This is a genomic window from Hyphomonas jannaschiana VP2 (assembly GCF_000685215.1).
Taxonomy (GTDB): domain Bacteria; phylum Pseudomonadota; class Alphaproteobacteria; order Caulobacterales; family Hyphomonadaceae; genus Hyphomonas; species Hyphomonas jannaschiana.
Window position 1 is genome coordinate 1 of the sequence record NZ_ARYJ01000001.1, and the last position, 57,671, is coordinate 57,671.

At 62.0% G+C, this 57,671-nt stretch carries 47 protein-coding genes (1 of these 47 running past the window's edge); 24 read left to right on the plus strand and 23 right to left on the minus strand.

Annotation, left to right across the window (positions count from 1 at the left end; translation table 11 throughout):
- Nucleotides 1–66: 66 nt before the first annotated feature.
- The 9 genes from fusA to HJA_RS00045 form a co-directional block, all read right to left on the minus strand.
- Nucleotides 67–2,190 (minus strand): elongation factor G, encoded by a 2,124-nt coding sequence (gene fusA, locus HJA_RS00005; RefSeq protein WP_035576746.1) that lies wholly within the window; start codon nt 2,188–2,190, stop codon nt 67–69.
- A 90-nt stretch (nt 2,191–2,280) separates the two neighbouring features.
- Nucleotides 2,281–2,751 (minus strand): 30S ribosomal protein S7, encoded by a 471-nt coding sequence (gene rpsG / locus HJA_RS00010; protein WP_035576749.1) that lies wholly within the window; start codon nt 2,749–2,751, stop codon nt 2,281–2,283.
- Between the two features lie 11 nt (nt 2,752–2,762).
- Nucleotides 2,763–3,134 (minus strand): 30S ribosomal protein S12, encoded by a 372-nt coding sequence (gene rpsL, locus HJA_RS00015; RefSeq protein ID WP_034765685.1) that lies wholly within the window; start codon nt 3,132–3,134, stop codon nt 2,763–2,765.
- A gap of 230 nt (nt 3,135–3,364) precedes the next feature.
- Entirely contained in the window at nt 3,365–3,571 is a 207-nt protein-coding gene (locus HJA_RS00020; protein ID WP_035576751.1) for a hypothetical protein, read from the minus strand.
- Between the two features lie 91 nt (nt 3,572–3,662).
- Nucleotides 3,663–7,883, minus strand: coding sequence for a DNA-directed RNA polymerase subunit beta' (gene rpoC / locus HJA_RS00025; RefSeq protein WP_035576755.1), 4,221 nt, complete (start codon nt 7,881–7,883; stop codon nt 3,663–3,665).
- Between the two features lie 128 nt (nt 7,884–8,011).
- On the minus strand, nt 8,012–12,160 hold the full coding sequence (gene rpoB / locus HJA_RS00030; RefSeq protein WP_035576757.1) for a DNA-directed RNA polymerase subunit beta: 4,149 nt from the start codon (nt 12,158–12,160) through the stop codon (nt 8,012–8,014).
- Nucleotides 12,161–12,313: 153 nt separating this feature from the next.
- Nucleotides 12,314–12,697: a 50S ribosomal protein L7/L12 gene (rplL, locus tag HJA_RS00035; protein ID WP_035576761.1), complete on the minus strand. Its 384-nt coding sequence runs from the start codon at nt 12,695–12,697 to the stop codon at nt 12,314–12,316.
- 57 nt (nt 12,698–12,754) lie between these two features.
- The gene (gene rplJ / locus HJA_RS00040; RefSeq protein ID WP_035576764.1) at nt 12,755–13,270 is read right to left on the minus strand and encodes a 50S ribosomal protein L10; all 516 of its coding nucleotides are present in this window, start codon (nt 13,268–13,270) and stop codon (nt 12,755–12,757) included.
- Nucleotides 13,271–13,646: 376 nt separating this feature from the next.
- Nucleotides 13,647–15,638, minus strand: coding sequence for a winged helix-turn-helix domain-containing tetratricopeptide repeat protein (locus HJA_RS00045; RefSeq protein WP_035576766.1), 1,992 nt, complete (start codon nt 15,636–15,638; stop codon nt 13,647–13,649).
- A gap of 224 nt (nt 15,639–15,862) precedes the next feature.
- Here HJA_RS00045 and HJA_RS00050 point away from each other — a divergent pair, with 224 nt between their 5' ends.
- Complete coding sequence (locus tag HJA_RS00050) at nt 15,863–16,228, plus strand: hypothetical protein (protein WP_035576769.1); 366 nt, start codon at nt 15,863–15,865, stop codon at nt 16,226–16,228.
- An 86-nt stretch (nt 16,229–16,314) separates the two neighbouring features.
- Here HJA_RS00050 and rplA read toward each other — a convergent pair whose 3' ends face one another.
- From rplA to HJA_RS00075, 5 genes are all read right to left on the minus strand, one after another.
- On the minus strand, nt 16,315–17,010 hold the full coding sequence (rplA, locus tag HJA_RS00055; RefSeq protein ID WP_035576777.1) for a 50S ribosomal protein L1: 696 nt from the start codon (nt 17,008–17,010) through the stop codon (nt 16,315–16,317).
- A 5-nt stretch (nt 17,011–17,015) separates the two neighbouring features.
- Nucleotides 17,016–17,462, minus strand: coding sequence for a 50S ribosomal protein L11 (rplK, locus tag HJA_RS00060; protein ID WP_035576780.1), 447 nt, complete (start codon nt 17,460–17,462; stop codon nt 17,016–17,018).
- A gap of 174 nt (nt 17,463–17,636) precedes the next feature.
- On the minus strand, nt 17,637–18,488 hold the full coding sequence (locus HJA_RS00065) for a M48 family metallopeptidase (RefSeq protein ID WP_051597184.1): 852 nt from the start codon (nt 18,486–18,488) through the stop codon (nt 17,637–17,639).
- A gap of 115 nt (nt 18,489–18,603) precedes the next feature.
- Nucleotides 18,604–20,529, minus strand: a complete 1,926-nt coding sequence (locus HJA_RS18610) for a hypothetical protein (RefSeq protein WP_162177003.1) — start codon at nt 20,527–20,529, stop codon at nt 18,604–18,606.
- On the minus strand, nt 20,529–21,989 hold the full coding sequence (locus tag HJA_RS00075; RefSeq protein WP_035576782.1) for an OmpA family protein: 1,461 nt from the start codon (nt 21,987–21,989) through the stop codon (nt 20,529–20,531). The genes HJA_RS18610 and HJA_RS00075 overlap by 1 nt, the downstream gene beginning before the upstream one ends.
- A gap of 98 nt (nt 21,990–22,087) precedes the next feature.
- Between HJA_RS00075 and HJA_RS00080 the strand changes: the two genes are divergently transcribed.
- Nucleotides 22,088–22,909: a TrmH family RNA methyltransferase gene (locus HJA_RS00080; protein WP_035576784.1), complete on the plus strand. Its 822-nt coding sequence runs from the start codon at nt 22,088–22,090 to the stop codon at nt 22,907–22,909.
- Entirely contained in the window at nt 22,906–23,799 is an 894-nt protein-coding gene (locus HJA_RS00085; RefSeq protein ID WP_035576786.1) for a class I SAM-dependent methyltransferase, read from the plus strand. Before HJA_RS00080 ends, HJA_RS00085 begins: the two co-directional genes overlap by 4 nt.
- Before the next feature lie 201 nt (nt 23,800–24,000).
- Here HJA_RS00085 and HJA_RS00090 read toward each other — a convergent pair whose 3' ends face one another.
- From HJA_RS00090 to HJA_RS00100, 3 genes are all read right to left on the minus strand, one after another.
- A complete protein-coding gene (locus tag HJA_RS00090; RefSeq protein WP_241764264.1) occupies nt 24,001–27,003 on the minus strand; it encodes a TonB-dependent receptor plug domain-containing protein in 3,003 nt (1,000 codons plus the stop codon).
- Between the two features lie 179 nt (nt 27,004–27,182).
- Nucleotides 27,183–28,271, minus strand: coding sequence for a DUF3667 domain-containing protein (locus HJA_RS17660; protein ID WP_081814433.1), 1,089 nt, complete (start codon nt 28,269–28,271; stop codon nt 27,183–27,185).
- A gap of 25 nt (nt 28,272–28,296) precedes the next feature.
- Nucleotides 28,297–29,928: a peptide ABC transporter substrate-binding protein gene (locus tag HJA_RS00100; RefSeq protein ID WP_035576788.1), complete on the minus strand. Its 1,632-nt coding sequence runs from the start codon at nt 29,926–29,928 to the stop codon at nt 28,297–28,299.
- A 197-nt stretch (nt 29,929–30,125) separates the two neighbouring features.
- On the opposite strand from HJA_RS00100, the gene HJA_RS00110 reads away from it, so the two are divergent.
- Together HJA_RS00110 and HJA_RS00115 are read left to right on the plus strand one after the other, a co-directional pair.
- The gene (locus HJA_RS00110; RefSeq protein ID WP_035576791.1) at nt 30,126–30,644 is read left to right on the plus strand and encodes a hypothetical protein; all 519 of its coding nucleotides are present in this window, start codon (nt 30,126–30,128) and stop codon (nt 30,642–30,644) included.
- Between the two features lie 184 nt (nt 30,645–30,828).
- A complete protein-coding gene (locus tag HJA_RS00115; protein ID WP_051597187.1) occupies nt 30,829–31,797 on the plus strand; it encodes a mechanosensitive ion channel family protein in 969 nt (322 codons plus the stop codon).
- Here the strand turns inward: HJA_RS00115 and HJA_RS00120 are convergent.
- Both HJA_RS00120 and HJA_RS00125 read right to left on the minus strand, forming a co-directional pair.
- The gene (locus HJA_RS00120) at nt 31,776–32,054 is read right to left on the minus strand and encodes a hypothetical protein (protein ID WP_155839811.1); all 279 of its coding nucleotides are present in this window, start codon (nt 32,052–32,054) and stop codon (nt 31,776–31,778) included. The two genes, HJA_RS00115 and HJA_RS00120, sit on opposite strands and share 22 nt — an antisense overlap.
- 246 nt (nt 32,055–32,300) lie before the next feature.
- Complete coding sequence (locus HJA_RS00125) at nt 32,301–32,735, minus strand: hypothetical protein (protein WP_051597188.1); 435 nt, start codon at nt 32,733–32,735, stop codon at nt 32,301–32,303.
- A gap of 150 nt (nt 32,736–32,885) precedes the next feature.
- On the opposite strand from HJA_RS00125, the gene HJA_RS00130 reads away from it, so the two are divergent.
- Together HJA_RS00130 and HJA_RS00135 are read left to right on the plus strand one after the other, a co-directional pair.
- The gene (locus tag HJA_RS00130) at nt 32,886–33,881 is read left to right on the plus strand and encodes a Gfo/Idh/MocA family protein (RefSeq protein ID WP_035576796.1); all 996 of its coding nucleotides are present in this window, start codon (nt 32,886–32,888) and stop codon (nt 33,879–33,881) included.
- 154 nt (nt 33,882–34,035) lie between these two features.
- The gene (locus HJA_RS00135; protein WP_035576798.1) at nt 34,036–35,400 is read left to right on the plus strand and encodes a tryptophanase; all 1,365 of its coding nucleotides are present in this window, start codon (nt 34,036–34,038) and stop codon (nt 35,398–35,400) included.
- Here HJA_RS00135 and HJA_RS17665 read toward each other — a convergent pair.
- Nucleotides 35,397–37,391 (minus strand): DUF4332 domain-containing protein, encoded by a 1,995-nt coding sequence (locus tag HJA_RS17665; protein ID WP_051597189.1) that lies wholly within the window; start codon nt 37,389–37,391, stop codon nt 35,397–35,399. The two genes, HJA_RS00135 and HJA_RS17665, sit on opposite strands and share 4 nt — an antisense overlap.
- Nucleotides 37,392–37,494: 103 nt before the next feature.
- The gene (locus HJA_RS00150; RefSeq protein WP_035576801.1) at nt 37,495–38,805 is read right to left on the minus strand and encodes an acyl-CoA dehydrogenase family protein; all 1,311 of its coding nucleotides are present in this window, start codon (nt 38,803–38,805) and stop codon (nt 37,495–37,497) included.
- 225 nt (nt 38,806–39,030) lie between these two features.
- Here HJA_RS00150 and HJA_RS00155 point away from each other — a divergent pair, with 225 nt between their 5' ends.
- The 3 genes from HJA_RS00155 to HJA_RS00165 all read left to right on the plus strand — a co-directional run bounded on the left by HJA_RS00155 (nt 39,031) and on the right by HJA_RS00165 (nt 40,557).
- Nucleotides 39,031–39,381, plus strand: a complete 351-nt coding sequence (locus HJA_RS00155; RefSeq protein WP_035576803.1) for a UrcA family protein — start codon at nt 39,031–39,033, stop codon at nt 39,379–39,381.
- Between the two features lie 127 nt (nt 39,382–39,508).
- Nucleotides 39,509–39,805, plus strand: a complete 297-nt coding sequence (locus tag HJA_RS00160; protein ID WP_051597190.1) for a DUF8200 family protein — start codon at nt 39,509–39,511, stop codon at nt 39,803–39,805.
- Nucleotides 39,806–39,945: 140 nt separating this feature from the next.
- Entirely contained in the window at nt 39,946–40,557 is a 612-nt protein-coding gene (locus HJA_RS00165) for an exopolysaccharide biosynthesis protein (RefSeq protein ID WP_035576804.1), read from the plus strand.
- Nucleotides 40,558–40,576: 19 nt separating this feature from the next.
- On the opposite strand, the gene HJA_RS00170 is transcribed toward HJA_RS00165, so the two are convergent.
- Nucleotides 40,577–40,975: a VOC family protein gene (locus HJA_RS00170; protein WP_035576806.1), complete on the minus strand. Its 399-nt coding sequence runs from the start codon at nt 40,973–40,975 to the stop codon at nt 40,577–40,579.
- Nucleotides 40,976–41,098: 123 nt separating this feature from the next.
- Here HJA_RS00170 and HJA_RS00175 point away from each other — a divergent pair, with 123 nt between their 5' ends.
- The 9 genes from HJA_RS00175 to HJA_RS00215 all read left to right on the plus strand — a co-directional run bounded on the left by HJA_RS00175 (nt 41,099) and on the right by HJA_RS00215 (nt 50,905).
- On the plus strand, nt 41,099–42,001 hold the full coding sequence (locus HJA_RS00175; RefSeq protein ID WP_035576808.1) for a haloalkane dehalogenase: 903 nt from the start codon (nt 41,099–41,101) through the stop codon (nt 41,999–42,001).
- Between the two features lie 3 nt (nt 42,002–42,004).
- Complete coding sequence (locus HJA_RS00180) at nt 42,005–42,661, plus strand: hypothetical protein (RefSeq protein WP_035576811.1); 657 nt, start codon at nt 42,005–42,007, stop codon at nt 42,659–42,661.
- 9 nt (nt 42,662–42,670) lie between these two features.
- Complete coding sequence (locus tag HJA_RS00185; protein ID WP_051597191.1) at nt 42,671–43,114, plus strand: NUDIX domain-containing protein; 444 nt, start codon at nt 42,671–42,673, stop codon at nt 43,112–43,114.
- A 7-nt stretch (nt 43,115–43,121) separates the two neighbouring features.
- The gene (locus HJA_RS00190) at nt 43,122–43,742 is read left to right on the plus strand and encodes a YdcF family protein (RefSeq protein WP_162177004.1); all 621 of its coding nucleotides are present in this window, start codon (nt 43,122–43,124) and stop codon (nt 43,740–43,742) included.
- A 181-nt stretch (nt 43,743–43,923) separates the two neighbouring features.
- Entirely contained in the window at nt 43,924–45,516 is a 1,593-nt protein-coding gene (locus HJA_RS00195) for a phosphoenolpyruvate carboxykinase (RefSeq protein ID WP_035576818.1), read from the plus strand.
- A 211-nt stretch (nt 45,517–45,727) separates the two neighbouring features.
- On the plus strand, nt 45,728–46,936 hold the full coding sequence (locus HJA_RS00200) for an acetyl-CoA C-acyltransferase (RefSeq protein ID WP_035576822.1): 1,209 nt from the start codon (nt 45,728–45,730) through the stop codon (nt 46,934–46,936).
- Between the two features lie 140 nt (nt 46,937–47,076).
- A complete protein-coding gene (locus HJA_RS00205; protein WP_162177005.1) occupies nt 47,077–48,255 on the plus strand; it encodes an OprO/OprP family phosphate-selective porin in 1,179 nt (392 codons plus the stop codon).
- Nucleotides 48,256–48,364: 109 nt separating this feature from the next.
- On the plus strand, nt 48,365–49,060 hold the full coding sequence (locus HJA_RS00210) for a TlpA family protein disulfide reductase (protein WP_051597193.1): 696 nt from the start codon (nt 48,365–48,367) through the stop codon (nt 49,058–49,060).
- A gap of 198 nt (nt 49,061–49,258) precedes the next feature.
- Nucleotides 49,259–50,905 (plus strand): hypothetical protein, encoded by a 1,647-nt coding sequence (locus tag HJA_RS00215; RefSeq protein WP_035576825.1) that lies wholly within the window; start codon nt 49,259–49,261, stop codon nt 50,903–50,905.
- 35 nt (nt 50,906–50,940) lie between these two features.
- Here the strand turns inward: HJA_RS00215 and HJA_RS00220 are convergent, their stop codons facing one another.
- On the minus strand, nt 50,941–52,395 hold the full coding sequence (locus tag HJA_RS00220; RefSeq protein ID WP_035576828.1) for a TrkH family potassium uptake protein: 1,455 nt from the start codon (nt 52,393–52,395) through the stop codon (nt 50,941–50,943).
- Between the two features lie 288 nt (nt 52,396–52,683).
- Between HJA_RS00220 and HJA_RS00225 the strand changes: the two genes are divergently transcribed.
- The 5 genes from HJA_RS00225 to HJA_RS00245 all read left to right on the plus strand — a co-directional run.
- Nucleotides 52,684–53,724, plus strand: a complete 1,041-nt coding sequence (locus HJA_RS00225; RefSeq protein ID WP_035576830.1) for a Glu/Leu/Phe/Val family dehydrogenase — start codon at nt 52,684–52,686, stop codon at nt 53,722–53,724.
- 89 nt (nt 53,725–53,813) lie between these two features.
- Nucleotides 53,814–54,641 (plus strand): universal stress protein, encoded by an 828-nt coding sequence (locus HJA_RS00230; RefSeq protein WP_035576832.1) that lies wholly within the window; start codon nt 53,814–53,816, stop codon nt 54,639–54,641.
- Between the two features lie 41 nt (nt 54,642–54,682).
- The gene (locus tag HJA_RS00235) at nt 54,683–55,051 is read left to right on the plus strand and encodes a hypothetical protein (protein ID WP_035576834.1); all 369 of its coding nucleotides are present in this window, start codon (nt 54,683–54,685) and stop codon (nt 55,049–55,051) included.
- 92 nt (nt 55,052–55,143) lie between these two features.
- Nucleotides 55,144–57,072 carry a DUF3604 domain-containing protein gene (locus HJA_RS00240; protein ID WP_051597194.1) on the plus strand — a complete coding sequence of 643 codons (1,929 nt, stop codon included), beginning with the start codon at nt 55,144–55,146 and terminating at the stop codon, nt 57,070–57,072.
- On the plus strand, nt 57,069–57,671 hold the 5' portion of the coding sequence (locus HJA_RS00245) for a peptidyl-prolyl cis-trans isomerase (protein WP_051597195.1). Its footprint extends 264 nt past the window's final position; only the first 603 of its 867 coding nucleotides appear in the window; it begins with the start codon at nt 57,069–57,071; its stop codon lies beyond the right edge, outside the window. Before HJA_RS00240 ends, HJA_RS00245 begins: the two co-directional genes overlap by 4 nt.

Sequence of the window (57,671 nt, forward strand, 5' to 3'; positions counted from 1 at the left end):
ACTTTGCCTTGCCCATCGGGCCTCTCCTTCATTCAAACTGTTGGCCGGAACTCCGGCCGGATTTCCTTAAGAACCAGAAACTTCCGAGATGATCTTCTGAGCTTCCGCACGCGGAACCTCGTCATAGTGGGCGAAGAGCATCGTGAACTGTGCCCGGCCCTGAGACATGCCGCGCAGGTCGGACACGTAACCGAACATGTTCACCAGCGGCACGAAGGCCTTGATCGCCACAGCGTTACCACGCGGCTCGGAGCCCTGGATCTGGCCACGGCGAGAGTTCAGGTCGCCGATGACGTCGCCCATATAGTCTTCCGGGGTCACGACTTCCACATTCATGATCGGCTCCATCAGGCGCGGATCGCCCTGGCCTTTCAGTTCGCGGAACGCGCCACGGGCTGCGATTTCGAACGCCAGGACGGACGAGTCGACATCGTGGAAGGCGCCGTCGACCAGCGTGGCCTTGAAGTCGGTGACCGGATAGCCGGCCAACAGGCCGTTTTCCTTGGCCATCTCGAAGCCTTTTTCCACGCCCGGGATGTATTCCTTCGGAACAGCACCACCAACGATCGTGCTTTCGAACACGAAGCCGGAACCGGCTTCGAGCGGTTCGAACTGCACTTTGATGCGAGCGAACTGGCCCGTACCACCGGACTGCTTCTTGTGCGTGAAGTCGATCTCTGCCGCGCGGCCGAGCTTCTCACGGTAAGCCACCTGCGGCTGACCAATGTTGGCTTCGACTTTGAATTCGCGCTTCAGGCGGTCGATCAGGATGTCGAGGTGAAGCTCGCCCATGCCTTTCATGATCGTCTGGCCCGACTCGTGATCGGTCTCGACACGGAAGGACGGGTCTTCAGCAGCAAGACGCTGCAGACCAACCGACATCTTCTCCTGGTCAGCCTTCGACTTCGGCTCAACCGCAATCTCGATGACCGGATCCGGGAAGGTCATGGTTTCGAGCACGACCGGCTTGTTCGGATCACACACCGTGTCACCGGTGGTCGTTTCCTTAAGGCCGGCGAGCGCCACGATGTCACCTGCATAGGCTTCCGTGATCTCGTCCTGCTTGTTGGAGTGCATCATCACCATCCGGCCAACGCGCTCACGCTTGCCTTTGGTCGAGTTCATGAAGCTGTCGCCCTTCGACAGCGTACCGGAATAGATACGCGTGAAGGTGAGCGTGCCCATGTACGGGTCGTTCATGATCTTGAATGCAAGACCCGAGAACGGCTGAGCATCGTCGGCTTTACGCTCGATGTTCCGAACCTCTTCTTCGTCGCCCGGCAGGAAGCCCATGTAAGGCGGCACGTCCAGCGGACCCGGAAGGAAGTCGATCACAGCGTTCAGCATCGGCTGCACGCCTTTGTTCTTGAACGCGGAACCACACAGAACCGGAACGAATGAAAGCGACAGCGTGCCCTTGCGGATCAGTTTGCGCAGCGTTTCGATGTCCGGCTCGTTGCCTTCGAGATAGGCTTCCATCGCATCGTCGTCCATTTCGACGGCGGTTTCGATGAGCTTGCCACGCCACTCTTCGGCCTGGTCTTTCAGGCTATCGCGGATTTCGCGGACTTCCCAGCTCGCGCCGAGGTCTTCACCGGCCCAAACCCATTCTTTCATGGTGATCAGGTCGACATGGCCTTCGAGTTCGTTCTCCGCCCCGATCGGCAGCTGGATCGCAGCCGGCGTCGCACCGGTACGGTCCTTGATCATCTCGACGCAGTTGAAGAAGTCAGCGCCGATCTTGTCCATCTTGTTCACGAACACGATGCGCGGAACCTTGTAGCGGTCAGCCTGGCGCCACACGGTTTCGGTTTGCGGTTCAACGCCGGCGTTGGCGTCGAGCACACACACCGCGCCGTCGAGAACGGCCAGCGAACGCTCAACTTCGATCGTGAAGTCAACGTGTCCGGGGGTGTCGATGATGTTGAAGCGGAACTTCGGCGACTGGGCCGTGGAGCCGTCTTCGGTGCGTTCCCAGAAAGTCGTCGTGGCAGCAGAGGTGATCGTGATGCCCCGCTCCTGCTCCTGCTCCATCCAGTCCATCGTCGCGGCGCCGTCATGGACTTCGCCGATCTTGTGCGACTTACCGGTGTAGAAGAGGATGCGCTCTGTGGTCGTGGTCTTGCCGGCATCGATGTGAGCCATGATGCCGAAGTTACGATAGCGATCCAGCGGGTATTCGCGGGCCATTTTGGTCAACCTTCGTGTTTGCTTTCCGGGTAGGAAAAGGGGCGATTTGCGGGCGCGTTACCCGTTATCGCCCCAGAATGCCAGTGGTGATTACCAGCGGTAGTGTGAGAACGCTTTGTTGGCGTCCGCCATGCGGTGCGTGTCTTCACGCTTTTTCACGGCGTTGCCGCGGCCTTGGCTTGCATCCATCAGCTCGCCTGCGAGGCGCTCACGCATGGTGTTCTCGTTGCGGCCAGCAGCAGCGGCAGCGAGCCAGCGGATCGCCAGAGCCTGACGGCGCTCGGTGCGGACTTCAACCGGAACCTGGTAGGTGGCACCACCCACACGGCGCGAACGGACTTCGACAGCCGGAGCAACCGATTCCAGAGCGTTGTGGAAGACTTCAACCGGATCTTTCTTGGCGCGGGCTTCGACGAGATCGAAAGCACCATAGACGATGCGCTCGGCGACGGACTTTTTGCCGTCGCGCATGATCTGGTTCATGAACTTGGTGACGACGATGTCCTTGAATTTCGGATCCGGAAGGACTTCGCGTTTCTCGGCGCGGTGACGACGGGACATGAGCTGACCTCTTACTTCGGCTTCTTGGCGCCGTAATGCGAGCGGCGTTGCTTACGGTTTTTAACGGGCTGCGTGTCGAGCGCGCCGCGGACGATGTGGTAACGCACACCCGGAAGGTCTTTCACACGACCACCACGGATCAGGACCACGGAGTGTTCCTGCAGGTTGTGACCTTCACCCGGGATGTAGCAGAGCGATTCAAACCCCGAAGTGAGGCGCACCTTGGCCACTTTCCGGAGAGCCGAGTTCGGCTTCTTCGGGGTGGTGGTGTAAACACGGGTGCAGACGCCGCGGCGCTGCGGGCAGGCCTTGAGGGCCGGGGTTTTGGTCCGCGAGCGCTTAGGCGAACGCGGCGAACGAATGAGCTGCTGGATCGTGGGCATTCGGGCCTTCTGTCTCTTTTAACTCTGGCCCGATGGGCCGCTAACGTAATGATGCCCCGAATGCCCCCAAAGGGCTTCCGGGACGGGGCGAAAACTTGGGGGTCAGATTGGCCGGATCAAGTCAAATCCGGTACGGCGAAGGGACTTTCATCCCGGGGCCTCTCTGACGATGCGTGGCGTGTAAGCCCAGCAGGCGCCTGCGTCAAGGGTCGGAAGCTGTCGCGGAACAGCTAGTTTTCCGTTGCGGGACGCTGGTTTTGCCGCTTCAGGCACCTGGCCTGTTCCGGGGAGACTTGCCCCGCCTCCCCTGCCGGCGTTGCGCTGAGGATTTCCTCGCACCGGCTGATGGCCCAGCTGTCCAGCGAAAGCCAGGCAATCAGGCCGAGCGCGAGCGCCGCGCAGGCACCGCCAATCAGGTCAGACCGCTGAAGCTGCATAGGGCGAAAGCCTCCTTCAGAAGCAGAAAAGCCTGCCATTGCTGGCAGGCTTTTCCAATTCGTTCAAGGGCTTGCGCCCGGCTCTTCAGGCCTATTCTTCGACCGGTGCCTTGTCCGGTGCCGGCAGGCTGGTCAGGGCTGCGGCCTCTTCCGTTGCCTTCTGGACAGCGGCAGCACGCTTTGCCTTCAGCTTCTGGTCGCGGTCGGCAGCCACGCGGCGGTACGAGCGAATGCCCGAACCGGTACCCGCCGGGATCAGGCGACCAACAATGACGTTCTCCTTGAGGCCTTCCAGCGTATCCACCTTGCCCTGGATGGCGGCTTCGGTGAGGACGCGGGTCGTCTCCTGGAAGGAGGCTGCCGAGATGAAGGACCGGGTCTGCAGCGAGGCCTTGGTGATACCAAGGAGAAGCGGCATGCCCTTGGCTTCCTGCTGGTCTTTCTTGCGCGACTTGCGGACAGCTTCGTTGGCCTCTTCGAACTCGATGAGGTCGACGTGTTCGCCCGTGATCAGGCCGGTATCGCCAGGATCCGTCACTTCGATCTTCTGCAGCATCTGGCGAACGATCACCTCGATGTGCTTGTCGTTGATCGGAACGCCCTGCAGTCGATAGACCTTCTGCACTTCGTCGATGAGGTAGTTGGCGAGTGCCTCGACGCCGAGAGTCGACAGGATGTCCTGCGGCGCCGGGTTACCATCCATCAGGTACTCACCACGCTTGATGAAGTCACCATCCTGAACGGCCAGGTGCTTGCCTTTCGGCACCAGGTAGTCGATCTGCTCGCGGCCTTCCTCGATCGGCACGATCGAAACGCGACGTTTGTTCTTGTAGTCGCGGCCGTAGAGGACCTTGCCGTCCACTTCTGCGATGATCGCGTGATCCTTCGGACGGCGGGCTTCGAAGAGTTCGGCAACACGCGGCAGACCACCGGTGATGTCTTTCGTCTTCGCACCACCGGTCGTGACACGCGCCAGCGTATCACCGGCTTCGATCGTGTCGCCATCGGCGACCGACAGGATTGCGCCCACGGACAGCAGATATACCGCGTCGGAGCCGTTCGGCAGTTTGACCGGGTTGCCATCCTTGCCGACGATCTGGACCGACGGCTTGATATCCGCCGACTTGGTCGCCGAACGCCAGTCGATGATGACACGCGAGGAGATGCCCGTCGCTTCGTCCGTTTCCTCGCGAACCGAAACGCCGTCGATCACGTCGACAAGTTTCACTTCGCCTTTGACTTCCGACACGATCGGCTGGGCAAACGGATCCCAGTCAGCGAGCAGCGTGCCTGGTGTGACCTTCTCGCCGTCCTTGATCATCAGGCGCGTACCATAGGCCGGACGGAAGGACTGGCGGGTGCGGCCTTCGCCGTCGACGATTTCCACCTGCATCCGGCGGCCAACGACAACGATCGTCTTGTCCTTGCGGGTAACGAACTCGCCATCCTTGAACCGGACCGTGCCTTCGAAGCTGGCTTCGACGGAGGACTGGTCGGCCACCTGGGCTGCACCACCGATGTGGAACGTCCGCATGGTGAGCTGGGTACCCGGCTCGCCGATGGACTGGGCAGCGATAACGCCAACCGCTTCACCGCGGTTAACCGGCGTACCGCGGGCCAGGTCGCGGCCGTAGCACTGAGCGCAGATGCCGTTCTTGGTTTCGCAGGTCAGCGGCGAGCGGACCTTCACCACATCGACGCCGGCCTTCTCGATCGCTTCGGCCAGTTCTTCATCGATATAGGTGTTGGACACGGCAACGAGATTGCCATCGACGCTCTTCACATCTTCTGCCGTCACGCGGCCAAGGATGCGCTCGCTGATCGACACCACGACATCGGCGCCTTCCATGACGGCCGAGATGTCGATGCCCTTCTCAGTGCCGCAATCATCTTCGTTGATGATGCAGTCCTGGGCCACGTCGACGAGACGGCGGGTCAGGTAACCCGAGTTCGCGGTTTTCAGAGCCGTATCGGCCAGACCCTTACGGGCACCGTGGGTCGAGTTGAAGTATTCAAGGACGGTCAGACCTTCCTTGAAGTTCGAGATGATCGGCGTCTCGATGATCTCACCCGACGGCTTGGCCATCAGGCCGCGCATACCAGCGAGCTGCTTCATCTGGTTCTTCGAACCACGCGCACCGGAGTCGGCCATCATGAAGATCGAGTTGACCTGAGCTTTCCGGACGCCTTTGGCGGCCTGGTTCTTCGAGGCCGATTCCATCATGGCGTCAGCGACCTTGTCGGTACAGCTGGACCAGGCGTCGACGACCTTGTTGTACTTCTCGCCACGGGTGATGAGACCATCTGCATACTGACGCTCGTATTCGGAGACCTGCTCCTTCGTCGCGTCGACCAGTTTCTGCTTGGCTTCCGGGATGACCATGTCGTCCTTGCCGAAGGAGATACCGGCCTTGCAGGCTTCCTTGAAGCCGAGCTCCATCATCTTGTCGCAGAAGATGACCGTCGCCTTCTGGCCGCACAGGCGATAGACCTCGTCGATGATCTTGCCGATCATCTTCTTGGTCATCGTCGTGTTCACGAGATCCGGCTGGATCCCTTTCATACGCGGCAGGATGTTGGCGATCATGTAACGGCCCGGGGTCGTATCGATGATCCAGCGGCGCGGATTGCCTTCTTCGTCCACGCCCTCATACATCGCCTTGATCTTCGAGTGCAGCGAGATGAAGCCGGAGTCGAGCGCCTGCTCGATTTCGGCGAGTTCGGAGAATACCATCCCCTCACCCGGCTGCTCGTCACGGTCGAGCGACAGGTAGTAGAGACCCAGAACGATGTCCTGGGACGGAACGATGATCGGCTTGCCGTTTGCGGGCGAAAGGATGTTGTTGGTCGACATCATCAGCACGCGGGCTTCCAGCTGGGCTTCAAGGCTCAGCGGAACGTGGACAGCCATCTGGTCGCCGTCGAAGTCGGCGTTGAAGGCAGCACAGACCAGCGGGTGAAGCTGGATGGCCTTGCCTTCGATCAGCTTCGGCTCGAATGCCTGAATACCGAGACGGTGCAGCGTCGGCGCGCGGTTCAGGAGAACCGGGTGCTCACGGATCACTTCGTCCAGGATGTCCCAGACCTCCGGCTTTTCTTTCTCGACCAGTTTCTTGGCCGCCTTGACCGTGCCGGCAAGGCCTTTGGCGTCGAGGCGGGCATAGATGAACGGCTTGAACAGTTCGAGCGCCATCTTCTTCGGCAGACCGCACTCGTGCAGCTTGAGGCTCGGGCCAACCACGATGACCGAACGGCCGGAATAGTCGACGCGCTTGCCGAGCAGGTTCTGGCGGAAGCGGCCCTGCTTGCCTTTCAGCATGTCGGAGATGGACTTCAGCGGGCGCTTGTTGGTGCCCGTGATCGTGCGGCCGCGGCGGCCATTGTCGAACAGGGCGTCGACCGATTCCTGCAGCATCCGCTTTTCGTTACGGATGATGATGTCCGGCGCGCGAAGTTCCATGAGGCGCTTCAGGCGGTTGTTCCGGTTAATGACGCGGCGATAGAGGTCGTTGAGGTCGGACGTGGCGAAACGGCCGCCATCCAGCGGGACCAGCGGGCGCAGATCCGGCGGGATCACGGGGATCACGCTGAGGATCATCCATTCCGGCTTGGCGCGGGACTGGAGGAAGGACTCAACCACTTTGAGGCGCTTGGAGATCTTCTTCGTCTTCAGTTCCGACGTCGATTCCTTCAGTTCCTCGCGCAGTGTCTCTGCCAGAACCGGCAAGTCGAGCGACATCAGGATTTCACGGATGGCTTCCGCACCGATCATGGCGGTGAAAGCGTCTTCGCCCAGATTGTCCTGAGCGTCCATGTACTCCTCTTCCGTCAGGAGCTGCTTCGGCTCCAGTTCGGTGAGGCCCGGCTCGATGACGATATAGCTCTCGAAGTAGAGCACGCGCTCAACGTCTTTCAGCGCCATGTCCAGCAGCGCCGCGATCCGGGACGGGAGCGACTTGAGGAACCAGATGTGTGCGACCGGTGCAGCCAGATCGATGTGGCCCATGCGCTCACGGCGCACGCGGGCCAGCGTCACTTCAACGCCGCACTTCTCGCAGGTGATGCCGCGATACTTGATGCGCTTATACTTGCCGCAGAGACATTCGTAGTCCTTCTGCGGGCCGAAGATGCGCGAGCAGAACAGACCGTCGCGTTCCGGCTTGAACGTACGGTAGTTGATGGTTTCGGGCTTCTTGATTTCGCCCGAGGACCACGACCGGATCTTTTCCGGGCTCGCAATCGAGATGCGAATGGCCTCGAAAGTCGGGGCCGGGGTGTTGGGGTTGAAGATGCTGGCGACGTCCTGGCGCATTTAGGTCTGCTCCTTGGGTGGGCTTTTTCCGGGGACTGAAGGGCCCCTGCCCTGGGTAAAATCTCGTTCGGCTTGGAAGGTCCCGCCAGGCCGGCAGCCCGGCGGGGTCTTCCAGTCAGGTCTTCACACTACTCGGCGGGCACCGACTCGCTGTCGGCGGCGGGTTCGTCCTCGCCATTGCTGCCGTCTTCTTCGATCAGCTCGACATTGAGGCCCAGCGAACGCATCTCTTTGACGAGCACGTTGAACGATTCCGGGATACCGGCCTCGAACGTGTCGTCGCCGCGGACGATGGCCTCGTAGACCTTCGCACGGCCGGCGGTGTCGTCGGACTTCACCGTCAGCATTTCCTGCAGCGTGTATGCGGCGCCATAGGCTTCCAGGGCCCAGACCTCCATCTCACCGAAGCGCTGGCCACCGAACTGGGCCTTGCCGCCCAGCGGTTGCTGCGTGACGAGCGAGTACGGCCCGGTCGAGCGGGCGTGGATCTTCTCGTCCACCAGGTGGTGGAGTTTGAGGAGATACTTGTAGCCCACCGTGACCGGACGGGTGAACGCCTCGCCGGTCCGACCGTCGAACAGACGGACCTGACCGGAGGAGTCCAGACCGGCACGCTCCAGCAGCTCGTTGATGTCGCCTTCGCGGGCACCATCGAAGACCGGCGTTGCGATCGGCACACCGTTGCGAAGGTTGGACGCCAGCTCGATGATCTCGCCATCGGTTTCCGGCAGCTCCTGGCCTTTGCCATACGCCGTTTCCAGCGCCGACTTCAGTGCCTTCACGTCGTTCTTCTGGTGGAACTCGTCGACGGCATTGTCGATGATCCGGCCAAGACCGCGGCAGGCCCAGCCTGTGTGGGTCTCGAGGATCTGACCGACGTTCATACGCGACGGAACGCCCAGCGGGTTCAGCACGATGTCGACCGGCGTGCCATCTTCCAGGAACGGCATGTCTTCGAGCGGGTTGATCTTGGAGATAACCCCCTTGTTGCCGTGACGGCCGGCCATCTTGTCACCCGGCTGCAGCTTGCGCTTCACGGCCAGGAAGACCTTGACGACTTTCATCACGCCCGGAGGCAGATCATCGCCGCGCTGGACTTTCTCGACCTTGTCGTTGAAGCGGGCATCAAGCTCACGCATCGAAGAGTCGAACTGCTCCTGCATCGCGTCGAGTTCAGATTGTGCCTTCTCGGACTTCAGGGCGACGTCCCACCACTGCTTGTGAGTCAGTTCGCCAAGCGCTTCGGCGGTGATACGGCCCGGCTTGAAGCCTTTCGGGCCTGCAGCCGCTTCCTTGCCGACGAGGAAATCCTCGAGGCGGGTATAGATGTTCCGCTCCAGGATGGCCTGTTCGTCTTCCTTGTCCTCCTGCAGCTTCTCGATCTGCTCACGCTCGATCTGAAGAGCACGCTGGTCCTTGTCGATACCGTGGCGGTTGAAGATGCGGACATCGACGACCGTACCGGCATCGCCCGGAGGCACGCGCAGCGAGGTGTCGCGAACATCGGACGCTTTCTCACCGAAGATGGCGCGGAGGAGTTTCTCTTCCGGCGTCATCGGGCTTTCGCCCTTCGGCGTGACCTTGCCGACGAGGATGTCGCCGGCTTTCACTTCAGCACCCACAGCCACGATGCCGGCTTCGTCGAGGTTGCGCAGCGCTTCCTCACCGACGTTCGGGATGTCGCGGGTGATCTCTTCCGGACCAAGCTTCGTGTCGCGGGCGGCGACTTCGAATTCCTCGATGTGGATCGAGGTGAAGACGTCGTCACGCACGATACGCTCGGAGATCAGGATGGAGTCTTCGAAGTTGTAGCCATTCCACGGCATGAACGCGACGAGCACGTTGCGGCCGAGGGCCAGTTCGCCAAGGTCCGTCGACGGACCGTCAGCGATGATGTCGTTCTTTTCGACCACGTCGCCCACTTTCACGATCGGGCGCTGGTTGATGCACGAGTTCTGGTTCGAACGGCGGAATTTGGCGAGACGGTAGATGTCGACACCGGACTTGCCCTGGTCGATCTCGTCCGTCGCGCGGACCACGATGCGCAGCGCGTCGACCTGCTCGACCACCCCTGCCCGGCGGGCAACGATGGCAGCGCGGGAATCGCGAGCCACAACAGCTTCCATCCCGGTACCGACAAACGGCGCTTCCGACTTCACTAGAGGAACAGCCTGACGTTGCATGTTCGAGCCCATGAGAGCGCGGTTGGCGTCATCGTTTTCCAGGTACGGGATCAGCGCCGCTGCGACGGAAACAACCTGCTTCGGCGAGACGTCCATGTACTGGATGTCTTCCTTCGGCACCATGGTCGCTTCGCCAGCCACGCGGGCGTTGACGAATTCATTGGCCAGTTCGCCCTTCTCGTTCACTTCGGCGTTCGCCTGGGCGATCGAATAGATGCTTTCTTCCATGGCCGACAGGTACACGACCTCGTCGGTCAGCTTGCCGTTGACCACTTTACGGTACGGGCTCTCGATGAAGCCGTACTTGTTCACGCGAGCATGGGTTGCCAGCGAGTTGATCAGACCGATGTTCGGGCCTTCCGGCGTCTCAATCGGGCAGATACGGCCATAGTGTGTCGGGTGCACGTCGCGGACTTCGAAGCCCGCACGCTCGCGGGTCAGACCGCCCGGGCCGAGGGCCGAAAGACGGCGCTTGTGGGTGATCTCGGACAGCGGGTTGGTCTGGTCCATGAACTGCGACAGCTGCGAGGAGCCGAAGAATTCACGCACAGCCGCCACAACCGGCTTCGCGTTGATCAGGTCGTGCGGCATGACCGTGTCGATGTCGACCGATCCCATACGTTCCTTGATCGCGCGCTCCATGCGTACGAGGCCGATACGGTAGTTGTTTTCCATCAGCTCGCCGACCGAACGGACGCGGCGGTTGCCGAGGTTGTCGATGTCGTCGACTTCGCCCTTGCCGTCTTTCAGGTCGAGAATGACCTTCATGACGCCAATGATGTCGTCGTTGCGCAGCACACGCATGTCGTCGGCAGCGGCTTCATAGCCCTCCACGCCGACGCCGAGGCGCATGTTCATTTTCACACGGCCAACGGCCGAGAGATCATAACGCTCCGGATCGAAGAAGAGTTGGCCGAACAGGGCCTCCGCGGCTTCCTGGGTCGGCGGCTCGCCCGGACGCATCACACGGTAGATGTCGGACAGGGCTTCGAAACGGGTTTCGTTCTTGTCGGCCTTCAGCGTGTTGCGCAGCCACGGGCCACGGCCCGAGCTGTCGATGTCCAGCACTTCGATGGTCTTGAGACCGTATTCGCGCATTTCCGCGATGATCTCGTCTTCCAGCACGTCGCCGGCTTCACCGAAGATCTCACCGGTTTCCAGGTTGACGACGTCGCGCGCCAGGAATTTGCCGACGAGCGCTTCGGACGGCACGAGGATCTCGTCCGTACCGCCTTCGGCAATACGGCGGGCCTTCAGCGCGGTGATCTTCTTGCCGGCTTCGGCGATCACCTTCTTGGATTTAGCGTCGACCAGGTCGAATTCCGGCTTCACACCCTTCCAGGCGTCGGCACGGAAGCCGGTGATCCAGCCCTTCTTGTCCATGCGGTAGATGGAGTGGGTGTAGAACAGGTCGAGGATCGACTCGGTGTCGTAGCCAAGCGCGTACAGGATCGTCGTCGCCGGCAGCTTGCGCTTGCGGTCGATCCGGATGTTCAGGATGTCTTTCGCGTCGAACTCGAAATCGAGCCACGAACCGCGGTAAGGAATGATGCGCGCCGCGAACAGCAGCTTGCCGGACGCATGGGTCTTGCCCTTATCGTGATCGAAGAACACGCCCGGAGAGCGGTGCATCTGGGAGACGATCACACGCTCGGTGCCGTTAACGACAAAGGTGCCCTTCTCGGTCATCAGCGGGATGTCGCCGAGATAGCATTCCTGCTCTTTCACTTCCTTGACCGAACGTGCACCAGTGTCTTCATCGACATCGAAGACCACGAGCTGCAGACGGACCTTCAGGGGAGCCTGGAAGGTCAGGTCGCGCTGCATGCACTCTTCAACGTCGAACTTCGGCTGCTCGAACTCGTAGGACACATATTCGAGCGTCGCCCGCTCGGAGAAGTCAGTGATCGGGAAAACGGACTTGAAAACACCGCCCAGGCCATCATCCGTACGCTCTTGCGACGGTGTGTGCATCTGAAGAAAGTGCTCGTAAGATTCGCGCTGAACCTCGATCAGGTTTGGCATTTCGATGGCTTCGGGAATGCGCCCGAAGGATTTGCGGATACGTTTCTTTTCCGTGAAGGAGAGTGCCATCCCAGGATCCCAATTTTGTCGCCGCGGCCACCTCGGCCACGACCTTATCGCCAGAACGCGAGTTCGCGGCGGCCCCAAAAAGGAACCGCCGCGCTAGTCTTTAAAAGGGCAACGCCTCGCGCGAACGCCACCCGAATGTGAAGCGGCCGGAGCTTACTTGAGCTCGACTTTGGCGCCAGCTGCTTCGAACTTCTTCTTGATCTCTTCGGCTTCAGCCTTAGCAGCACCTTCCTTGATCGGCTTCGGTGCGCCTTCCACCAGCTCTTTGGCCTCTTTCAGGCCGAGCGACGGAACGACTTCGCGGACGAGTTTGATGACTTCGATTTTCTTGCCACCGGCTTCTGCCAGGATGACATCGAATTCGGTTTTCTCTTCAGCAGCGGCTGCGCCGCCAGCATCGCCACCGGCGACGGCTGCGACTGCGACCGGAGCAGCAGCGGACACGCCCCACTTCTCTTCGAGAAGTTTTGCGAGTTCAGCGGCTTCGAGAACGGTGAGGGCCGAAAGGTCTTCGGCAATTTTTTCAAGGTCTGCCATTTTGGTAATTCCTGTTTGGTTCGGTTGTTTTGGTCTTCAGTTTCCGGAAACGATGGCTCAGGCTGCGTCTTTGTTGGCGTAGGCCGATACCACACGAGCGAGTTGGCCAGCCGGGGCCTGCAGGACGCCCGCAACTTTCGTTGCCGGAGCCTGGATGAGGCCGATGAGCTTGCCACGAAGCTGGTCGAGAGACGGGAGTTTCGCCAGAGCTTCGACACCTTTGGCGTCGAGGACCTGGTCGCCCATCACTGCCCCGATGATCACGAGTTTCGAATTTTCCTTCGAGAACTCGTCGGTCGCTTTCGCGGCCGAAACCGGGTCAGGTGAGAAGGCAATGGCAACCGGGCCCTGGAACATGTCCTTGGCCTCGTCGCCGCCCTTACCCTCAAGCGCGATCTGCGCCAGGGTATTCTTGACCACCTTCAGCTGCGCACCGTCCTTGCGGAGCATGCCACGCAGCTTCGTCATTTCCGCAACAGACAGACCGGTATAGTGGGTCACAACGACCGCACCGGACTCTTCGAAAACCCCTTTCAGGGATTCAAGAGCCGCACTTTTTCCAGCTTTATCCATAGCGGGTCTCCATTGAGGCGCCCGGACCATCCGGCCGCCCTGGTAATCGCCTTCCGGCCGGTTGGCCTTCCAGCGCCTGCCCAGGGATTGGCCGCTTGCCCCGGTAAGCCAAAAACAGGTCAGCCCTGTTTTTCCGAACCGAATCAACGCCTCACCCCGTCTGCATAGGTGGCTGATCAGCCGTTACCGCGTATAAATACGTGACCCATGGTCTAGGACAGGAAAACGGGAGGCCGCCGAATGCATATCGGAGAACTCCCGTCAAGAGCGGGGTGTTAACGCTTTATCCCCAAGCCTGCAACCCCCCTGAGTGAGAAAAAGTCAACCCCGGACTTTACCGGAGTCCCCGCTCCGCACCTGGCCCGGACCCGCCGCCTTAAAAACAATCAAAGCCAGACGCGCCCGCCGGCCGGCACCTGTCCGGCCAGCCGAATTCGCGCCAATATGCCGGCAGACCGATCCCGGTCATCAGATCGGCAAAGCCGGGCAGCCGCCGCATATCGGCATAGACCGGCCCCCAGACGCGCATCAGCCTGAGGCGCGTGCCCTCCAGTTCATGCCGCCAGATCCGCAGAGCCAGCTCCGGGTCTCCCAGCTGCGCGGCGAGGGCGGCGAGAATTTCAAACCGGTTCGGGTGCGCCCCTGCCCCGCTTTCAAACTGTGCCCCAACTGCGCGAAGGGCGGCGCCCGTATCCGGCAACGCCTCGATGACCGGTGCCAGCAGGGGACGCAGCGACGGATCGGCCCCGACCAGGCGCCGGCAAAGCGCCGTCAGGCTCTCAACCGTCTGGGGCGCCTGCATCTCGATCGTCCAGGCATAGGCGTCCCAGTCTCCAGGCGGCAGCTGCAACGTCCAGTAATGCTCCAGCGACGCCTGGGCCGCTTCATGCCGCCCGAGCAGTGCATAAGCCATGGCCAGTGTCGCGGCACGATCCGGATTAAGCGGGTCGGACGACTGGCCGCGCTGGGCAATGCTGAGCGCCTCTTCGACCCGGCCGGTCCGCATCAGGAAAATAGTCTGATCGTGCAGCACCCGCAGATTGGGGGAGCGCTCCAGTGCGATACGATTGTCCCGGCCCGCTTCCAGCCAGTCTCCATCCAGTGCCTGGAAGTTGGCCAGCGCCGTATAGGCCTGCGCCAGATCCGGATTGAGGCGAACCGCTTCTTCCGCCATGGCCCTGCCCTCGGCCAGGAAGGCGCTTGCCTCCGCCGGCGTCGACGCGTTCCAGGCCTGCGCGCCGGTATTCATGGCCAGCGTCACCCGGGCCGCGCCATAGTCAGGGTCCAGCTCAAGCGCCTTGTGCAGCAAGGCGAGCATTTCACTGCGGTCGCCCATGCCGAACACATCGGCCTCCCGCGCGCTGAGATAATAATTGTAGGCTTCGAGGCTGTGCGTATCCGAGCCTAGAATGCGGTTTGGCTCCTGGACGTTCAACGATACGCTCAGTGCCCCGGCCACGTCGGTGGCAATGTCCTTCTGCAGGTCGAACAGGCTCTGCGCACTCAGAAGCCGGTCATAGCCATGCGACCAGACCTGATAGCCGCTTTCGGTATCGATCAGCTCCGCCGAGACCTTGATGCGATCCTGGTCAGACCGGATGCTGCCAGTGAGGACGTGCGAGACACGCAACGTCTTGCCCAGCGCCTGCGCGTCCATGCCTTCAGCTGTACCAACCGAAGGCGGCGCGCGGCCGGCAACCTTCAGCTCGTCCAGCTGCGTCAGCAAGGTGCGAATCTCCTCGGACAGGCCACGTGAGAAATAGTCCTGCTCCGAATTCCCGCTCAGATTCTCGAACGGCAGCACGGCAATCGACTTTTCCGGCACTGCCACGGCCGAGCTGGACGACCGGCCGATCAGAACGCCGGTCCAGAGCATGATGACCGCAAGGACGACCAGCGCCGAAACATAGCGGACGGGGCTGATATTCGTATCGCGGCGCCATGGCTCTCGGACAAAGGGCGCGGCTTCTTCCACCAGGGGCGCCGCCGGTTCCGGGGCTTCGGAGGGTTCCTCAACCTCGCCGATTTCGGCCACCAGCCGGTAGCCGCGCTTCGGAATGGTCTCGATAACCGAATGCAGGTCCTTGTCGGTGTTCAGCACGCTCCGCAGAAGAGACACCGCCCGCGTCAGGCTCTCATCCGCACCATGCTCCACGCCCCAGACCTGATCGATCAGTTCCTGCCGTGAGATCACCTCGCCCGGGCGACCGGCCAGCACGCAGAGCACTTTCATGACCTTCGGCTCAAGCCTGTGGCGCTGGGCGCCATTGGAAACACAGTTCTGGTCAGGCTCGACCAACAGGGCGCCAAGGCGGAAGTCTGACCGCTCCTGCCCTGCTTCCGTGTCTGATCCGAACGTGTCTGCCATCTGTAAATCGCTGCCTGACGAAGCCTCCGCGGTGAGTTTATCTCAATCCAACCGGATTGTCTGAAGCCATCAGGTCAAACTTACTCCTTTAAAAACAGGGCCTAATGTAAACATCAGGTTTTCCTCAGCCTCTCCACAGGACCCGAGCGCCAGTTCGAACCATGGTCGGGCACAAAGACGGGATCGATTCCCTTCCCGCCTACTTCCAGATGAGAGGTCCTGACATGAATTTCCACAAAATCCGCTTCGCTCTTACCGCAATTCCTTTCGCTGTCGCCGGATTCGGCATGACGGCCACCGCACAGACCGGTGATGAAGCCGCCATCAGCTTCAAGCGTGGCGCCACCGCAGCTGAAACCTATGCCTCGATCGAGAAATCCGCGCGCGACTACTGCCGCGGCATCTATGACGACTCCAGCGCCATCGCAGGTGTCTGGCCGACAGCCGTTTCCAACTGCGCCGCCGAAGTCGTCGACCGCACCGTCACCCAGGTCCAGAACGCGGATCTGATGGAATACCATGTGGCCGTGACCCGTTCGGTCCAGCCGTCTGACGACGCCATCATCATCGTGACGGCTGACAACAACTAAAGGGCTGTCCCCACAAGCCCCGAACGGAAAAGCCCGGCACCTTGCGGCGCCGGGCTTTTCTTATTCGGTCTGTGATCGGCTCAGGCTTACTGAGAGATCTCGGCCGTGTCGATCGTGACGCCAGCGCCCATGGTGGACGAGAGCGAAATCTTCTTCACGAAGGTGCCTTTCGCGCCGGACGGACGTGCCTTCACGAGGGCGTCGAGGAACGCATTGACGTTCTTCTCGATGTCACCTTCAGCGAAGGAGGCCTTGCCGACGCCGGCGTGAACGATACCGGCCTTCTCGACGCGGAACTCGACCGAGCCGGACTTCGCGTCCTTGACGGCCTGGGCCACGTTCGGGGTCACGGTGCCGACTTTCGGGTTCGGCATCAGGCCGCGCGGGCCGAGCACCTTACCGAGACGGCCGACAACAGCCATCATGTCCGGCGATGCGATGACGCGGTCGAAGTCCATGAAGCCGCCCTGGATTTTTTCCATCAGGTCTTCAGCCCCGACGAAATCGGCGCCGGCTGCGGTGGCTTCTTCGGCTTTCGCGTCTTTCGCGAACACGGCGACCCGGACGTCCTTGCCCGTGCCGGCCGGCAGGTTGACCACACCGCGGACCATCTGGTCAGCGTATTTCGGGTCAACGCCGAGGTTCACGGCGATCTCGACGGTTTCGTCGAATTTGGCTTTTGCGTTCGACTTCACCAGCGCCACAGCGTCAGCGACGGTGTAGGCTTTGTTTGCGTCAACGGATTCTGCAATTGCGCGTGCGCGCTTTCCTGCTTTCGCCATGGTTCTTACTCCACAACTTCGATGCCCATCGCGCGGGCGGAACCGGCGATGATCTTGGCAGCTGCGTCAATGTCGTTGGCGTTGAGGTCGGCCATCTTGATTTCCGCGATTTCGCGGACCTGAGCCATGGTGACCTTGCCGACGGTATCGTAGCCCGGCTTCTTGGCGCCGGAAGCAGGCTTCTTGCCAAGCTTCAGCTTGGCAGCCTTCTTCAGCAGCACAGTCGCCGGCGGCGTCTTGGTGATGAAGGTGAACGACTTGTCCTGATAATAGTCGATGACGACCGGTACCGGCAGGCCGGGTTCCATGGATTGGGTCTTGGCGTTGAACGCCTTGCAGAATTCCATGATGTTGATGCCGCGCTGACCGAGCGCCGGGCCGACAGGCGGCGACGGGTTGGCCTGGCCGGCAGGAATCTGGAGCTTCAGCTGCCCCAGCAGTTTCTTGGCCATATTGTCCTCTCGAACGTTTCAGATGGGGCGGTGGTCTTTCGATCCGCCCGGTTACAATGGAGGCTCCGCGGTCAGGCATGGCGTGCCTCCCGCAGAAGCGGCGCGTATGGCGCATCTGGATAGTGGGGTCAAGCGGGGCGAGTCAGGCCGCCCCTGCCCCGGACGACATCCTGACTACATCAGGGCGTAGCCCCTGGCGTTGATGTATTTCACCAGTTCCTGGGCTCGGCGGGCCGGGTCCGGGTGGGTGGACATGAATTCCGGCGGCCGCTGGCCTTTGGACTGGGCGTCCATCAGTTCCCACAGGCGCACAGACTGGCGCACGTCATAACCGGCATTGTGCATGTAATCGACGCCAAGCTTGTCGGCTTCGAGCTCATGGTTGCGGCTATAGGGCAGGATCACGCCAAACTGCATGGCCGCGCCGCCCAGTGCACCAATTTCGCTCCCGTACTTGGACAGCGTATCGGACTGGGCAATGGCGATCTGGCCGACGGCAAGCCCCGTCTGCGCCAGCGTCGTCACCGACAGGCGCTCGGCCGCATGGCGGCCAACGACGTGGCCCGTCTCATGCCCAAGGACGGAAGACAGCTGGTCGTCATTCTCGGTCAGCTCGGTAATGCCGCGATACACGCCGACCCGGTTACCCGGCATGACAAAGGCGTTGACGTCATCGGTATCGAAGACGGCCACGTCCCAGCTTTGCCCGGCGGCGATGTCGCCCTTCTGCTCAGCGCCGCGCACGGTCTTCTCCCAGACGTGCAGCACGCGGTTCTTGAGCTGCGAGTTCGCGGTCACCGGCGTCTGCGCCTTCATGTCGGTCCAGGCCGAAGCCGCCATCGAGGCAACTTCCTGGTCACCGAACAGCAGCAGCTGGCTGCGGCCCGTCGCCGGATTGGTCTCGCACCCGCTGATGAATGGAAACACCGTACCGGCCGCGATGCCGGAAATGATCGCGCGGCGGGACAGGTTCACACGCGGCGCGCCCTCGAAAATGGCGCTGTCAATATCGATCAGTTTCGTCATGTGCTTTCCCTCACTCCGGCAGCACAAGGTTAGCTGCCCGCCTTCAAATTGCAATCGCGTCTGCGATGAACGCAGGCAAATCTCGCCGGTTCCGGCTGAACCCTTGCTGAATGCGTCAGACGCTCTCGGCGTCGCGGACCAGAACGGCCGCCTGCTCCACCCAGCCTTCGCGCGTGATCCGGCCACCGAAATTGAGGTGTTCATCCATCCAGGCGACGTTTGCCGGCGTCCATTCAGCAATCTGGTCATAGTGCCAGACACCCAGCTCGTTCAGCAGGACCTGGATCTTGGGCCCGATGCCGCCGATCAGGGTCAGATCGTCCGGATGGCCTTCGACCGGGCCGTTCATCGCCATCGGGCGTTCCGGCACGATCGTCTCGTCGGTTTCGTAGGTTACGCCCTCTTCGGACGACTCGTCTTCATCGGCCTCGTCGGACGCATCTTCCTCGTCCACGTCGCCTTCCGCGTCGTCCCAGGCCTCATCAGACGCGTCGTCCTCTTCATGGGTGTCGTCGTCATCGTCATCTTCATCTTCGGCGTCATCGTACGCTTCGTCTTCGTCCGTATCGGCGTCTTCATCGTCTTCGAAGTCGTCTTCATCGAAGTCTTCCTCTTCGAAATCAGCGTCTTCGTCGTCTATGTCGCCGGACTCGTCTTCGTCGTCATAGTCATCCGCCTCATCCGACTCTTCGTCTTCATCTTCATCGTCTTCAGCGTCGTCTTCTTCAGCATCATCCTCGAACGCGTCCGCCTCATCGGCGTCCACTCCGTATTCGTCTTCGCCGTCATCCGCTTCGTCATACTCTTCGTCCGAGAGCACATCCTCATCGGCATGATCGGCCTCGGCGAGGGATTCCTCTTCATCGTCGGAAACGTCTTCGAAGTCTGTCTCTTCCTCAGCCCCGGCCTCCGGGGCCTCGTCTTCAGCGGCTTCAGCCGTGTCCTCAACGAACGCCGCCGGAGCTTCTTCCTCAAATGGCGCAGCGTCTTCCTCGTCCGCTACCTCGACCTCGACGGTTTCGGTCCCGGCCAGCGTTTCAAACGCGGCCTCCTCGGGCGCTTCGTCTTTCACTTCCACGAAATCCGGTTCGGCCTCGTCCGGCAGCTCGGCGACGGTCAGGCCCTCGGCCATGGCCTCGACCGCTTCGGTCATATCAGCTGCCGTGTCGGTGACTTCCAGCTCTTCCAGCATGGCTTCGGCGCCGGTCTTCTCAGCCACCGGCTCAGCCGCCGCGTCATCCGCGCCGCCCTCGAAATAGGCGAGCCGCCCTTCCAGGAACCGGTTGCGCCAGCGCAGGCGAGCCATTTCCTCATTGGCATCCTCATCCGCAACGACAGGAACTTCGGCGGGAGCCTTGGCCAGCTCCGCCTCCAGCGCCTCGACGCGCTGCTTGAGATAGTCGGCCTGCCATTTCAGCTTCGCCAGCCCCTCTTCATCGACAGACAGAGCCGGTTGAGCTGCCGGGGCGTCCTCAGCGACCACAGCCGCAGGTTCTGCCTCAGCAGCCGGACCCGCTTCGATCTCTGCAAGCTGCGCTTCGAGATGTTTCACCCGGGCTTCGAGATGCCGGTTGCGCCAGGTCAGCGTCGGCGGTTCGGCCGCTTCGTTCTCAGCTGCTGGCGTGCCAGCCTCTTCGCTGGCCTCGTCCAAGCCGCCACGGCTCGGCGGCAGCACAATGGTCGGCGCATCGCGTTCCGTGGCCGGTTCGGCCCGCGGTGCCGAGGCCGCTTTCGCCGCTTCGGATCTCAGCGTCGTCAGCTCGGTCTTGGCCTTCTGCAGCTCTGCCGTCAGGTCGGAAATCTTGCGCGCCGATGCATCAGCCACGCCGCCGCCCTCGCCTCTCTGGGCCCGCTGCGCCGCAAACAGGCGCTCGATCTCATCGCGCGCCTGATCCAGTTCCGTCAGCGCCACATCCTTGTCGACAATGGCCTTGCGCATCTTGCCAGTCAGCAGCATGCCCCGCACCGACCAGCCCAGCATCAGTGCGAACACGGTCGCGCCAGCCAGCACCATCCACATATGTGTTACAAGCCAAGCCATTAGTCGCTCCGTGTGAGAACCTTGATGCCGATCCGGCGATTTTTCACCTGACCGCCATCATTGTCATTAGACTGCCCGGACGGGTCCGGGCCATAGCCAACCGCAGACAGACGCTGCCGGTCGCCCCCGGCTGCCGCCAAATAGGACATGACCGCTTCCGCCCGTGCCGCGCCGGATGCGGGGTCCGCCGCCGGATCGGCCTGTCCGCGAATTTCGATTAGCAGCTCAGATGGGCAGAGATGTGACACGGCCAGCAGTTTATCCAGCACCGCGCCGCTGGTGCGGGAAAGCCCGGTGCCGCTTTCATTGAACAGGATGGGGTTGGCGGCGAGCACGGCGTCAAATGCAGACTGGCAGGCCGCCGCGGGATCGGCCGCAAAATCGATCGCGGCGACTTCCGGCACTTCCACGTCGATGGGATCGGCCCAGATCGTGACCGGTACGGAATCGGGCCCGCTGGCCAGCGGGCCGGAGAGGTCCTCTTTCAGGAACTGGATGGCACTGGCAGGCGCCTCCCCTTCGACCGCAAAACCGGCATCGCCGTCGGCCGGATAGAAGCCCATCTCACCCTCCCGGAAGCGCGCAAACTCCGGCAGGCCCGCTTCGGCCAGGGCGATCCAGTTATCCGGCATGTCCGGGGCGATTTCCATCCGGTCGGTCACCTCGCCGGACGCGTGGGCCTCAGCGATGCCGATCAGGTCACGGCGCTGGGTATCGCTGGCCACCTTGCCCGACAGGACCAGGACGTCGGCGCTGTGCGTTGCTGTCCAGACCGGCAGGCCCTTGATCAGCGGCACGCCGCGATAAGGCGCGGCCAGTGCCGACACCTGCGCCGAGAGACGCGCACGCTCGGCCGCGTCCAGCTCGGTGCCGCCAACCCGCAATGTGTTGTCGCTGAGGCGCACCTCGCCGCTGTCCAGTTCCATGAGGAGGCCCAGCCCGAAGCGGGCAACGCCCTGCCAGTTTCCGCCCGGCGCCCCGGCGGCGACTTCCATCCGGTTTTCCGGCGTCTGGCCCCGCGACAGCCGCGTGGCTTCCGCCTCGATCTGGCTGGCAATCATGCGTGAAGGTACATGGCCTGACAGGATGATCCGGCCGTCGGCCAGCTTTTCCGCGCGCCAGACAAAGGGCGACACAGGTTTGCCGGGATCGACCGCGACTTCCACAACCGTCACACCGCCGACGACGACGCCCCCGCCCCAGGTGGAGCGCAGAACGGTCTCTGCCGCGGCCATGGCGGCATCCTCTGAAGGGGCAGCCCCCTTCAGCACGGCGCGCTGGCCGTTCATGCGCACATGCGCCCAGTCATATCCGTTTCGGGCAAGGGCGGCGTTGGCATCCTGCTCAAGCTGCGCGGCCAGGTTTGCAGGCCGCTGCGGAGACTGATACAGCCCCCACCATCCCGTTGCCACGAGGCCTACCAGCGCGACCGGCGCCAGCAGGTAATCGAGCATTTTCATTCGGGACCCCGCTAACCTCCTGTTAGGCATTCCCTTTGTGATGGGATGCCCTATTCAGGGACCCGTCGCAAGAGTCCGCCGCACGCGATCCACAACGCATGAAACGTCCGCCTGAAACCCTCACCTCCCCATCCAATCCGCTGATCAAGTCGCTGAAAGGCCTTGAGCGGAAAAAGGAGCGCCAATCCAGCGGTCTGTTCCTGGCCGAGGGCGCGCGCCTCGTGGAACAGGGCCTCGCCAATAACTGGCAGCCGGACACGCTGGTCGTCGCCGCCGCCGTTGCCGACCGGCCACATATTGCCGCCCTTGCCGACAAGGCAGAGGCCGCCGGCGCCCGGGTCGTGCTGGTGCCGGAACGGCTGATGTCGAAGATCACGCACAAGGACAACGCCCAGTCCGTCATCGCAACGTTCAGGCAGCGCCAGGTCACGCTTGATCAGCTGGAAGTCCGGTATAGTCCGCGCAAGTCGCTCTTCGTCGCCCTCTATGAAGTGCGCGATCCGGGCAATCTGGGCACGATTTTGCGGACCGCCGACTGCGCCGGGGCGGACGGGGTCATCCTCGTCGGAACCTGTTGTGATCCTTACAGTTTCGAGGCCGTGCGCGCCTCCATGGGCTCGGTGTTCGACATGCCGTTTGCGGGCGCCTCCTATGAAGACTTCGAGGCCTGGCGCCGCAAATCCGGCATCGCCTCCGTCGCCGCCTCCGTGAACGGCACCGTCCGCCACGATCTGGTGAACCTGCAACAGGATACAGTCATCCTGATGGGCAACGAACAGGCCGGCCTGCCCCCCGCCGTCGAAGCCGATTGCGACCAACTCGTCCTCATCCCCATGCGCGGCGGCGCGGATAGTCTGAACCTTGCGCAAGCCACCGCGATCATGGTCTATGAGGCCTGGCGGCAGCGGGATTTCCAATGAAAACAGAGACAAAGCTGCTCGTCGCGGACGACTGGGACGACTATGCCCTGCTCGATTCCGGCCATCTCCAGAAGCTGGAGCGCTTCGGCAGCCAGACCGTGATCCGCCCCGATCCGCAGGCTTTCTGGGAACCGGCCCGGCCAGTGGAAACCTGGCGCGCAGATGCACGTTTCTCCAGTAAAAACAATGATGAAGATGGCTCCGGCAATTGGGAAATTCTCTCTCCCAAGGCACAGGACACCTGGCCGATGCACTGGAATGGCCTCACCTTCAATGCCCGCCGCACCGCCTTCCGGCATATGGGCATTTTCCAGGAACATTCGGTCCACTGGCGCTTCGCTCAGGAGCAGATCCGAACCGCCGGACGCCCCATCAAGGCCTTGAATCTTTTCGGTTATACCGGAATGATGTCGCTCGCCTGTGCGGCTGCCGGCGCGGAAGTCGTGCACCTCGATGCGAGCCCGAAATCGAACGGCTACGGCAAGGAAAACCAGTCCCTCAGCGGCCTTGACGACAAGCCGATCCGGTGGATCGCCGACGATGCGATGAAGTTTACCGCCCGCGAAATCCGGCGTGGCAACCGCTATGACGGCATCATCCTGGATCCGCCGAAATTCGGCCGGGGGCCCAAGAACGAGACCTGGCGGTTTGAAGAAAATCTCCCGGAATTACTGGACACTGCGCGGGATCTGCTGAGCGACCAGCCCCGTTTCGTGATCCTCACGGCCTATGCCGTGCGCCTGTCTTACCTGGCCCTCGCCCAAGCGCTGGCCGACCGGCTGAAGCCCTATGGCGGCACGATGGAAATGGGTGAAATGGCCCTCCCCCAGAAAGACTCCGACCGGCTCCTCCCGACGGCGATCTACGCCCGCTGGCGCGCGGACGCCTGACGGTCTCCCGCCCCTGACCGGTTGGATAGACCGCCCCAGTGGACCATGAAGAACACCATATAAACACCGTGAATGGACCGTGTAGCGCGGACGCCTGAGTGCGCCTTGCCGTGCCGCCCCCCTCCCCGCGACTCTCCGTCAAAAAGAAAACGGCGGTCCCGAAGGACCGCCGTTCCCGATTTTGCCGTTGGGCGAGCCGACTTAGAAGTCGAACGTCGCGCCGACGAAGAAGTAACGACCCATTGCGTCGTAGGTCTGCGGGTAGGTGTTACCGTTACCCGTCGTACCGGTCGAAGCGGACAGCGGCGGATCATCATCCAGCACGTTGTTCACACCGAAGCGGAAGGAGACCCAATCCTTGGCGGCCCACTGGCCAGCCAGGTCGATGTAGTTCTGCTCTTCCAGCGTGGAGTCCACGCGGTTGGTGACACCGGTGTCGAGATCGGCAGAGCCGATGTAACGCCAGGTCGCCGACAGGTCGAGACCATCCACCGGAGTGACCCAGCTTGCGCGGGCGCGGTGACGCCATTCCGGGGTCGGGGTGAAGCAGTCGTTGCCGTACTTGCCAACGCAGTCATAGGCGTAAGCAGCGTTACCAACCGGGTCGACATCGAAGCTGTCGAGGAGGGTACCGTTCATGCTCAGGTTCATCGAACCATACTTGCCCATGTCGAAGCCGTAGGCAGCAGAGATGTCGAAACCGGAGGTTTCCACACCACCGATGTTGACGTTCAGGTCAACAACGTTGCCGGTACCGACCCAGAGCTGGCCGTTGGCGTTACGCTGGATGCGCTGACACGCATCAGCATCGCCCTGCAGGTAGCAGAGCTGCATGGTGACAGAAGAACCAACCGTCGAGATCGCATCGGTGATGTCGATGTTGTAGTAGTCGACCGATGCCGAGAAGCCCGGCAGGAAGGTCGGCGTAGCAACAAAGCCGATCGTGAGGGTTTCAGCTTCTTCCGGCTGAAGGTCCGGGTTACCACCTTGCAGGTAGTTGTACTGACCAGCCGGCGATCCCAGAGCGCCACCATCGGCTTGCGCCTGAGTGACCTGCCACGGGTTCGTACCGATACATGCTGCACCGCCGGTGCCGTCGCCGGCCGGGTCGGTGAAGTCACAGAGATCGTCGTCCAGGTCGAACAGGTTGAAGCCCTGAGCCTGGAAGAGGTCGATCACGTTCGGTGCACGAACAGCTTTCTGGAAGCTGGCACGGAAGCGAATGTCCGAAGTCGGAGCATAGTCACCGCCGATTTTGTACGAGTCGGCGCTGATGCCGGTCGAGTAATCGGAGTAACGGTAAGCGCCTTCGATGGACAGGAGCTCAACGCCCGGCTTGCCTTCAACCAGCGGCATCTGGAATTCCGCGAACATGTCGTAGGAGTCGACAGCACCGGAGAGACCGATGGTCGGGCCACCCTGACCAGCACCGTCACCCGTTGCGAACGAGTTGTCGGTGATCGATTCCAGAGCGTCACGGCGGTATTCAGCACCGATAGCAACCTGGAGGCCGGAGTTTGCCGACGGCAGCTGGAAGCCATACTGGCCCAGATCGCCCGTCAGGACACCGGAAACGATGTTCTGCTCGGTGGTACCGGTCTGGAGCAGCGGAACCTGCAGGTAAGCCAGAGCTTCCGGCGTCACGTTGCCGACCGTGAAGATATCCCACGGCACGCAGTTCGGGTCGGTGCCGTCGAGAACGCTTGCACAGACTGCCGTGCCGGTGCCGTCGTCAACGACGTTCAGGGCGCGGTTCAGGCGGGTGATCGAGAACTCGTTCCGGTAAGAACGGCTCAGGGTCACCTGAGCGAACGAAGCGGAGATGTCATACGACCAGCCCGGAGCCTTGTAGAGATCACCGCGCAGGCCAGCCACGCCGCGATAGGTCTGGTAGCCAAGGTGGTCCTGACGGCCGCCGCCTTCGACGTTACGGCGAGCGATGTACATGCCGATGGAGTCGCCAGCAGCGATGTTCGCCGACGTACAGCCGATGTCTGCCAGCTGCGAAGCCGAGATAAGCGGGTTGTCGCAGTTGATCGACGTGGTTGCGAAGAAGTTACCCGACGGCGCAATCTGAGCGTTCGACTGATAGTCCATGAACATGAACTGGGTGTAGGCTTCGGCGTAATCATTGATCTGATAGTGACCGTTGAAGCCAGCCGTGTAGCGCTCGTCCGGACGCTGATAGAAGTTCAGCGGACCGTAGTTGTACTGGTCGGTTGCCGCGTCAAAGTCGCGGAACTCGCCGGTTGCCGGATCGATCGTGTAGTTGAACGCGTCGAAGTCCGTGAAGCGGCCCGGGAAGGACGTGGACGAACCACCGCAGGTGAAGCCGGTTGCCGTAGCAGAACCGATGGCACAAGCGGAGTAGTCACGGTCGCCCTGGAGCACTTCGTCGTTGTTACGATAGCCGAACCATGCGGTCAGGTTACCGCGGCCGTCGTCGGTGTTCACACCCATGATGGCGGTGATCTCTTTCGAGTAACCGTCGATCACGTTGTCGTCCGGCAGAGCGAACTGGGACGGGTTGCCAACAGCGCGCTGAGCGATCACGTCACGGAGGTCACCGTTCGTGTCGTAGTCGTTGTTGTGCTGGTAGAAGCCGTACTGGGTGTCAATTTGCACACCTTCGAAGTCGTCCTTCATGATGAAGTTGACAACGCCGGCGATGGCGTCGGAACCGTAAACAGCCGATGCGCCGCCCGTCAGGACGTCAACGCGCTCGACCATCTGGCCCGGGATCAGGTTGAGGTCGGCAGCGGCATCGTTCGGCGAACCGTAAGGCAGGCGCTTGCCGTCAACCAGGACCAGCGTACGCGTTGCGCTGCCGCCGAGGTCGAGGTTACGCAGCGAAACCGTTGCGGTACCGGATGCACCGTTCGACACGGTGGAGTTCTGTGCGGCGAAAGCCTGCGGCAGCTGGGTGACGAGGTCTTCGACGCGCGTCACACCCTGCAGTTTCACGTCGTTCGCGGAAACCGAGGTCACCGGGCTGGTGGTGGTCATGTTCGGCTGCGCGATGCGCGAACCGGTGACGTACACCGTTTCCTGGCGTGCGGTTGCGTCTTCCGTGGTGGTGGCCACGGTATCGACAGCTTCGTCTGCTTCCTGGGCGACGGCGAGCATGCTCGCCTGCGCCATAAATGCTGCACCCGCGAAGACGGACGAAGCAAGCAGGCGGGACTTCATGGATTTCCCGTTCACTATATTACCTCCAAAAGTTGAACTGCGCTTGAGCACAAGCGCATGCCCGGACCCCTGAAATCCGGACTTGGCCATATCGATAAGGCCCACGTCACCTTAGCGTCAACGCGCTGTTACCGTTCTGTCATCGAAAGAAGCGGGGTGTGGTTTATTTGCCTCAGTTGGCGAGGCAATCAGCGTCATGTGAGCAAAAAACTGAGGATAACCAGCCCGAGGGCCAGCACAAACAGGACGGTTATGCCCAGGATTAGCAATATCGAGGTACGAAAGGCCGCCATGAACAGGCCGGTCCCGTAGGTGACCCGGAGCTGGCGATGCAGGTACCAGATGCCCCAGAGCGTGCCGATTCCGAACAGCCACCCAGCCCCAGTGTGCAGGAATGCAGCAGCGAGCAGCAACAGGGTCAACAGGCTGTAAATGAAGGTCTGGAAATGGAGGGCCGTGATCACGTGGTCATATACATAGATCCTGCGGTGCCATGCGTACATGACCGTCAGCATCAGGGCCAGGAGCGGCATGAACATCAGGCTGAACCGCGGTGCCCATTCGCGCAGGCGGGCTCCGAACCGGTCCTGGTTTTCCAGGACGCGGGCGAGCCGGTTCCCTGCCCCTCTGATCGTTGCGACCTCCTCCGGCGAGGCATCTTCATTCGTGGTCAGCTCGATCATCTCGTCGAGCGCGTCACGGTCGACCTGGCCCGTCGACTCGTCGAGAATCGGACTTTTCGAGCCGGATTCGAGGTTGGCGAGCGTCTTCTCCAAGACGGTCCGGGTATCGGGATCGAGGTTTTCGTCGGCCAGCTGGGCGTCAATGGTCTCAATCAGCTTCGCACTATCCTCTTCGGACAGGCTCAAGGTCGAGCCGGGGTTGAGCTGCCAGTCCTGGTACCAGCCCAACCGGTCGCCGAGGCCGAAAACCGTAAGGAAAAACAGTACCGAAGCCAGCAGGAACAGCCGGAATGGCGGCACATAGCGGGCGCGCTGGCCGTCCAGATAATTCCGCGTCATCCGCCCCGGCCGGAACAGCAGCATCGGCACCGAGCGCCAGAGCCGGCTGTCCAGCGCGAACGTGTCGGCCAGGCTGGAAGCGACCAGGCTGAAGAAAGGCCGGTGAAAGTTCGACGCAAGCTGGCCGCACCGCGAGCAATAACGCTCGGCGACAGGCGCCCCGCAATTCCGGCAGGGCTCACCCTTCGTGACCGGGTGGTGTTCGCCGGAGGTCAGGCCGCCGAGCGCGGCAGCCCCGACGGCTTCCATATCGTGGCTCATGCCGCCTCCCCCTGTTCAGCGACTTTTATTCCGCCGGTTTGATACCACTCTTGCACATGAAGCGCGAGCGGTGCTGGTCCTTGGCGTTGTCCTCATAGCCGGTCAGGTCCGGATCCACGAGGTTCTTGGTGACCTGGAACCACATTGGCGTGATCGGATAGTCGTTCAGCATCAGGTCTTCGGCCTCGGCAAAGGTCTCGGCCCGCTTTTTCAGGTCGAGTTCCGAATTCGACCGCTGCAGCAGGGCGTCGTATTCCGGATTGTTGTAATTGCCGTAGTTCTGCTGGCCGGTGTCGGATTTCAGCAGGTAGAGGAAGTTGATCGGGTCGTCGAAGTCGGCAACCCAGGCCGCATCCGCCACCTGGAAGTCCGACTGGCGCAGGCGCGCATACAGCACTTTGGTGTCCTGCTTGACGATGGTCGGTTTCACCCATGGCGCAATCTCGGCCCAGTTGGCCTGCGCGACCGGGGCGACCTTCGGATTATCGTCGGTCGAGCGGTGGATGTACTCGAACGCCAGCGGATTGTCCGGCCCGTAGCCAGCCTCTTCCAGCAGGCGCTTGGCCTCTGCGAGGCGTTCCTCGCGGGGCATGTTCTCCCACTCCACATGCGGACGCGGTGCATCGTAATTGTCGATCCCCGGAGGCACCATGGAATAGGCCGGCACATAGCCCGGCGTCAGGACGCTTTTCACCATGAACTCCCGGTCGAGCGCCATGGACAGCGCCTTGCGCACGCGCACATCGTCGAACGGGGCAATCGAGGAATTGAACGTCCAGTATGTCGTGATCAGGGCCGGCGTTGTGCGCACCCAGCCCGGCAGCTTGGCCTCGATTTCGGCCTGACGGGCGCCATCGAAAGCATTGTTGATGTCCAGCTCGCCGGCCTGGATCTTGTTCTCGACCGAGGTCAGGTCTTCCAGTTCGAAATAGACCACGCGGTCGAAACAGGCATCCTCGGCACCGAAGCCGGTCGGGTTCTTGTCGGCCACCAGCTGGTCGCCGGTCCGCCAGTAGACAAGCTTGTACGGACCGTTCACCACGATGTTGTCAGGCTGAATCCAGGCATCGCCATAGGTTTCGATCGCATGGCTTGGCACCGGATAGGTCGTGTAGTGCGACAGGAGGCCCGGCAGGTATGGTGCCGGGTATTCCAGCGTCAGTTCCAGCGTCCTGTCGTCAATCGCACGGGCGCCCAGCTCTTCCGGCGGCAGCTTCCCTTCATTGATCGGCGCGGCATTCTTGATGAGGTAAAGCAGCGAGGAATATTGCGACGCCACTTCCGGAGACTGGATACGGCGCAGGGCGTAGACGAAGTCATCCGCCACCACCGGATTGCCATCAGACCAGTAATAGTCGCCCAGATGGAACGTCCAGACGAGACCGTCTTCGCTGGTCTCCCAACTCGTCGCCATGCCGGGTTCCGGGCGGGCATCGACGCCATCGGTGGTCAGGCCGATGAACATGTCGCCAATGATGATGTTCTCCCACTGGGCCGAAGACTTGTGCGGATCCAGCGTGTCGACCTTGGCCGAAATACCGCGCCGCAAGGTCGGCACATCGCTGGCAGATCCGCCGCCACCGCCGCCTCCGCAAGCTGCCAGGACAAGGGCCAGTGCGCCTGTGGCCATAAGGCCGCGCATACGGGAGAAGATCATTCACATACTCCTAGGTGGTCTCAATCTGGATCGTTTGCTGCCAGATGGCGGCCCAAATGAAAAGACTTTGCTTATTTTGAATGAACGGAAGCTGAGTTTGCCGCAAACTGCGGCCTCCCCTTCCCGGGCCTTCCCGGATTTGCCAGAAATAGCGCCAATCAGGGGCACCAAAGCCCCCCATTTCGAGGAACGCCGCCATGAAACGCCCGATCACGCTCATCGCCGCCGCCATCACCCTGGCCACCCTGCCCGCGCTGGCCGAGGATGTGTCCACGTCCGACGTTTATGCCTGCAAGGACATCGCGACGGATGCCGAGCGGCTGGCCTGCTATGACACGGCTGTGGGCCGCCTTAAGGCCGCCGAGGAAGCCGGAGAGGTGAAGACGTTCACCCGCAAGGAAGTCGAGGAAGTGAAGCGCGACAGTTTCGGCTTCTCGATCCCCTCGCTCCCGAAACTCGCCTTTGGCAACAAGGATGAGAACGGAAAGTCCAAATCGGATGAGCTGAAGGAAGTGACCTTCCCGATCCGGTCTATCAGCGGCAAACGCCGCGCGCTGGTTATCACGCTGGAGAATGGCCAGGTGTGGGAGCAGATCGACGACAAGGGCGTCAATCCGCGCGGCCAGAAGGAGGCCCGCATCTATCAGGCCGCGCTCGGCAGCTACAAGATGAAGCTGGACGGTGGCCTGGCCTTCCGCGCCAAACGCGTGAAATAGCGCCCAATCCCTGCTCGCCGGCCTCGTTTCGGCACGAAAGGCGGGCCCGGCTGTTGAACCCTCGCAACGCTTTGGCTTATCCGGACGTATAAGACACGTCACCGTAAGGAGCCCTGTCATCGCCGGCGAGGAAAACGCGAAAAAGAAAGACGACCGCTCAAAGCGGGAAAAGCTGAAGCTCGCGATGCGTATCCGGTGGATGAAGCGCGCCCGGCCGCCCATCCTGTTCGCCCTGATTGGCGCCGCAATCCTGACGGTACCGCATACGGGTCTGGTGCCTGACTGGGACAAGCTCGGCGAATGGCCGGACATAATCGCCTCGATCTGTTTCATCGGCGCAATCGGCTGGACAATCGGCACACTGGTCGACGGGCTGATCAAACGGCGGCTCGCCAAGCTGAACTTTCACGAGGCCGACAATCTGCAAGCCCGTAAATCGGCGACCCGGCTGGACGTTGTCCGGCGCATCTGGGTTGTTGCGGTCGGCGTGATCTCCGTCGCCGCGGCCCTGACGCTGATCCCCGGCGTGAAACAGTTCGGGGTCAGCCTGTTTGCCTCAGCCGGCATAGCCGGTATCGCGGTCGGTATTGCGGCCCGGCCCATGCTGTCCAACCTGATCGCGGGCCTGCAGATCGCTTTTACCCAGCCAATCCGGCTGGACGATGCCGTCGTGCTGGAAGACGAATGGGGATGGATCGAGGAGATCGGCCTCTTCTATGTTGTCGTGCGCATCTGGGATTGGCGCCGCCTGATCGTGCCGCTGTCCTATTTTATTGAACAGCCCTTCCAGAACTGGACACGGAAGTCCGCCAATATCATCGGCAGCGTTTTCTGGTCTCTGGACTACCGGGCGCCGGTGGCCGACATGCGGGACAAGCTGACCGAGATCTGCCGCGCCACGCCACTATGGGATGGCGACGTCGTGAATTTGCAGGTGACAGATACGGGCATGAATACGATCCGTATACGGGCGCTGGCGAGTGCACGGAACTCTCCTGACGCCTGGGATTTGCGCTGCTTTATCCGTGAAAAGATGATTACCTGGCTGCAGGAAAATCACCCTGAAGCCCTGCCCCGTATCCGCAACGAACTCGACACCCTGCCAGAGGGCGCGTTCGATGGCCGGGCGGTTCAGGCCGGACGGATGGAATAGACGGCCGTCGCACTCATCACGATCTTCCCGCCAATGACAGCGGAGCCACCTGCGAACAGGATCGTGCGCGTGCGCCGGTCGATCCGGGTCTCGAAAGTCGCCGCTCCTGCATCCTCGATCCGGGCGGAGACATCGACCGTGACGGAAACGAGATCCACAGCCGAAGGCGCACACAATTCCTCCGCAGCGGCCCGGATGGCCCCCATCAGGTCAAGCGCCAGTTTCTCATCCGCCTGAAGCGTCGCCGTAGCCGTCATGAATGCAATTCCCCTGTTCGTCCGCCCTTCTTTAAACAGGCCAGAAGCGGAGGGAAAGGGCCGGGCTGCCGGGAGGCGGCCCACCCGGCCCTTTCAACACGTCCGTCTGGGGTGGGGGGACGCCGGACGTATCACACTGCTTACGACCTGCACCGGCGGCTGGATCAATGAAGTGGAAAATATTTTAGTGCATACAGAAAGGCCGCCCGGTGCAGGGCGGCCGCTCGTGTCGTATTTCCGGGGGGATCAGGCAGCCCTTGTATCGCTGTCGTCTGCCTTGGTGTCGCTGTCGAGATCCGAACCGATCAGGTCGCCCAGATGGCCGAAACCGGTCAGGCCGTGCACCTCTTCCATATGCGTGGAGATGGCCGGCAGGAGCGCACCGATGTTCTTATGGTCCAGCCCGATGCCATGCAGCGCCGTGATCATCTCGCGCGCGACGCGGCGTTTGCCGCCTGGCGTCTGCTCGATCATGCGGGCGATTTCGCCGACCGGAGCACCGAGTTCACTTCCCGTCCGGGCCGACAGGGCGCGTGCGCCCGGAAGTGTCTTGAACATGGCGTCTGCGAAGGGGGAAGCCTGACGCTCGGCAGCGTTGAGCACGATGCCGAGGGCCTGCTTTGCGATAGGGTCCGCAAGGCCGCTGGTTTTAGCGATGTGCGCCGTAAGATCATTCATCATTGGCGTAGGCACTCCTAAGATTAACGGCCCTGGGATGTTCCATTAACCCGCGACAGCCTTTCTGTTTGGTTACCGGATCGGTGAAATCCTGAAGATTGCAGCAAAGCGCTGTTAAGAATATCCACGCCAGAGGAACCAAGGGGCAAGGACATGATCCGCATCGGCATCCTCGGCGCAGCCAAGATTGCGCCCAAAGCCATCATCGAACCGGCCCGGCGGCGGACCGACTGTCGCGTCGTCGCCGTCGCTGCCCGCGATGCCGGCCGCGCCGCTTCCTATGCCGAAGAGCATGGCATACAGCATGTCGCAGGCAGCTATGACGCCCTGATCGCGCGCGAGGACATTGACCTCATCTACAATGCCCTGCCCCCGAACCGGCATGCCGACCTGAGCATCGCGGCTCTCAAGGCCGGCAAGGCCGTGCTGTGCGAGAAGCCTTTCGCCATGAATGCGGATGAGGCTGCCCTGATGCAGAAAGCCGCGATCGAGGCCGACCGGCCGCTGGTCGAAGCCTTTCACTACCGCTTCCATCCTGCCTTCCTCCACGCCCTCGGCCATGTCCGCAGCGGGCACGTGGGCAAGATCCTGTCGATGGAGGCGGCGTTCTCTGTGCCCATCCCCTACCGGCCGGGAGAACTGCGCCACACGCTGGAAGCCGGCGGTGGCGCGCTGATGGATCTCGGCACGTATTGTATCCACATGGTACGGACGATGGCTGGCGCGGAACCGTCCGTGGCCTCCGCCGAATGCCATTGTGACCGGCCGGGTGTCGACATCTCCACCCATGCGCGGCTGGTGTTCCCGGGCGATGTGACCGCTTCGATCATGACCTCCATGTCGGAAACCGTCTCACGGCGGATCCAGCTCCATATCGAAGGCACCAGCGGGTCCCTGACCTTCAACAATCCGATCCACCCCTATCTGGGACACAAGGTCATTCTCCAACAGCGCGGCCAGCCGGACCGGACTGAGACGATTCCCGGCGACAGCACTTATGATTACCAGCTGGCGCACATGATTGATGTGCTGGCCGGACGCGCAGAGCCGCTGACCGGTGGCGCCGACGCCGTCGCAAATATGCGCGTAATTGATGCAATATATCGCAGCGCCGGCCTGCAGCCGAGGGGCGCCGAACAAGCCCCTTGAATCCCGGCGCGCCCTCGGATACCAGTTCCCGTATTGCAACAGGCGCTGAGCGCGGTCGCGTCACCAAGGCGAGGCAACCGCGGCGCAGGATAAGTCCTGTGTGCGACGCCTTCGGGCCACCTCCGGGACTTTTAACGAGCCCGGAGTGAGCCACATGAAAACCATTATCGAACCTTTCCGCATCAAATCGGTCGAACCGATCCGCATGACCACGCGTGAGGAGCGCGCGGACCTGCTGAAGGCGGCGAAGTACAATCTCTTCAAACTGCATTCAGACGATGTGATCATCGACCTCTTAACCGACAGCGGCACCTCGGCCATGAGCGCGGCGCAGTGGGGTGCAGTCATGACGGGCGATGAGAGCTATGCCGGAGCGCCAAGCTTCTACCGGTTTGAAGCCGCGGTCCGTGACCTGATGGATTTCAAGCACATCATCCCGACCCACCAGGGCCGCGCCGCCGAACACCTCTTGTTCAACCTGATCGCCAAGCCTGGCCACATCATCCCTTCCAACACGCATTTCGACACGACCCGCGGCAATATCGAGGCGGCGGGCGCCGAAGCGGTGGACCTGCCGGTTGCGGAAGGCAAGGTCCCGTCCCTCGATCATCCGTTCAAGGGCAATATGGATCTTGAGGCCCTCGAAGCCCTGCTCCGCGAGAAGCGCGACTCCGTCCCCGCCGTGATGATGACCATCACCAACAATGCCGGCGGCGGCCAGCCAGCTAGCCTTGAGAACATCCGCGCTGCCGCGCAGATCGCCCAGCACTACCGCAAGCCCTTCTTCATCGATGGCTGCCGCTTCGCCGAGAATGCCTGGTTCATCAAGCTGCGAGAGCCCGGCCAGCAGGACCGCAGCATCAAGGCCATCATCCACGACATTTTCGAAGTCGCCGATGGCATGACGATGAGTGCCAAGAAAGATGCCTTCGCCAATATCGGTGGCTGGCTGGCACTGCGTGACGATGCGCTGGCCGAACGCGCCCGCACCCTGCTGATCCAGACCGAAGGCTTCCCCACCTATGGCGGCCTTGCGGGCCGGGACCTCGACGCCATCGCGCAGGGCCTCTCGGAAATCATTGACGAGGATTACCTGCGCTACCGGGTGCGGACGAATGCCTACATCGCCGAAAAACTTGATGCGATGGGCGTGCCAGTGGTGAAGCCGGCGGGCGGCCATGCCGTCTTCGTCGATGCCCGCGCCTTCCTGCCTCACATCCCGCCGCTGGAATATCCAGGCCAAGCGCTGGCCTGCGCACTTTATGAAATGGGCGGTATCCGCGGCTGCGAGATCGGCACCGTCATGTTCGGCCGCAAACCCGATGGCAGCGAGGAGCCAGCGCGGATGGACCTGGTCCGCCTTGCCATGCCCCGGCGTGTCTACACCCAGTCGCACGCGGACTATATCGTCGAGGTGTTCGAGGAACTCGCCGCCTCGAAGGACCATCTGCGCGGCCTGAAAATCGTGAAAGAGCCGCCGATGATGCGGCACTTCACGTCAGAATTTGAACCGCTCTAGGCTGCGTCGCGGGCGCGTTCGATCCACTCCTCGACTTCCTCTTCCATGAAGAGGTCGTCGCCGCGGCGGACGCGCTCGCCTTCCGGCGAATTCAGGAATTCAGTCGCCAGCAGGAACAAGGTGCGCGCGGGCGCTTCGGCCAGTTCCTTGCTGGTGCGGATGCCCGCGCCGACCATGATCTGAACGTCATGCACGCGCAGGCCCGGTACTTCCATCATCAGCTTCGTCTGATCCTGCCAGTCACGCAGGGTTTCGGAGTCGATATAGTGGACGTCCAGCAGGAAGGCCGTCTCCTCGATATCGCAATCGAGCAGATCGCCGATCGTGAAGATGCCGACATCTTCGAGGCGCGCGGCCGTCTTCGGTCCGATGGACGGCGCATCGACGACAGGGCTTTCGCGCGTCAGGCCGGAAGAGCGGACATGCGGCGCGTCGGCGGAAGCATCGTCTTCTTCCTCTGAAGCGGCAATCTCATCCACTTCATCCCCGGACACTTCTTCGGCCGAGTCGTCATATTCCTCGGCTTCGTAATCGTCTTCGTCCTCATATTCGGACTCTTCGTAGTCCTCTTCCTCGTCATACTCCTCGGACTCGTCGTCTTCGTCGTATTCCTCATCATCCTCGTCTTCGTCGAAGTCCTCGTCGTCTTCATCTTCCTCGTCGAAGTCTTCGTCTTCTTCTTCGTCGTCCTCGTACTCATCCTCGTCTTCGTCGGACTCGTACGCCTCATCGTCTTCGTCCTCGTCATCGCCAGCGCTGAGTTCGGCTTCTTCTTCGATCTCGGCGTCCACATCGAGTCCCGCCTCTTCGATGGCGGCGAGGTCTGCTTCGTCGAGGATCAGCTCTTCTTCCACATCGACGTCGTCTTCTACGTCGAGAGCCTCCGCTTCGACGTCATTGCTCTCGATTTCCCCGACAGCGATCTCTTCAGCATCAGCCTCGATCTCCGCTGCTTCGTCGAGGATGATGTCCTCCTCGGCGATTTCAGCTTCCGGTGCTTCGGTAACGACCGGGGCCTCCCCTTCCGGCAGCACATGGGCCGTACCGATCGGGCGGATTTCCTGCTTGTCGAGCTCCTTCAGCGGCACACGGAGCACCTGCGCCGCATGCTTCTTCCGGATGATCTTGTCGTCTTCCGGCAGGGTCTTGATCACTTTGCCGGTCTTCTGGAATTCCTTGTACATGCGCTCGACCTGCGCGCGATCATTCACATCGGCGAGCTTCGCCGTGATCCAGCGCAGCGGAATGTCCAGCGTCTCGATATAGCCCTGCAGTGTAAGGCCGACCTTCGGCGGGGCAACGGCTGCCTCTTCCACTGCCTGGGTCACCAATACGGCAAAGCCTGCCGTGGCATAGGCGACGAGTTCGGCAATGCCTTCGCGCATCGTGTCATCCAGACCGGACGGCGGATGAGAGACGCCGCGGTCCAGATCGTAATGGTCGATGAAGGTGTTGTAGAACGTGTTCGACAGCGTCGCGCCTTCGACCACCATGTCGGCGACGAAGCCCGGCCCGGCCGGCACGCGGATGTCCGGATAGCCATTGGCCTCGATTATCTCGTCGATCACGTCCCGGCTCTTGGCGATCGACCATTCGACGGCGCGGTGGATGACCCCCTCTTCCTCTGTCTGTCCCGTATGGAAAGGCTGGATCGGGTCCGCGTAATAATGGCTCAGTACGCCGAGCGCATAGGCCGCCTTGCTCCATTTCTTTGCGCGGAGAAGTTCGACCGAACGGGCGTACCATTCCATCGCCTTGCCGGGCGCTCCGCCCCACAGGCCTTCATTCACGTGACAGACGTGATTCTTGAAGTCCCTGAACTTCGCATCCGGTGCCTTGGCACCTTCCAGCAGATGCTCATGGTGCACCAGGAAGACCGATTTCCAGGCCTCCCCCTGCTCCCCGCCAATGAGCGACAGAGCATCCAGCGCGATATAGTGATGGGTAGAACGGCAACGATGGGCACGAACGACACGCTCGAGCAGAGACATGGGCGAGACTCCTCAGCCTGGCAGATTGTCAGACTGAGGAGTGCGTTAACTTGGTTACCCGGTTGTTAACCCTTCGCCCCTTGCGCGAAGAATTTTCAGCAAATCAGCGGACCGCGAAGTCAAACGGTTCGTTACGGTTCTTGCCCTTGTTCGGACCCATGAAGCCGAACAGGTGGCCCGCCACCTTGCGCATCTGGATCTCTTCGGAACCTTCGGTGATGCGGTAACGGCGGTGGTGGCGGTAGATGTGCTCAAACGGCTTGTGGCGGGAATAGCCAATGCCGCCATGCACCTGCATGGCCCGGTCGGCCGCATCGCAACAGAGGCGGTTGGCCTTGTAGTTACACATCGAGACCTTGTCGGAGAGCTTGATGGCAACCTCCGGCTTGGACATCTGGTCGATTTCCCATGCCGTCTTGAAAATGAAGAGGCGCAGCATTTCCGCCTCGGTCGCCTGCTCCACCAGCGGGAACTGGATCGCCTGGTTCACCGACAGCGGCTTGCCGAAGGGGCGGCGCTCATTGGCGTAGTTCACCGCTTCGGTGATACAGTACATCGCCGCGCCGACCGAGCTGGCCGCCTGGCGGATGCGGTTCTCGTGGACAAAGTGCTGGGCGAGCGCGAGCCCCCCTTCCGGCGGGCCGAACACGGCATCTTCCGGCACCCAGACATCCTTGATGGTCAGGCGCGGGTGGTCCGTCGGCATGTTGAAGGTCCACATATACTCTTCAATGATCACGCCGGGATCATCGGCCGGAATGATCAGGCAGGTGATGCCCTTCGCATCGCCGTCCTCGCCGCTGGTGCGGCAGAACAGCATGATATGGCTGGCGACGTGCATGCCGGTGATCCACATCTTCTCGCCATTGATCAGCCAGCCATCCTTGCCGTCTTTCTTGTGGCGGACGGCGCGGGTTTCCATGTGCGTGGCATCAGAGCCGTGATGCGGCTCGGTCAGGCCGAAGCAGGCCTTGAACTCCCCCTTCAGCGCGGCATCCGCGAGGTGGCGCTGGTCCGGACGGGCAAAGTCGCGCAGCATCAGGATCTGCGGGAAATTGCCAACGATCGAGTGCTCGTTCTGCAGGTCGTTGTGCAGGCCGAGGCCCTTGCGGGCGAAATGTTCGCGGATGATGGCCATGCCGAGATTGGTGCCATCCTGACCGCCGAACTCCTTCGGCAGCGCGTAACGCAGGTGGCCGGCGGCGTCGGCGCGGCGTTTGGCTTCGGACAGCAGTTCTTCCCATTCCGGACGCGGCAGGCCGCCATTCTCGAAATCGGTGCGGGCCCATTCGCGGCGGTGGTCAAAGAAGCGGATGTTATCGTCCTGCTCCTCAAGTGGCTTGATTTCGTCCTCGATGAACTTGTCGAGCACCACCAAATAGTCGGCGATCTCCTGGGGAATATTGAAGTCCATGTCGCGTCTCCTCCTGACCTTTGTCTCGTTTCTTCAAAGTCTTGACCACGAGCATATCGAGGCAGCGGCGCACGGCAATTTGTGCCGCGGGGGCAAGCGGCGAACTAAAATGAGGCATTAGAAAAATTATAATCATTGAACGATTGACATTTTATTCAGTGATCATATTCTTACTCATGTGACTTCACCGGGTCACAGCCATCCAACGCAAAAAGGTTTCCTCCCATGACCTCCCGCATCCTCTCTCTGACTGCCTCTGCAACCCTTGCCGCCGCCACCCTGTTCGCAGCCCCGGCTTCGGCGGAAATCCAGCGCGTTGTGCAGCTGGACCTACAGTATGACACTGCCGTCCTCGGCACAGCGTCCGGCGCTGAAACCGTTCTGGAATCCTTGCAGGATCAGGCCACCGCTGCCTGCCGCTACACCCGCCCGGTCGCCGGTGCGCCGCGCGTGGACGATGTTTGCGTATCGGAAATTCTCGCCAAGGCCGTCATCGAGATCGACGATGCTGAGCTGACGCGCCTGTACACTGCCAGCACCGGCCAGCCGGCCCGCATCCTGGCTTCTCTGAAGTAAGTGCGATACTTAATAAAAACCGCTGAACACTTGACGAAATTTTCAGCGCTATCTAATGGTTCAGCGCCGGGAACGTCCACCGCGCCCCGGCGCTGAATATAATCATAAGCGATAAAGGCATCCTCCCATGCTCCGTTCCGCAATTCTTGGCGCCGCCTTCCTCGGCCTCGCCGCCCCGGCACTCGCCACCACCTTCACCTTCGAGACAGCCAAACCGGTCGACGACTCGCGCGTCACCGTGATCGGCACAGTCTGGACCTGCGAAGGCACCGTCTGCACAGGCGACATGGACCGTAAGAAAGTCACCCTCCGCGACTGCAAGAAAATCGCGAAGAAGACCGGCGAAATCACCTCTTTCAAGAACGACAAATACGAGCTCTCGGCTGAAGACATCGAAACCTGCAAGGCTTCGGCCCGCGACTAAAACAGGCGCGGTTTTCCCGCGAACTCTCCAGAGCCTCTCCTCGGGCCGCCTCGGATTCAAAGCCGGGCGGCCATTTTTTTGCGGTTTGTTCGCAACGCTCCGCCCGCTGGCACGTTTAAGCCTGTAATCGGAGAAGAGAGATGGCCCCAAGCAGGAATAAACCCCTGGAAAGCGTGCTCGACACCGCGATCGAGGATTGCGGCGACGATAAAGTCACTATCGGCGCGCTACTCGACATGTTCGGTGACCGGTCTTTCGGCCCGGTAATCGTCCTGCTCGGCCTGCTCGTCACCGTCCCGCCACTGGGCGGCATTCCCGGCCTGCCCGTCCTGGTGGGCGGTATCATCCTGCTGTTCAGCCTGCAGATCGTCTTCGGGGCGCGGCACATCTGGATGCCGCAATTTGTCCAGAACCGGGGGATCGATTGCTCAAAACTGGAAGAAGCCCGCAGCCGGGTGCGGCCCTGGTTGCAACGAGTCGACCGGATGATCACGGAACGGCTGACCTGGGCCACAGGCAGGATCGCGACCTATGGCGCGGCCCTGTCCGTTTCACTGCTTTCATTGCTGATGATACCGCTGGAACTGGTACCGTTCGCCGTTGCGGCGCCGGGCACGGCAATCGTTCTTTTCGGACTGGCCCTGGTCGCGCGGGACGGTGCATTGATGCTGGCCGGATTCGCCGGCACCGCAACCGCCTGCAGTATCGCCGTCTTCCTCGTACCCTGGAACACGGTTGCCGGCTGGTTCTGAGCCACCCGCCCCTTCCGTCCTACTCTTCCGCCGCAGGTTCGACCGGTTGCCAGAGTTCGAGTTTGCGGCCGTCCGGATCCATCACCCAGGCAAATTTGCCGTAGGATTCAATCATCGGCTCACCCTCCATCGCCACCCCTTCCGCCTTCAGACGGTCCAGCATGCCATCGAAATCATCGACCATCAGGTTGAGCATGAAATCGGCGCCTGAAGGTTTGAAATAGTCGCTGCCTGCCTTGAACGGCGCCCAGATCGTGCGGGCGCCCTGCGGGTAGAGGGCCGCCGAGTCGGCATGGGCAAAACTGCTGCCGCCATAATCGTCGATCTCCAGCCCCAGCACGCGTTTGTACCAGTCGCGCGTCGCATCGACGTCTGCGCAGTGGAAGAACACGCCTCCCAATCCGATCACTTTTGCCATGTCTGCCGCCCCTTTCAGAAATCCTGTCGGGACATTCGGCCAAATCCGCGCAATGATCCGTCCCGATGCGCTTCCACCACGCTAGCGGCAGGAAGAAGAAAATCAAAGATGGGAGGAGGCTCCATGACGATTGAAGCATTGCGCACGCCGGACGACCGGTTTGCCAGCCTGCCCGGCTGGCCCTACGCACCGCACTATATTGACGACCTGCCCGGCTATGAGGGCCTGCGCGTCCACTATGTCGACGAGGGGCCGGAAAAGGCTGTGCGGACCTATCTGTGCCTGCATGGTCAGCCGACCTGGTCTTATCTCTACCGCAAGATGATCCCGGTCTTTCTGGACTCGGGCGCCCGGGTCATCGCACCGGACTGGCTGGGCTTCGGCCGCTCCGACAAGCCGGTCGCGGACGAGACCTATACATTCCATTTCCACCGCAACATGATGATTGAGCTGGTCAAACGGCTGGATCTCCAGAACATCACCCTCGTCTGCCAGGACTGGGGCGGCCTTCTGGGCCTGACCCTGCCGCCAGACATGCCGGAGCGGTTTGAAAGACTGATCGTCATGAACACGGCGATCGCGACCGGCGCCTCTCCCAGCGAAGGCTTCGATGCCTGGAAAGCCTACAGCGCCTCGCAGCCGGACCTCGACGTCGCCGCCCTGATGAAGCGCGGCACGCCCATCCTCTCCGATGCCGAGGCCGCGGCCTATGGCGCCCCTTTCCCAGACATCTCCTACAAGGCCGGTGTACGCCGTTTCCCCGAACTCGTCATGGTCGCGCCCGACATGGAGGGCGTGAAGACCTCCAAGCGTGCGGTGGAATGGTGGGGGCGTGAATGGCATGGCGACACGTTCATGGCCGTTGGCGCTGCCGATCCGGTGCTCGGCCCGCCAGTCATGGACGAATTGCGCGGCCAGATCCGGAACTGCCCGGAGCCGATGATCATCGAAGAGGCCGGCCACTTCGTTCAGGAATGGGGCGAACCCGTCGCGCGAGCAGCGCTGAAAGCCTTCGGGGAGCTTTAGCACGTGCCCAGCCCTATTGACGTTCTCTTCGACCACACAGAAGGGGAAGATTGGTATTGGGGCGAGGCGGCGAAAAAGATCGAAGAAACGTTTCCACACAATGATCCGCGCTCATTCGATGTGATCACATCTTCGCTGGACCAGTTGCCGGAGCTAATGAGACGTCATTCAGCGTGGCAGATCGCAACAAGCTTCGAATTCCTGTTCAACAATGTTCTCTCCTCCTACCCGTTCCTGTTTGCGGACGAACGCATCGCTGAACCGTACCGGGTACAGACAGTCAGAAAACTTTTCAAATTGTTCGACTTGTTTTTCCGCAATGCCGTGACATGCAACGATGGGCCGGTGCACTTGCAAAGAGAGTTCGTAGGCGACCCTGTGCAGGGCTACGTCAACACCGTCTGTTATATGTTTTGGGACAATTGCCCCCTGACGGACCTTGGCCTCCCAAGCATCAGAGACGCGTGCAGAGATGTCATGGAGCAATGCCTTACAATCCCTAATCATGCCATTATCGAAAGCGCACTACACGGGCTCGGGCATTTAGCACCTGGCGACACACGAGCTGCGGAGATTGCATTGAGCTATTCCCGGAGAGGTACCGGACCTCAGGAGCTTCTCGCTTATGCAAAGGCTGCATCAGAAGGGCATGTGCAGTAGGCTCAGCACATGACCGATTCTCCTCTACGCCCCGGTGCTGGATGCGGCGCGGCAATCCTCGATGATCAGGGCCGTCTGCTTCTGATCCAGCGCCTGAAAGAACCCGAAGCCGGGGCCTGGGGCCTGCCCGGTGGCAAGATCGATTTCGGCGAGCGCTCCGAAGACACGGCCCGTCGGGAAATCGAGGAAGAACTGGGCATCGTCATCGAACTGACGCGCCTTGCCTGTATCTCGGAAATCATCGACGGCGGTGACGGCCAGCATTGGGTCTCGCCGATCTACGAAGCCCGCATCGTTTCTGGAGCGCCGCGTATCATGGAACCCGAGAAGCATGGCGGCTGGGGATGGTTCAGCCGGGACGAGCTGCCCGAGCGCCTGACCACGCCGGCGATCACTTTCCTTGAAACAACTGCGAATGGGGCATGGCGGCCTGCCCTGAAGCAGTCTTTATAGGATGCGCATGCGCTGGCTTCGCCGAATCGTATTCTGGCTGATCTTCCTTGATCTGGTCGCAACCGCCCTCTTCTGGGGCGCGAGCCGGTTTATGGACCAATCACGCACCCTGTCCGGTGGTACCGGCGTCGTCTTCTACACAGACAATAACAAGGATGCGGCAGCGCGGATCGCCAAGGCAGTCAATCTGCTCAAGGCGGGCAAACTGGATCGTCTCTATATGGTTGGCGGCCACCGTCCGCAGGAGGGCTGGCTCGGCAGTCAGGAAATGGCGCTGATCGCGGCGCGCGGCTCCGGCCTTGGCGGGCGGATTTCTGCGGATGTGGAGAGCCGCGATACGATCTCGGGCCTGAAGAACCTCGCCCGCGATGCAAAGACCAAGGCGCCCGGTGAAATCGTCTTTGTTTCCAACTGCATGCAGGTGATCCGGGCAAAGGTCATTTACAATGCCCAGCCGGACCACCAGTCGCAGGTCAAAGGCGCCTGTCCGCCGGGCGATCTCAATCCACTCGATATATGGCGGCGCGCCCATTATGAGGCTGGCGCCTGGATCCTGTATGCGATGCCGGCAGGCTGGCGCGATGCGGTGCTGGACAGGCTGCGAGGCGCCGACGACCCTGCCGAATAAAAATTGTTCGAATCCGGGATATCAGCGCTTTCAGGAGCCCCGGGTGCGCCGCACCATGAAAATAAATCAAACAAGCGGTTCCGTAACAGGCACAAATGTTGCAAATTTTGGACGGGTGAGCCAAACGAGCGCACGAATTGCGCTGGGGAATTAGCACTAAAAGGCAGGAACAGAGGCTAAAATGAGCGATACTGTAGCGATCCTTGGAGAACTGGGGATTGAGCCCAAATCCGTCCGCAAAAACTGGAATGAGGCACGTCTGTACGAGACCTCTGTCGCGACGGGCGAAGCACGTGTCGCTGATGGCGGCCCTCTCGTTGTGGAAACCGGACAACACACCGGCCGTTCCGCCAAGGACAAGTTCACGGTCCGCGACGATACGACTGAAAACACGGTCTGGTGGGACAACAACGCCGCCATGACGCCGGCTCAGTTCGATGCCCTGCTCGAAGACTTCAAAACCCACCTGGCCAGCAAGGACGTGTTTGCCCAGGAACTTTTCGGCGGCGCTGACCTGTCTCACCGCCTGCCGGTAACCGTGATCACCGAATATGCCTGGCACTCCCTCTTCATCCGGCACCTGCTGCGCGTGCCTGAAGCCGGTGAGTACGAAAACTTCGAATCGCAATTCACTATCATCAACTGCCCGAGCTTCCGGGCCGATCCGGCACGCCATGGTTGCCGCTCCGAGACCGTGATCGCGGTCAACTTTGCCAAGCGCATGGTTCTGATCGGGGGCACGTCCTACGCCGGCGAGACCAAGAAATCGGTCTTCACGGCGCTCAACTATTACCTGCCGGCCAAGAAGGTCATGCCGATGCATTGCTCGGTGAACACTTCGCCGGACGATGACGCAGCCATCTTCTTCGGCCTGTCGGGCACCGGCAAGACGACCCTGTCGGCCGACGCCAGCCGCATCCTGATCGGCGACGACGAGCATGGCTGGTCCGAGAACGGCCTCTTCAACTTCGAAGGCGGCTGCTACGCCAAAATGATCAAACTGTCCGAAGAGGCAGAACCGGAAATCTTTGCAACGACAAAGCAGTGGGGCACCGTCCTCGAAAACGTCGTGATGAATCCGGAAACCCGCGAACTGGACCTCGACGATGCGACGCTCGCCGAGAACTCCCGCGGCGCCTATCCGATCTCGGCCATTCCGAACGCGTCCCTGTCGGGCCGCTGCGGCCAGCCGAAAAACCTCATCATGCTGACGGCAGATGCCTTCGGCGTCCTGCCGCCAATCGCCAAGCTGACCCCGGCCCAGGCGATGTACCACTTCCTGTCCGGCTACACCGCCAAGGTCGCCGGCACCGAGAAAGGCGTCACAGAACCGACGGCGACCTTCTCCACCTGCTTTGGCGGCCCGTTCATGCCGCGCCATCCGTCTGAATACGGAAACCTGCTGCGCGAACTGATCGGCAAGTATGACGTCAGCTGCTGGCTGGTCTCCACCGGCTGGACCGGCGGCCCCTACGGCACGGGGCACCGTATGCCGATCAAGGCGACGCGCGCCCTGCTGAACGCTGCCCTCGACGGGTCGCTGAACGATGTCGAGTTCCGTACGGACGAGACCTTCGGCTTCCAGGTTCCGGTCGCCGTGCCGGGCGTCGATGCAAAGATCCTCGATCCGCGCTCGACCTGGACCGACAGCGCTGCCTTTGACAAGCAGGCCGCCAAACTGGCCGACATGTTCGTGGAGAACTTCGCGAAGTTCGAAGCCTATGTGGACGATGCCGTGAAGGCCGCTGCGCCGAAGGCCAAAGTCTCGGTCTGAGCCTGATCAACTTCATCAGATATTGAGCGCCGCCTGCCCCCAGGCGGCGCTTTTTTGCATTCCTGTCCCCCATTTACACCTCTCGCCAGCGTTATCGGGGCAAAAATTGCCGTGATTTCCTGCCGTTTACGCGAACGTCAGGGCTGGTGTTCCACCCGCTGGACCAGTAGGGTGCACCGCAACAATCACTGCAGTCCTTGGAGGGAAATCCATGCGTGAAGCCGTTATCGTATCTTACGCCCGTACGGGCATGGCAAAAGCCAACCGCGGGAGTCTGAACGACACCCACGGCATCACCATGGCGGGTCACGCCATCAAGGGCGCCATCGAGCGCGCCGGCATTGAGCCGGGTGCGGTCGAAGACGTGTTCCTCGGCTCCGCTCAGCCGGAAGGCGCCACCGGACACAACGTTGCCCGGAACGCAGCCCTCTGGGCCGGCTGCCCGTCCACCACCTCCGGCGCGACCATCAACCGTTTCTGCTCGTCCGGCCTGCAGGCCATCGCGAATGCGGCCCACACCGTGATCAACGAAGGCGCTCCGGTCGCCATCGGTGGCGGCGTTGAGTCGCTGTCGCTGGTCTCCCGTTCGGGCCACATGAACACCTTCCGCTACACGGAAGAGGAACTCATGAAGAAGTGGCCGGCGATCTGGATGACCATGATCGAAACCGCCGAAATCGTTGCTGACCGTTACGGCGTGAGCCGCGAAGCGCAGGACGAGTACTCCGCTGAATCCCAGAAGCGCACCGCCGCCTTCCAGGAAAAGGGTTACATGGCCGAGGAAATCGTGCCGCTGAAAACCCGCATGAAAATGGTCAACAAGGAAACCGGCGAAGAGACCTATCAGGACGTCGTCTGTGACCGTGACGAATGTAACCGCCCGGGCACGACCTATGAGTCGCTGGCTGGCCTGAAGCCGGTCTTCTCCGGCGGCATGGTCGTCAAGGAAGGCAAGTATGTCACCGCCGGTAACGCATCCCAGCTGTCCGACGGCGCCGCTGCCGTGGTCGTCATGGAAGCCAAGGAAGCTGCCAAGCGCGGCCTGACCCCGATGGGCCGTTTCGTCGGCTTCAACGTCGCCGGTTGCGATCCGGACGAGATGGGCATCGGCCCGGTCTTCGCCGTGCCGCGCCTGCTGGAACGTCATGGGCTGACCGTTGACGACATCGACCTGTGGGAACTGAACGAAGCGTTTGCGTCGCAGTGCCTCTACAGCCGTGACCGCCTTGGCATCGACCCGGAGAAGTACAACGTCAATGGCGGCTCGATCTCCATCGGTCACCCGTTCGGCATGACCGGTGCACGCTGCACCGGCTCCATCCTGATGGAAGGCAAGCGCCGCGGCGCCAAGTGGGGCGTTGTCACCATGTGTATCGGTGGCGGCATGGGCGGCGCCGGCCTGTTCGAAATCTACAGCTAGGATTTTAAAGACTTTTTCGAAGGGCCCCGGTAACCACCGGGGCCTTTTTCTTGTCACAGTTCTGTCATTTAAAGTGAGATGAACTGTCGCAAAACATATATATCTCCCCCGAAAGAATGTATTTCGCGGAGAGATTTCCCTTGGCGTTTCCGTCCCTTGCCCGGTCGTTTCCAACGGCCTGCCTGTGCCTTGCCGCGCTGGGCTCCCTGCCGCTGCCAGCCCTGGCGGAGGACTGGGAAACCCGGATCTTCGGACGTGCACAGTATGACTATACCGGATCAGAGGGGGATCAGTCCGGCTTTGCCCATGACCATGGCGAGATCCGGACGGCCCGTCTCGGACTTGACCTGAAACGGGGCGGCACGAAGGCCCGGCTCGAAGTTGCGCGCAACAATTCGGGCGATGTGGAACTCACCGACGTCTATGTGAAGCAGGCCCTCGGGCAATCGGGCTGGTCTGTCCGCGCCGGGCAGTTCAAGACGCAGAACTCACTCGACGAGCAGACCTCGGGCCGGTTCACATCCTTCTTCGAACGGCCGGCGTTCACCGATGCGTTCGCCTTCGACCGGCGCGCCGGTGTGCAGCTGGAACGCAATGGCGAGCGCCATTCGGTCTATGCCGGGCTGTTTGCGGACAACATCAATGATACCGCGTTTTCCGGCAGCCATGCCGCCGCCGCCCGCTATGTCTTCACGCCCGTTCTTACTGAAACAGAGCTGCTGCACCTGGGCGTGTCGCTGCGGTGGCGCGAGGCGGATGATCGCGGGTTTGAATACAGCCAGCGCCCCTTCTCGCACGATGCCGCCCCGATCCTGTCCACGCCGCGCTTTGCCAGCGAAGACCTGTTCGCCGGGGTCGAGGCCGCGACGATCCACGGCCCCGCCTGGCTGGCGGCAGAAGCCAGTGTGATGGAGGCGGGCCACGGCCCGGCTGGCGAAGCCACCTTCACCGGCGGCTATCTGGAAGCCGGCTATGTGCTGGGCGGCCACCGCACCTATGAACACAGCAAGTTCGGCCGGCCGCAGGTCGACCGCCCGGTAACGGAGGGCGGCCGCGGCGCGCTGCTCCTCGCCGTCCGGGCAGACTGGCTGGACATGACCGGCAGCCCGGCCAATGGCGGTCGGATGGACACGTTCGCCCTCGCCGCGGACTGGTACGCGACCTCCCACATCCATGCCGGGGTCAACCTCTACCGGATCGAGGCCGATCTCGGCTCCACCACGGCAGGACTGGCGCCGGACTTTGCCGCTTACATCCTTGAGGGCGGCCAGTCTGAAGACGTCACCGGGATCGGGGTGCGCGTCCAGATCGACTTCTGATCCACCAGCCTGAATCCGTTGTATTTGATAGAGTTTCTTATCGCTCACCTTAGTTCCGGCGCCGGGCATTCGACACTAGTTAGGTGGAGATGCTCAAAGGAATTGCCCAATGATCCGTACCTTCCTCGCCGCCACTGCCCTGGCCACGCTCATTGGCGCCTGCAGCCCAGCCGGTGAAACCGATGTTGAACCGGTGGACACGGCAGAGGCCGCAAGCCCTGAGGCAGGTCTGCCGGAAGATGCGACCGGCTTCATCACCGCCAATCCGCTGCCGCTGGCAGACGATGGCAGCATCCGCCGCGATGATTATGGCCGCCCTTATGAATATGCCCTGCTGGGGAAACCGCTGCCGCATTTCACCGGCACAATGCTGGACGGCACGGCATTCGATTCCAGCAGCCTGACCAACTGGACCGTCATCGATGTCTGGGGCCTGTGGTGCGGAGACTGCCTCGCCGATGGCCCCTATGCTGCCGCGCTCGCGACCGCGATCAACCAGGATCCGGACCTCGACTTCCTGTCGATCCATGTCCCGGCCAGCGCCGCGCGGACATCGCCGGAAGAGATGTACAAGAAATGGGGCTCCGTCGACGCCTATTTCGAGGAGAAAGGCTATTCCTATCCGGTCGTCATCGACCCGGATACGAGCCTGCGCACCGCGCTGCAAATCGGCTGGACCCCCTCCTACATTCTCGTGTCGCCGGATGGCGTGGTGAAAGGCTACCGCAGTGAATTTTCCGCTGCCGAAGGCGAGCCGGTGAAGGACTTCCTGAAAGACGTCGCCCGCGTGAAGGCTGGACAATAGGAAATCCCGTTCCGGGGCGGCGCGCGTTGGCCTGGAAAGACACAACCCGGCGTCGCGCCTGGCCCAATCCGGTACCACTTGCCGATGCAGGCATCAGGAATGGCGTTTCCTGGGCTGAATCTACATGCAGCATTTGAACAATCTGCCTGCACGGGCTAACTGATAGGCTCCGGACAGGGAAACGGGAGACGCCCCGGAATGCTTCATCCTTCGACCAAACGCCTGATCGACAAGCTCGGCGAGATGACCCGCAAGCAGCGGGTCAGCTGGGAAGAGAGCGACAATGACTCGGTGAAACACGACACCGAAGGCTATCGCGTCACCATCACGGCGGCGCCGCATGCCCTGCTGCTGACGGACACGCAGGGGCGCGAAATAGAGACCTGCACGCCGGAAGATTTCACGGGTGAAACCGATGTGGACGGGCGGCCCTATGCGGACTTCATCGAAGACCTGTACCGCGAAGCCCACCGCCACGCCCGGGGCGCCGAGAAGGCCATCTCCGCCCTGCTGAGCAGCCTGGACGAGGCGGATGCAGACAATAGCGATGAGGCGGCTGCGCCAGAACCGGAGACGCCTCTGGCAACCGCGGAAAGCTTCGACCATCCGGAAGATGAAGGCGACGAGTCCTACCCGCTGGAAGACCATGAACTGCCTGAGCCTGAATATGAGGGCCAGGCCGAGATGCAGGCAGCGATCGCCAGCATGGCCGACCAGATGCGTGGCACTGTGGAAGCGGATGCCCATCCGGAAGCGGTCGAGGCGCCAGAGCCGGAACCGGTTGTCGAGCCGCCTGTCATGCCGGTCGCCTCAGCCGAACCTGCCGCCGCGCCGGAGCCTGAACCGGAAGCGGACCCCTATGCCCCCTTTGCCGGATCCGAGGACACAGCGCGTGCCTACGCCGTGGCTGCTGAGTTCGCCACCCCGGCCGAACCGGAACCGCCAGCATTTGTGGCAGAGACCGACCCGGTATCAGACGCCCTCACCAGCCCCGCCGCACCGGAAGAAGAACCGCCTGCCCCGGAACCTTTCAGCGATGAGGCGCATGTCTGGGAGTCCATTCGCAATGCCGGCGCGCAGACCGAAGCAGCCCCCGCCGAACCGCAGGCAGAGTTTGAGCCAGCCCCCCAGCCTGAACCCGGGTCTGAGCCTCAGCCAGAGCCTGAACCGGTGAGCGCCACAGAGCCGGAACCGCCAGCGCAGGACGCCGCCCCGGCGACCGCCCGCCCCGGCCCGGTCTTCGGCTCCGGCATGTTCAGCGATCTCAGCCGCTACCGCACCCAGACGCCAGACCCGGCCCCCGAACCGGCCCCGGAACCCGAGCCGGAAGCAGCAGCCTCTGCCCCGGAGTTTGCAGAAGAGTTTGCAGAAGAGTCCGCCGCGGAGCCGCCGCAGGACCCTGTCGCTGAAGCCGCGCCAGAACCAGCTCCAGAACCCGCCCCGGAAGAACCGGCGCCGCAGCGCAGCTTCAGCCTGTCAGGCATCACGTCCGGCTTCGGCCTTGGCTCGACCCATTCCCCGGCGCGTCCGCAACCGGACACGCAGGCCGCCCCCGCCGCACCGGGCGAGCGCAGGATCATCGACGGAACGGTCGACCTGCCGGACACCGAGCCGGAACCCGAGGCCGAAACCGCCCCGGAAGCGGAATGGCGGATGGAGCAGGATGAAGACTTCGGCTTCACGCCGGAAGATCTGAAGCCCGGCATCCCGGCATCGCCCCTGCCGGCGGCAAGCGAGGCCGCGCCGGAACCGCCTGCGCAGGAGGCCGCGCCAGAGGCATCCGAGGCCGGACAGGAACCGGTTCAGCCGCACCGCCCTTCCCGGCGCTTCAATCCCTGGAACTGAGGCCCTGGAACTGACGGAACCCGTCCGTCTTCGGATCAACCGCGCCAGAAGCGGCGGGTCAGCACAACGAAGACCACGACGAATTCCAGCCGCCCGAGCAGCATGTTGATCGTGCACACCCAGGTGGCGAAGTCTGAAAAGTCCTGGAACGTACCCGACGGGCCGTTGATCGGCCCGAGACCGGGGCCGACATTCGACAGGGTCGTCGCCGCACCGGAAATGGCGGTCATCGCGTCCAGCCCGTCGAGGCCGAGCAGCGCCGCCGAGATCAGGAAGGTCGCGAAGTACAGGAACATGAAGACCATGACCGACTGGAGCGTGTCTTCATCGACGGTCTTGCCGCCGTATTTGATCGGCGAGCGGCGGTGCGGCTGCACCATGCGCTGCGAATAGGCGAGCATCGCCTTGGACGCGATCTCCAGCCGGAACATTTTCAGTCCGCAGGCCGCAGACCCGGCGCACCCGCCGACAAAGGTCGCGCCCAGCACGATGGCCATGACCGGCGTGCCCCAGGTATCATAGGGCGCCGAGGCATAGCCTGTGCCGGTCATCACGGAGATGATGTTGAACAGGGCTTCCTTGAAGCCATGGAAGACGTGATTGAAGATCGGCGGGTCCACCACCGCCTCGTGATAGATCACGATGACGCTGGCCAGGCCAAGTGCGATCAAGGCATAGAGGCGCGGCTGGGGATCGCTGAGCATCGGCCGGATCCGGCCCTGCAGCAGCAGCATCGCCAGCAGGCTGAACGGCAGGCCGGCCACGAACATGAAGAAGGTCGCTGCATAGGCCGCCGGCGTGTCGTTGAAATAGCCGAAAGACGCATCATGGGTGGAGTAGCCGCCGGCCGACATGGTGGTCATGGCGTGGCAGATGGCGTCGAACCAGGTCATGCCGCAGAGATAATAGACCAGCGCGCAGGTCAGCGAGATGATCAGATAGGTCAGGCCGAGATAGGTCGCGATGTCGGTCACGCGCGGCAGGAACTTGCCGGACCGGTCGGAGTTCTCCAGCTGGAAGAGCTGCATCCCGCCGACGCGCAGCTGCGGCAGGATGGCGATGGCCGTCACGATAATGCCGATGCCGCCGAACCACTGGATGATGGACCGCCACAGCAGCAGGCCGCGCGGCAGGGAGTCGAGCCCCGTCATCACCGTGGCGCCGGTCGTCGTCAGGCCGGACACGCTTTCGAACATGGCGTCGGTGAAGCTCATCCCCGAGGCGATGAAGGGAATGGCGGCCACTGCCGGCAAGGCCGTCCAGACCAGCACGGTCAGCAGGAAGCCTTCGCGCTGGCCGGTGCGTTGCACCTCGCCCCGTGAGAGCACCCAGAGACAGGTGCCAATAAACACGGCGCCGAAGGAGGATACCGAAAAAACATAGGCTTCCGGCCGCTTGTCCGCCCAGTCGATCAGGGCGCACGGCAGCATGGCCACGCCCAGGAGCACGGTCATAATGCCGATGGCAAGAAGGAGCGGGCGCAGCTGCATCTCAGTCGGTAACCATAGCGGGGAAAAGCTGCGAAGACGTCAACGCGGCCTGCCGGCACGAGCCATCGCCAGAGCCGGGGCCGCCCTAAGGCGCAGAATCGTCAGGAATAATCGGGTCATCAGCCAAGTGTCCGGACAGGCAGCAGACCCTACGTCGCCTGCATAAACTGCGCCAGTGAAGACTGCATCTGCCGTCCGGACGGGCAGCTGAGATTGACCGAAGGGAAAGCGGTCTCTAAAGCCGGGCCCATTCGTTACATTTGTACCTATCTGCAGCCCGGAAGCCCCATGTTCGACCACCCCTCCTTCGACGCCCATGAAGGCGTCCACATGTTTCATGATGCCGCCAGCGGCCTGCGGGCGATCATCGCCGTCCATTCCACGGCCCGCGGCCCGGCGGCCGGCGGCTGCCGGATGTGGGATTATGACAGCGGCGAAGCCATGCTGAAGGACGCCCTGCGCCTCAGCCAGGGCATGAGCTACAAGAACGCCATGGCCGACATTCCGCTGGGTGGCGGGAAATCCGTGATCTGGGGCAATGCCCGGACGGACAAGTCGCCGGACCTGTTCCGCGCCTTCGGCCGCGCCGTGAACAGCCTGCAGGGCCAGTACACCACGGCCGAAGATGTCGGCGTCAGCGTCGCCGATATGGAAATCGTGCGGGAGGAAACCCCCTATGTCGCCGGGCTCGACAAGGGGGAAGCCGCCTCGGGTGACCCCTCCCCGGTCACCGCCAAAGGCATTTTCCTCGGCCTCCGCGAGACCGCGAAACGGGCGCTTGGCACAGACGACCTCCGCGGCAAGACCGTCGCCGTCCAGGGTGTCGGCCATGTCGGCTCCTATCTTTGCGACCACCTGGCCGGTGCCGGAGCTGACCTCATCATCACCGATATTGACCAGGCAGCGCTGGAGGCGGTGTCAAAGCGGACGGGCGCTCGGATCGTCGCCCCGGATGCGATCTACGATGTCGAGGCCGATATTTTCGCTCCCTGCGCCCTCGGCGCGGTGGTGAATGAGCAGACACTGGACCGGTTCAAGTTCAAGGCGATCGCCGGGGGCGCCAACAACCAGCTGATCGTGCCGGAAATGGGCGAGCTGCTGCGGCGCAAGGGCATCCTCTACGCCCCGGACTATGTCATCAATGGTGGCGGCATCATCAATGTCGCGGCCGAGATTTCCGGCAATTATTCGCGTGACTGGGTCGAGGCCAAGCTGGCCCGGCTGGTCGAGACGCTGGGCGAAGTCCTCGACGAGGCGCTGTCTGAAGGAACGCCGACCAATGTCGTGGCCGACCGTATCGCGCGCGAACGGATCGCTGCGGCTAAGTAGAATCCCTTGCACACTTACACGTACGGCGTGTTAGACGTGGTGTCCTGACAGCCTCCTTCCCGGGGGCAGATTGATGCAGGAGGGCGCCCATGTCCGTCGTCGCTATGCTGGAAGGTTCGGACTCGGCCGACCGCGCTTCAACACAGACCGCGCTCGGGATCGCCCGGCGCCTGAACGTGCCGGTCAGCGGCGTTTGCGCCCTGCCCGACCCGGCCGCCGCCCTGATTGTGATGTCTACTCCGGAAGCGACCGGCCTTGCCGCCAACGCGACCCGCGACATCTCGGCCATGCAGGACGAAGTCATTGCCCGTGCCAAGGCGGCGTTCGAGGATATGACAAAGGGTGAGAGCCTGCCCTGCGACTTCTCCCATATCGTCGATGTCGCCGAGCGCGCAGGCGCCAATGCCGCAACGCTGGCCGATGCCGTCGTCTTCCCGCACAGCGTCCAGAAAGCGGCAGACCCGCTCAGCCTGTCGTTTGAGTTTGTCCTGATGGAAGCCCGCCTGCCGGTCGTCATGGCCGGGTCAGAGCCGCTGACCGATGGCCCGGTTATTGTCGCCTGGGACGGATCGAACGGCGCCGCCCGGGCCGTGCGCTTCCACCTGCCCATCGTCAAGGCGTTCGGGGAAGTGATCATCGCGCAGAATGAGTCCGACCTCGGCAAGGACCAGCCGCGCGATGCCTCCAGCCCCGCCGCGCTGGAGCGCTGGCTCGACTCCCATAATGTGAAACACAAGCGCATGCCAATCGAAGGCCAGGTGGCCAGTGGTCTTCTGTCCCTTGCCAAGGGCAGCGGCGCTTCGATCATCGTCGCGGGGGCCTATGGCCACTCCCGCATCGGCGAGCGCCTGTTCGGCGGCACCACCCAGCGCCTGCTGGAAGCCGAAGAAGCCCCGGCCCTCGCGCTTGCCCGCTGATTTTGGTCCGCTAATTCTGACCCGCTAAACCGGAGAACAAGATGACTCTGAAACGCATCACCCTGCAGCTCGCCCGCAATCCGGGCATCACCGAAGGCGACGCCCGCATCGGCTATTTTATCGTCGCGCCGCTGACCGGTGACGGCCACCTCGATGTGGACACCTGGCGGGAGCACAAGAAAGAATGCCGCGTGACACGCTTCCACCCCGATCCGGACGAGCATGCCACGGGCCTGCTGACCCATCGCGGCAATCAGTGGAAATTCCACTATGATGACGAGGATGAAGGCGATGACGAAGCCGGCTACCGGCTGGGAGACCACGTCTTCAAGGAAGGTGAGTACATCACCGTGGCAAGCCATGGCGAAACCCCGCTGACCTACAGGATCACGGACATTTCTGACGTCTGACGCAATGAACGTTGCGTCAGGGTGGACAGACCTCCCAATCGGGCTAAAACTGCACTCACCGTGCCAATACTTGGCGCGTGAGGGAGGAATTCATGTTGAAGCAAGCCACGGCGCTGGCCGTAATCATGACGTTGGCCGCCTGCAGCGGCACGGGCACACCGGCTGAAGAGACCACCTCGGCGGCGCCGGAGCAGGCCTCTGAAACGGCTGGCCGCACGGCCGGGTACAATCCGGACCGGAACGCCTATTTCGGTGACCTTCACATCCACACGCGCTCCAGCTTCGACGCCTATATCTTCAACGTGCGCCGCACCGCCGATGACGCCTATCGCTTTGCCCTCGGCGAAACGATCCAGCACCCGTCCGGCTTTGACATGACCATCGCCGGCGGTCCGCTCGATTTCTACACCGTCACCGACCATGCCGAATATCTCGGCATCCTGCCAGCCATGGACACGCCCGGAACGAAACTGTCCGAACTGCCGCGCGCCAAGGATATGTTCTCCACCGATCCGGACAAGATCGTGGCGGCCTTCCAGGGCGTCGGCCAATCGGTCCGCACCGGCAAGCCGATCGAGGACATGTATGATCTCGACACGATCAATTCGGTCTGGCTGCAGAATGTTGCGGCAGCGGACAAGTACAACCAGCCCGGCAAGTTCACGACCTTTGCCGCCTATGAATTCACCTCGGTGACCACACCGGACGAGAATGGCGGTTTTGGCGGCGGCAACCTGCACCGTAACGTCTTCTTCAAGGGCAAGGCGCCCGTGCGCGCTTTCTCCACGCTCGATTCCACCAATCCGGAAGACCTGTGGGACTGGATGGATGCCCAGCGTGAAGCCGGCATGGAAGTCATCTCCATCCCGCACAACTCCAATGTGTCGGATGGCCAGATGTTCCGCCTGGAAACATATAAGGGCGAGCCGATGGACACGGCTTATGCCGAGCAGCGCATGCGTAACGAACCTCTGGTCGAGGTGACGCAGGTGAAAGGCACCAGCGAGACCCACCCGGATCTTTCGCCAAACGACGAGTGGGCCAATTTCGAAATCTACGACCAGCTGCTGGGCGCCTATGTCGTCGGCGCGACGAACGGCTCCTATGTGCGTGAAGCCTATCGCAACGGGCTGAAGCTGCAGGAAGAAAAAGGGTTCGACCCGTTCCACTTCGGCCTTGTCGCCGCGTCTGACAGTCATGTCGCAGGTGGCGCCTATTCCGAGGAAGACTACTGGTCGAAGATCGGCATCGTCGATGGCACGCCGGTGGCGCGCGGTTCGGTCCCCTTCCCCGGCACGACCGGATGGGACGACCAGCCGGAGGACAATCAGGTCGTCAAGAATGCAACCAACTGGTTCTCCCGCTGGAGCGCCAGCGGCCTGACCGGCGTCTGGGCGGAAGAGAACACCCGCGAAGCCATCTTTGACGCCTTCCGGCGCAAGGAGACGTTCGCAACGACGGGTCCGCGCATGAAGGTCCGTTTCTTCGGCGGCTTCGGCTATGACGAGGCCATGCTGTCCTCGGCGAACCTGTCGCACGAAGCCTATGAAGGCGGTGTGCCGATGGGCGGCGACCTGGTCGGCACCGGTGAGGCCCCGGCCTTCATTGCCTGGGCCCAGCGCGACCCGAATGGTGGCACGCTGCAACGCCTGCAGGTGGTGAAAGTCACCAGCGACGGCGAGGAAGTCATTGATGTCGCCTGCGACAATGGCGCGCCGGACCCGTCCACCCGCCGCTGCACCGACAATGGCGCGACCGTGGACATGGCCAGCTGCACGCCGGAGAATGAAGGCGCCAGCGAGCTGAAAGTCCTCTGGACGGATCCGGATTTCGATCCGGCCCGCCGCGCGACCTATTATGTCCGTGTGCTGGAAAACCCGTCCTGCCGCTGGTCGACCTGGGAAGCCATGCGCAATGGCACCCCGCCCCGGCCGGATGTGCCTGAGACGATTCAGGAGCGAGCCTACACCTCGCCGATCTGGTACATTCCGGGCGGCTTACGCGACAGGAAGACGATTTGACCGACAATACCGAACAGGTGCGCCGCTGGCCCGTGCTGCTGCGTGAGCCCTTGGTGCACTTCATCCTTGCCGCGCTGGCCGTGTTCATCGGCTGGCAGGTCGTCTCTTCCGGACGCGCGGATGAAGAACGGACGATCCGGGTCTCCAGCGCAGACCTCGAACGCCTGGCCTCCATCTATACGGCGGAGTCGGGCAGCCTGCCTGCGGGCGAGGACATGGTGGCCATGGTCAATGACTATGTCCGCGACGAAGCCCTTGCCCGGGAAGCCAGACGCCTTGGCCTCGATGAAGGCGACACAATCGTCACAAGACGGCTTGCCCAGAAGATGACCTTCATGGTCGCCGACCTCGCCCGGACGGAGACGCCGGACGATACTGTGCTGCGCGACTGGTACGAGACTCATGCGGACCGGTTTACGGAACCGCAGATGATCACCTTCCGGCATGTCTTCTTCAGCGAGGATGTCCGCGGCGCCTCGGCAACAGCCGATGCCGAGGCCATGCTGGCGCGCCTGAATTCCGGCGCTGACTGGCGCGAAGCGGGTGACCCGTTCATGCTGCAGCGCGCCTATGGAGACCTGCCGCTTCGCGAAGTCGTG

Bases quoted from the DNA above. Each gene is read 5' to 3' on its own strand.
- fusA (WP_035576746.1), bottom strand. From the start codon at position 2,190: ATGGCCCGCGAATACCCGCTGGATCGCTATCGTAACTTCGGCATCATG.
- rpsG (WP_035576749.1), bottom strand. From the start codon at position 2,751: ATGTCCCGTCGTCACCGCGCCGAGAAACGCGAAGTCCTTCCGGATCCG.
- rpsL (WP_034765685.1), bottom strand. From the start codon at position 3,134: ATGCCCACGATCCAGCAGCTCATTCGTTCGCCGCGTTCGCCTAAGCGC.
- HJA_RS00020 (WP_035576751.1), bottom strand. From the start codon at position 3,571: ATGCAGCTTCAGCGGTCTGACCTGATTGGCGGTGCCTGCGCGGCGCTC.
- rpoC (WP_035576755.1), bottom strand. From the start codon at position 7,883: ATGCGCCAGGACGTCGCCAGCATCTTCAACCCCAACACCCCGGCCCCG.
- rpoB (WP_035576757.1), bottom strand. From the start codon at position 12,160: ATGGCACTCTCCTTCACGGAAAAGAAACGTATCCGCAAATCCTTCGGG.
- rplL (WP_035576761.1), bottom strand. From the start codon at position 12,697: ATGGCAGACCTTGAAAAAATTGCCGAAGACCTTTCGGCCCTCACCGTT.
- rplJ (WP_035576764.1), bottom strand. From the start codon at position 13,270: ATGGATAAAGCTGGAAAAAGTGCGGCTCTTGAATCCCTGAAAGGGGTT.
- HJA_RS00045 (WP_035576766.1), bottom strand. From the start codon at position 15,638: ATGGCAGACACGTTCGGATCAGACACGGAAGCAGGGCAGGAGCGGTCA.
- HJA_RS00050 (WP_035576769.1), top strand. From the start codon at position 15,863: ATGAATTTCCACAAAATCCGCTTCGCTCTTACCGCAATTCCTTTCGCT.
- rplA (WP_035576777.1), bottom strand. From the start codon at position 17,010: ATGGCGAAAGCAGGAAAGCGCGCACGCGCAATTGCAGAATCCGTTGAC.
- rplK (WP_035576780.1), bottom strand. From the start codon at position 17,462: ATGGCCAAGAAACTGCTGGGGCAGCTGAAGCTCCAGATTCCTGCCGGC.
- HJA_RS00065 (WP_051597184.1), bottom strand. From the start codon at position 18,488: ATGACGAAACTGATCGATATTGACAGCGCCATTTTCGAGGGCGCGCCG.
- HJA_RS18610 (WP_162177003.1), bottom strand. From the start codon at position 20,529: ATGGCTTGGCTTGTAACACATATGTGGATGGTGCTGGCTGGCGCGACC.
- HJA_RS00075 (WP_035576782.1), bottom strand. From the start codon at position 21,989: ATGAAAATGCTCGATTACCTGCTGGCGCCGGTCGCGCTGGTAGGCCTC.
- HJA_RS00080 (WP_035576784.1), top strand. From the start codon at position 22,088: ATGAAACGTCCGCCTGAAACCCTCACCTCCCCATCCAATCCGCTGATC.
- HJA_RS00085 (WP_035576786.1), top strand. From the start codon at position 22,906: ATGAAAACAGAGACAAAGCTGCTCGTCGCGGACGACTGGGACGACTAT.
- HJA_RS17660 (WP_081814433.1), bottom strand. From the start codon at position 28,271: ATGAGCCACGATATGGAAGCCGTCGGGGCTGCCGCGCTCGGCGGCCTG.
- HJA_RS00100 (WP_035576788.1), bottom strand. From the start codon at position 29,928: ATGATCTTCTCCCGTATGCGCGGCCTTATGGCCACAGGCGCACTGGCC.
- HJA_RS00110 (WP_035576791.1), top strand. From the start codon at position 30,126: ATGAAACGCCCGATCACGCTCATCGCCGCCGCCATCACCCTGGCCACC.
- HJA_RS00115 (WP_051597187.1), top strand. From the start codon at position 30,829: ATGCGTATCCGGTGGATGAAGCGCGCCCGGCCGCCCATCCTGTTCGCC.
- HJA_RS00120 (WP_155839811.1), bottom strand. From the start codon at position 32,054: ATGACGGCTACGGCGACGCTTCAGGCGGATGAGAAACTGGCGCTTGAC.
- HJA_RS00125 (WP_051597188.1), bottom strand. From the start codon at position 32,735: ATGATGAATGATCTTACGGCGCACATCGCTAAAACCAGCGGCCTTGCG.
- HJA_RS00130 (WP_035576796.1), top strand. From the start codon at position 32,886: ATGATCCGCATCGGCATCCTCGGCGCAGCCAAGATTGCGCCCAAAGCC.
- HJA_RS00135 (WP_035576798.1), top strand. From the start codon at position 34,036: ATGAAAACCATTATCGAACCTTTCCGCATCAAATCGGTCGAACCGATC.
- HJA_RS17665 (WP_051597189.1), bottom strand. From the start codon at position 37,391: ATGTCTCTGCTCGAGCGTGTCGTTCGTGCCCATCGTTGCCGTTCTACC.
- HJA_RS00150 (WP_035576801.1), bottom strand. From the start codon at position 38,805: ATGGACTTCAATATTCCCCAGGAGATCGCCGACTATTTGGTGGTGCTC.
- HJA_RS00155 (WP_035576803.1), top strand. From the start codon at position 39,031: ATGACCTCCCGCATCCTCTCTCTGACTGCCTCTGCAACCCTTGCCGCC.
- HJA_RS00160 (WP_051597190.1), top strand. From the start codon at position 39,509: ATGCTCCGTTCCGCAATTCTTGGCGCCGCCTTCCTCGGCCTCGCCGCC.
- HJA_RS00165 (WP_035576804.1), top strand. From the start codon at position 39,946: ATGGCCCCAAGCAGGAATAAACCCCTGGAAAGCGTGCTCGACACCGCG.
- HJA_RS00170 (WP_035576806.1), bottom strand. From the start codon at position 40,975: ATGGCAAAAGTGATCGGATTGGGAGGCGTGTTCTTCCACTGCGCAGAC.
- HJA_RS00175 (WP_035576808.1), top strand. From the start codon at position 41,099: ATGACGATTGAAGCATTGCGCACGCCGGACGACCGGTTTGCCAGCCTG.
- HJA_RS00185 (WP_051597191.1), top strand. From the start codon at position 42,671: ATGACCGATTCTCCTCTACGCCCCGGTGCTGGATGCGGCGCGGCAATC.
- HJA_RS00190 (WP_162177004.1), top strand. From the start codon at position 43,122: ATGCGCTGGCTTCGCCGAATCGTATTCTGGCTGATCTTCCTTGATCTG.
- HJA_RS00195 (WP_035576818.1), top strand. From the start codon at position 43,924: ATGAGCGATACTGTAGCGATCCTTGGAGAACTGGGGATTGAGCCCAAA.
- HJA_RS00200 (WP_035576822.1), top strand. From the start codon at position 45,728: ATGCGTGAAGCCGTTATCGTATCTTACGCCCGTACGGGCATGGCAAAA.
- HJA_RS00210 (WP_051597193.1), top strand. From the start codon at position 48,365: ATGATCCGTACCTTCCTCGCCGCCACTGCCCTGGCCACGCTCATTGGC.
- HJA_RS00215 (WP_035576825.1), top strand. From the start codon at position 49,259: ATGCTTCATCCTTCGACCAAACGCCTGATCGACAAGCTCGGCGAGATG.
- HJA_RS00220 (WP_035576828.1), bottom strand. From the start codon at position 52,395: ATGCAGCTGCGCCCGCTCCTTCTTGCCATCGGCATTATGACCGTGCTC.
- HJA_RS00225 (WP_035576830.1), top strand. From the start codon at position 52,684: ATGTTCGACCACCCCTCCTTCGACGCCCATGAAGGCGTCCACATGTTT.
- HJA_RS00230 (WP_035576832.1), top strand. From the start codon at position 53,814: ATGTCCGTCGTCGCTATGCTGGAAGGTTCGGACTCGGCCGACCGCGCT.
- HJA_RS00235 (WP_035576834.1), top strand. From the start codon at position 54,683: ATGACTCTGAAACGCATCACCCTGCAGCTCGCCCGCAATCCGGGCATC.
- HJA_RS00240 (WP_051597194.1), top strand. From the start codon at position 55,144: ATGTTGAAGCAAGCCACGGCGCTGGCCGTAATCATGACGTTGGCCGCC.